Raw genomic sequence first — 57,671 nt, 5'->3', positions numbered from 1 at the left:
AACCGGCAATCGCTCAGGTCGCTCCCGATGCAGCTGAAGCCGTCCGCCCGCGCGCCGCTGAAATCCGTGCCGGCGGCGCGCGTCGCATTCATCACGCAGCCGTTCAGATTGCCTTGCGCGACGCAGACGTCGTCAAGGCTGCATTGCTCGAACACGCAGTTCGACAGGTCCGCCTGCGTCAGGTCGACGCGTTGAAACCGGCATCCGTTGAACACGGCTTCGCCGAACCGCGCGCGCGTCATGCCGGCATTGACGAAGCTGACGCGCTCGAACACGCCCCCGGAGAAATCCAGCGCGTCGTGGTGCGCCGAATCGATCACGATATCCCGGATGACCCGACCCTGACGGATCGCTTCATGCAACTGCGCTGCGCTCGCTCTCATCTGCCGGACTCCGCCAATGGATACCGCATGGCCTTGTTGAGGTAAGCCTCGTCCCAGCGCGTGTCGTCGTCGGCCAGGATCTGCGCGAGGTTCGCGCGAAACAGGTTGGCCCGGCGCAGATCGGCGCCGTCCAGCGTCGCCCGCCGCATGAATGCGCCGATGAGGTCGGCGTCGCGAAGGTCGGCTTGCGTGAAATCGGTTCGCACGAGATTGCTCCCTTCGACTTTCGCGCCGCGCAGACGGGCGGCGCTCAGGCGTGCGTCGGTGAAGTCGCAGTTGCCGATGTGCGCGCCGCTGAAATCCGCGCCGTCGAGATTCGTTTCGCGGAAATTGACTTCATTCAGCATCGCGCACGAGAAATCGGCGCCGCCAAGGTCGCAGTGCTGGATGAAGCAGGCCTTGACCACGCGCGCACGATCGAAGCGAAGCTGCCCGTTCGCCTGCGTGTCGACGATCCCGAATCCTTCGATATCGGCGGCCGAGAACCGGACATCGACGATCGGACAGTTCATCAGCAGCATCTTGCGGATCGTCGCGCCCGAGAAATCCACGTCGTCGAAGGACTGCTCGATGAAAATCAGGTTGCGCAGCGTCGCGTGACTGAAGTCGACCGCGTGGAAGCGGCATTCGCTGAATCGCGTGTTGACCAGCACGCCGCCGTTCAATCTGCAAGCGCGCCATTGAACGCGCTCGACGATGCAATCGCTCAGGTTGACCCCGGCGAAATCCGTCCGGTCGCAAGCCGCGAGCGACAGGTTTGCGCCGGTCAGGTCCGCATCGCGGAACATCGTCCGGTTCAGGTTGGCGCGCACCAGCACGGCATGGTTCAAAGCCGCGCCCATCAGGTCGGTGTCGCTCAGATCGGCGTTTTCGAGCATCGCGCCGGAAAGCCTTGCGCCGCGCAGGTCCATCCCGGAAAGATCGACGCCGGTGAGGTCGGCGCCCTCCAGCGATTGTCCTGCAGCGACAGCCGCGGCGATTCGTTCGCGATGCTGTCGCGACGCGGCCATACTCAACCGATCCGGCGCATCCTGATGATGCGCGGACTGCAGGTACAGATTGCGCAGGCTTGCATCCGCGTCGTGCTGCATTTGCTGCATGCGTGAGCGGTCTGTCAGTCCGGCTCCATCATCCGGCGCGGCAATGCGTTCCGGCGGACCGCGCCGCGCCGCCTTTGCGATTGCTTCGTTCGCCGAAGCTTCCTCTCGCAAATTTTCCAGACGGGCGCGCTGCACTTCGGCCTCCGCCTCCTGACGCTCGACGAACTCGACCAGTTGGTCAAGGCGCGGTTCCTCGACCTGGCCGGCTTCCGGGAAAGCGCTCAGCTTGTCTTTCAGGATCTGCTGCCTCACGCTTTGCGACGCCGCGCCGGACACCCCCGGGAACCCGGGCGACAGATAACGCTCGGGCAGCAAATCCTGATCGCGCAGCGCATAGAGCGCGGCCTTCTCGTGCCGGGTTCGCCAGTCGATCACCTGGCGATACCAGTCGGCCGGCCTCGGCTGCCCGCTCGCATCCGCGCCGAACAGCAGCGCCTCCACGTCGCTCGCGTCGAATTCCCGCACCGTCGTGACGCCGTGGTAGATCATCAGCACGCGTTCGCGGTGCGGGATGAACCATGCGGTCGTCAGGCGCATCGGGATTTCCTCGGGCGCGTCGCTGCCCGCGCGCACGATGAACGAGCGCGCGCGCAGCGCCGGCAGGCGCCCGGTCAGCAACGCGTGGTCGGGATGCAGGTGCACCAGTTCGTAGGCCGCGCCGTCAGGCCATTCGTCCTGTTCGATCCATTGCTGATCGACCGGCGCGATGTTGAAGTAGCGCGGATCGAGCGAGCGCGGAAAGCCCGGGAAATCCTCCTCCAGCCATTGCCGGTCGTGTTCGCCGTACAGGCTCGCCCGCTGCGGCCACGCGGCGTCGATCGGGCAGAAGCCCGCCGGCGCGGGACGCTGGTCACGGAAGCGCATCGGGTCGTGCGGAGATTCGATGTTCGGCAGAAGGTGCGCGGCGGCGTCCGGCGTCGCGACGCCCCGGCCGCGCGGGTTGTCGGCATGGCCCGCGCCGCCGTACGCGAGATCCCAATCGAGCTTCAGGCGCTCGAACGGCCGCGGCGCTGTGATGCGCGAGCCGTCCCAGTGCCGGTCGCCGGATACCCGCAGCCGCTTCTCGACGCCGTTGAGGTGGACGCCGACCTCGCAGGCCCCACCGCCACGCGCGTCGGCGTATTTGCCGTATGCGTAGCCGGCGACGAGAAACTCCGGATGCGCTTTCGGCAACGCCATGTCGAGCGTGTAGCCGCCCAGTTCCTCGCCGGCCAGACTCCAGAGTTCCGTGTCCATCAGCAATTGCGGAGCGTCGCCCAATGTCGCGATCATCATCGCCGCGATGCCGAGATGCTCTTCGCCGCGCTTCCGGTAGAGGCGTGTCAGCGGACTGAGCCTGAGTGGTTTGATGATTTTCATTCGAAGTACTGATGCTGGTGGGAGGTTTCGGTCAAATCTCTATCTTGATTCCCCCGATCTCGCCGACCTTACATTGGGTTCTGGAAACCGATATACCCGTAATGTTGATGCTCGCCCCGGTCGTCGAAATACTCGCCCCGGTCGCCGAAATGCCGCAACCCTTCGTGTCGACACTCGTCCCCGTATGTCCGGTACTGAATCCGGTGAAGCTCTCGGACGCGCCGGTCAACGAAACGCTGTTCGACTTCATCGAGAAGGCCGTTCCATTGACCTCCGACCGCGCGTCCCCACTGGTGACCTTCACCGTATCGCCGACGTGAACGCCCTGCGTATCGCCGAACACCACGGAAGTGGACGCCCCCTGTACGGTACTCACCGATGCCGTCGCAAAAGGGCTCGTGAGTATGGCGATGATTTCCTGCAGCCGACTCGCGACGTTCGCGGCGAGCCCCTGGGGCGCGCTCGCCAATTGAAACTGACGCTGCTGCTTCAGCGGCTGATATTGCTGCTGCCGCTGTTGTTGCTGTTGCTGCTGCTGGAACGCGGGCTGCTGCCCCGCCGACGCGCCGCGCGCCGCGCCCCCGCGCCGCAGGATGTCGACCAGCCGGTCCAGCGGCGACTTCGTGGACGACACCGGCGGCAATTCGAGCCCCACCAGCGTCAAATGCTTGCGCCCGACGGCCTTCGTCGCATCCCGTTCAACCGACACGTCGTAATTGCGCTGCGCATGCAGCTTGACCTGCTCTTCACCGGGCTTGTCCTCGAAGCGCAGCATGTTCGCCTGCTCGCCGCTGCCGGCGGGCGTGCGGCTCAGCATCCCGCTTTGCGTCGCATGGTCCGGCAGCGGCCACGGCGGCATGTGCAGCGCGTTGAACACCTGCCCGGTCACGATCGGCCGGTCCGGGTCGCCGTTCTCGAAGTCGACGATCACCTCCGAGCCGACGCGCGGGATATGGATGCCGCCGAAGCTGTTCCCCGCCCACGCGTACGACACCCGCACCCAGCACGACGAGCTCTGGTCGCGCACCGGCGAGCGGTCCCAGTGGAATTTCAGCTTCACGCGCCCGTACTGGTCCGTCCAGATGTCCTGCCCTTGCGGCCCGGTCACGACCGCCGTCTGCGGCCCGCGCGTGCGCGGCCGCGGCACCGTGCGCGGCGGCCGGAACACCGTGGTCGAAGGCTGCACGACGAACGACGTGCCGATCCGGAATTCGCCCGGCCCCGTCGCGCCGACCGTTTCCACGGCTTCGAAGGACGCGCCGAGCACCAGATACTCCCGGTTCGCGCCACTGTGCGGGCAACCCTCCAGCGTGAACGTGGTGCCGCACACGACGTCGCGCACGTTGCCACTGCCCGCCGCGCGCTCCCCTTGCGCGCGCACTTCCTCCATCCGCACCCGCGCGAAATGCTCGCCGTGCGCCGGGTCCGCATAGTCGCCCGGCCACTCGTAGCGCTCGAGCCCGTTGTGCGCAGTGTCCTGCGGCAACGCGTTCTCGACGCCGAGCCGCGCGTTCGGCTTTTCGAAATCGAAGTCGTTCGTGGTCCAGCGGCCGGACTGGATGCGCTCCGTCGTGTTGAACGCGTCGACATGCTCCATGTCGATCTTGTGCCCCGGCGGGTAGTACCGCAGCGTGTGGTACGCGGCGCTGTCGACCGGCTTGTGCGCGCCCAGGTGATCGACGAGCACCATCCGGTGCACCGTGTTCGAATGCTCGAAGAACCAGTAGATGCCATGCTCCTGCATCAGCCGCTGGATGAACGCGAAATCCGTCTCGCCGTACTGCACCTGGTAGACGAGCTTCGGATACCGGCCGCTCAGCCGCTTGTCATAGGAATACGAATACGCTTTCAGCACCTCGTCGATGATCTCGTCGACGGTCTTGTTCTGGAAGATCCGGTAGTCCGAGCGCTGGTCGGCGAGGGTGATCCACGGCTGCATCGTCAGGCGGTAGCGGCACTGCCGGTTCAGTTGCCCTTCGAAGCTCGCGCCGGTCACGATGCCGCTGATCTCGCGCTTGCCCTGCCCGATATGGGCAGCGCCGGAAATCCCCGGCATCCCGGGCACGAACGAGCCCATGCCGTCGAGCTGCACGGTCACGGTCAGCGCCTTGCCGATCATCGCCTTCAGGTCGAGGTTGGCGGCCTGCTCTTCCGGCATCGTCAGGTCGGGCGGCGTCAGGCAGTCGAGCGTGTACGCGTAGATCTCCGACAACGCTTCGTTGCCGTGGATCGCGCTCAACTGCAGCGCGGGGTCGCCGACGGGCGTCGTCGGCAGTGCGGGGCCGCCGACCATCACGGTGCGTACGGCAGGAACATTCGGCATGACGGAATCCCTCCAGAAACGGGTTCAAGCGGTGAAGCGCGCCGAAGTGCGCGCGGCGTGTCCCGGTGCGGTCATGGCGCATCGCCGGCCCATAGCGCGAGCAGTTCCGCGGGAATCGCATGCACCAGTTCCGCATAGCGCTTCCCGATCAGGTGCTCGGCACGCCTGAGCAGCACCGGAACCGGGCTGCTCGGCTCGTGCTGCTCGAACCACAGGCGCGCGTCGCGGATCAATTCGGCCGCGGCGACGCGATCCGGCGGCGTCCCGCGCACGCCGGGGCGCACGGCATCCGCAACGCCGTCGGCGGGCGCCGGCCACGCTTCATCCGGCTGCGCGCCGCCCGCATCCTGCATCGGCGGCGCGTCGTCGGGCGCCGCCTCCAGCGCCGCGTCCGCCGCGCGCGCTTGCCGTCCCGCGACGAGCCGCAGCAACGCGTCGAGCGCCGACAGGTCGGGCGCATACGCGTCGAGGTGGTCGCGACTCCATGCGTCGATCGCGGCGACGCTCGCGAGCGCGTCGTCGAAGCCCGCAAGCGCGGCCGGCTGCTGCGCGCGCAATTCGTCGAGCTGGCGCAGCACCGAATCCGGCGCCAGCGCGTCGGCCGCGCGCGGCTGCGCGAACGCGCGCTCGACGTCGCGCACCTGCAGGCGGATCGCGGTCGACCGGGCGAGCGTGATCTCGCGCATGTCCGCGAGCAGGCCGTCGGGGTCGGTCAGCGCCTGCAGCGCATTCATCCGGATCTCCAGTGCGGCGTCGCGGTCGGCGTCGACGCCCGGCTGCGGGTGAATCCCGTCCGCAAACGCGGCCAGCCAGCCGGCCAGCAGACCCGCGCCTTCCGCGAGGCCCGCCGCGCCGCCGAGCCGGGTGCGGCAGCGGGTGAACAGGATCGCGACGCGCATGTCCTTGCTGCGCATCATCAGCCGCCGGCAGTCGCGCTCGATGTCGTTCCAGTTCACCGGTTCCGGCGAGCCGACGAAGTCGCCGTACTGGGCTTCCGCGCGCGGCGCGACCTTCGCGGCCAGCACAACGAACTCGGGATCGTATTCAAGGTCCGCGCCGCAAGGCGCAGCGGGATCGACCGGCGCCATCCAGTCGTGCGTGTTCGGCGTGCGCGCGGCGGCGGATCGGCCGGCGTGGGTTCGGTTGTGGCTCATTGTGTGAGTTCCTGCGCGGTGGAATCGGGCGGGCCGCCGTGGCGGGCGAACTGGTCCGCATACCGCTCGGGCTCGAAACGCATGCCCGTCACGGGCTCGCCGGAGGGCGAGCGCCCGAGCCACCCGGACCAGCCGAGCTGCTGCGGCCCGCCGATCACGGCCGGCGGCGCACCGTTCGGCCGGATGCGCAGCTCCAGCTCCCATTCGAATTCGTAGCCGACGAACGCCCGCACCCATTCGACGAGCTGCGGCAAGTCCTCGCCCTGCGGCGTGAAGCGCAGGTAATCGGCAATGTCGAGCGGCCCGACGACGAGGCGGAACTTGTGCTGACGGTCCGGCACGAGCTCGCCGAGCAGCGCGCCTTCGGCCATCGTCGACGCGCTGCCCGGCCTGCCCAGGCGGCTGTGCTCGAGCGGGTCGACCGCGATCCAGTGCAGCACGTTCTCCTCGAGCGCGACCGGCACGCCGAAGTACCGCTCGAGCGTCATGCGCAGGCCGTCCGGATTGCGCGCCTCGCGCACCAGGTGCGGCGACGCCGACAGGCGCGCATGCGCGGGCAGCGGGCGGCGGCCGATCTCGCCGGCGTCCTGGCCGGTGAGGCACGCGACGTAGAACGAGAACCGTTCGTCGCCGGGCCGGTCGAGGCCGGCCGCCGCCTGCGCCGACGCCCACGCGCGATACAGCAGCGTCAGGTAGCGATGGTGGAAGATGTCGAGGAAATTGCAGAGCGTCGGATCGCGACGGCTCTCCTCGCGATCGCGCGCGATCTCCGTCACGTGGATCGGCAACGGCCCGTTCGGCCCGAGCATGCCGAGGCCGAACAGGCGCACCCGGATGCGCCCGCCCGCGTCGCCGACGCTCGCGATCTCGCGCGGCGAGAACGCGAGGCTCGGCTGCTGGCCGAGCCGGAACGGCTCCGCCCGCGGGCGCTTCGCGGTGCCGACCGGATCGATGCGCGGGTCCGCGCCGATGCGCCGCAGCAGCGACAGGAAGCCGTAGCGCCACGGCTCGGCCCGCAGGCGCGCGCGCAACTGCGGCGACAGCGCGGCTTCGGCCATGGCAGGCGCGTCGTTCCGGGGCATCGCGCGCATCGTCATGCCCCTCCCCGCGCGCCCATGCGCACCGGCCAGCGGGCGATGCGGCCGCGCTGCACCGAGTGCAGCTCGGTCTGCGTGAAGACGTTGATCGACACGTGCCGCGCCAGATAGTGTTCGAGCACCACGCCGAACAGGTACGGGCTCACGCCGGAAAACCCCGGCTCGTCGACGGTCAGCGCGCATTCGATCCCGCGCCCGAACACGAGCGGCCCCGCGCCGGGCAGCTTGCGGGTCACCGGCCGCGTCTTCACGCCGATCAGACTCTCGATCTGCCGCCGGTTGTCGGCCTCGTCGCCGGCCACGAACAGCCGCAGCAGGTCGCGCAGGCCCTGGCCGCCGGGCCGGTGGTCGAGCTCCTCGAGCGGCAGGTAGTTGAAGTTGAGCTGGCGGATCAGCCGCCACGCCATCTCGCGCTCCGCGAACGGCGGCTTCGGCACGCTCGGCGCGCGGATCAGCCCGACGCTTTCGAGCGGCGCGGATTCGGCCACCGTCAGGTCGTTCACGCCGTCGCGCGGCACGAGGCTCGGCAGGTCGCGGTTCGTCACCAGCGCGTCGACCGACAGGTAGCGGATGTCCTCGCCATAGGGTGCTTCGTTCTGGTCGACGAGCGACACGAACATCTCGGTGCCGACGTAGGGCGTGCGCGTGCCGTAGCGGCGCGCCGAATCCGACGCGAGCCGGCTTTCGCGGCGCGTCGAGAAATAGCGGCCGTGATTGCGCTCGTCGTCGTTCAGCGTCTGGTACAGCGGCCGGAACTCGAGCTCGGCCGAGGTCGCCGCGACCTGTCCGTACATCGCGTCGACCGAATACACCTCGTAGTCGAGCGGCGCGAGCCGCGCCGGCACCAGATGGAATTCGGTCTGCCCGGACGACAGCTCGATGCGGTCCAGGTGGCGCGGAAACAGGTTGATCACCGGCGTGCAGAACAGCGCGAAGCGCGATGCATCGACGACGTTCGCGAGCCGCTCGGGCGACTGGTCGAGCAGCACGACGATCTCGACCTCCGGCCCGGTCACGCGGCGCAGGCCCTCCTCGAGCCCCGTCAGCGCGAAGAAATAGAACCGCGACGGGCACGCGAAGTACTCGTGCAGCAGGTTGTGCCCGTGAAACTTCGACCACGTGAGCGGCAGCAGGCCCTGGTCCGCGCCGAGCCCTTCGTGGACGACCGCATCGGCCGTCACCGCGGCAAGCGGCCGCCCCGGCGTCGCGAATTCGCCCGGCGCGCCGGTGATCGTCGCGATGCCGCCCGCGTGCAGCAGCTCGAACAGGTGCGACGCGACCTGGTCGTCGCCCGCCAGATACAGCGGCAGGCGGTCGAGCCCCTTCAGGTCGGCGATGCGGGCGTTGCCGGTCGTGCGCAGCCGCAGGCGCAGCGCGCCGCGCACCTGCGTGCCGGCCGGCACGTAGCGGTCGAGCGCCGGGATGTCGGGCGGAATCCCGGTCAGCCGCGCGTCGGCGATTTCCAGCGGATAGAGCACCACGTCCTGGCTGCTGCGGAACTGGCAGGCGGTCTTCTCGCCGGCCGGCACGCGCGCGGCGAACGCGGTGCCGCGCGCGATCGGAAAGCCGTCCGCGAGATTGCCTTCGGTGTGGCTCGGATACAGGCGCGCGACCGACATCGACGGCGTGGGCGCCACGTAGTTCGGATACAGCACTTCGAGCAGCCGGCCCGTGAAGCGCGGGAACTCCGCGTCGAGCTTGATCTGCATGCGCGCGGCCATGAAGCAGAACGACTCGATCAGCCGCTCGACATACGGGTCGGCCACTTCGCCTGCCTGCATGCCGAGCCGCCGCGCGATCTTCGGGTGCGCGCGCGCGAACTCGGTCGCGAGCTCGCGCATATAGATCAGTTCCTGGTTGTAGTAGTCGAGCAGTCGCGGATCCACTGGATAGCCTCGTTGGTCGTTCCGTCGGTCGGGTCGCGCGTCAACGCGCGCGCATGCCGGTAATGCTCACCTGGCTCGTTTCCAGGTCGAGCGCGCTCTGCACCATGAATTCGATCGGATACGCATCCATGCGGATCATCCCGCGCACCTCGAACGCCAGCACGTTGGCGCGCTGGCCGGCCTCGACGTCCCGCGACGGCGCGACGACGAGCGTCTCCGGTATCAGCCGCGGCTCGAAGTCGAGAATCACGCGGCGGATCACCCGCTCGATCTCGGCCCATTTGCGCGACGCCATGAACGCGCCGGCGAGCGGCGGCATCCCGAAGTTGACGGTCGAGGCCGCCGCTTCGGGAAAACGCTCCCGGTCGATGTGCGAGTCGATGCTCATCGCGTTGAGCAGGAACGCGAGATCGCGCTGGACGATGCCGCGCATCTGCATGCGCGTCACCGCGTATTCGCCGGGGGCCTCCGTCTGGCGTCGCGGCGCGTCGTCGCGCAGGCGGTCGAGCAGCGTCGGCAGCAGGTATGCGTTCGCGCGGCGCGGCGGCGCGACGCCGTCGTTGCCCGGGCGCGCATCGGGGCCGCCGCGCGGTGCGCTCGTGCCGTTCTCATTCAGGTTCATCGGCTCCTCCGTTGCATGCCGGTCGTCATCGCGCGTCGCAGGCCGGAGCCGGCGCGGAGGCCGGCAACGGGCTGTCGATCGCGAGCGTCTGGTGTTCCTGCCGCGTGAGCGCCGGCGGCAGGCCGCCCTGCCGGCGCGCGGCCGTCGCGTGGTACTCGGCCGGCGCGAACAGCCGCAGGATCTCCGGAACCGGCTCGGTGGCGGCCGGATCGGGCCCGTCGCCCGGCGTCAGCGGGCCGAACGCGTCGTCGAGCACGCGCGCGCCCGACAACAGCCCGGCGATCGAATCCGTTGCGTCGACGCCCTCGCGCGCGTCGCCCCGCAGGTCGGGCAGCGGCCGGTGGGCCGCCGTCATCTGCGCCGCCCAGCCGGCCGACAGCGACGCCTGCGGATTCTCGAGCGCGCCGCAGTATTGTTCGTATAACGAATGAATCAGATCCCGGGCCGGCATGGGGCTGTCAGCCGCCGTCGCGTCCGCGATCGCATCGTCGGCCTGGCGGGACGCGAGCGCATCCGCCGCGATCACCGCGTCGATCAGGTCGAGCACTGCGTCGGCGTCGCGCAACATCGCGTCCGGCGAGCCGGCGAGCCGCATGTCCGGCGTCGGCGCGTCGTCGTCGCCGCCGGCTTCCGCCCAGGCATCGGCGCGATGCGGCCGTGGCTCGGTGTAATGCCAATCCGGCTCGATACGGCGAGCCGTTTTAAATGCGCGCATGCCTGCCTCCTCATACGCAATCGATCAACGATGCAACCTGTTCCGGCCTCAATCACCAGCCGGCACGGATTACCTCAATCCAGGGCCCGCATATTTATCGATTCGAATTCATAAAATATGCACCCGAACCATTCAAACAACCAGAAATGCAAATTCGGCGATTTTCAATATTTAACATTCCGATGCCTCGCTTCCCATGAAAGCCCGCCAAATCATTTAACGGAATCTTGCCAACCCGCGTCTCGCGAATCCCGTCGCTTCACGTTCCGAAACAGTCGAACCGGACATTGCGCGCTTCGCGGCGCCGTGCTGTCGCAGCCGGCAAGCCTGCGTGGCGCTTGCCGGCCTTCGCGCCCGGCTCGACGGCCAGTCGGGGTTTCTGAAAGCAGATCATATCGATTGAATTCCGGATGCATCGCCTTCCCGAATGAAAATGAGACATATGACCGTGCTGCACGAGACAAATTGTCCGACACCCATTTTCATGAAACCGTGCCGTTTTCAAGAAAAACTCAAATGAGACACTCGAGCGCATCATGCGAGACAAAATGCTTGTCGCCCCTTTTTCAGACGATTGATTTCGCATTCCATCGCCAGATAGCATGTGTCAACGGATTCACGCAGCACATCGCATAACCCGCATATTCCGGCGGCAAAGAAAATCCGGAATAAACCACCGCAAGGATCTGCTCATGGCGATTTCGCGTCTGGCGCTGTTCGGCAAGCTCGGAGGGACGCTCTTCAAGGGCGTCGAATCGGCGACGGCATTCTGCAAGCTGCGCGGCAACCCGTACGTCGAGCTGGTTCACTGGCTGCACCAGTTGCTGCAGCAGACCGACTCGGACCTCCATCGCATCGTCCGGCACGCCGGCATCGACCGCGACGCGCTGGATCGCGACGTGGCCCGGGCGCTCGCGACGTTGCCGGCGGGCGCAAGCTCGATCAGCGACCTGTCGCATCACATCGAAGCGGCGATCGAGCGCGCGTGGGTGCTGGCGACGCTGCGCTTCGGCGACCGGCGCATCCGCGGCGCGTGGCTCGTCGCGGCGCTCGTGGGCACGCCGGACCTGCGGCGCGTGCTGCTGTCCATTTCGCCGTCATTCGACAGGATTCCTCTGGATCAGATCGACGCACTGCTGCCCGCGTGGATCGAGGGATCGCCGGAAGCGGCCGACGCGCCGCACGACAACAGCGAGTTCGCCGCCGCGGCGCCCGGCGAGGCATCCCAGGCGATGCCGGCCGCCGCGAAAGGCTCCGCGCTCGAACAGTACTGCACCGACCTGACCGCCCGCGCGCGCGACGGCGAGATCGACCCGGTGATCGGCCGGGAGCTGGAAATCCGCACGATGATCGACGTGCTGCTGCGGCGCCGGCAGAACAACCCGCTGCTCACCGGCGAGGCGGGCGTGGGCAAGACGGCCGTCGTCGAAGGGCTCGCGCTCGCGATCGCGCAGGGCGACGTGCCGCCCAGGCTCGCCGACGTGCGGCTGATGAGTCTCGACGCCGGCGCGCTGCTCGCCGGCGCGAGCATGAAGGGCGAGTTCGAGGCGCGCCTGAAAGGCACGCTCGAGGCCGCCGCGAAATCCGCCGCGCCGGTCATCCTGTTCGTCGACGAGATCCACACGCTGATCGGCGCCGGCGGCCAGGCCGGCACCGGCGACGCGGCGAACCTGCTGAAGCCGGCGCTGGCGCGCGGCACGATCCGCACGATCGGCGCGACCACGTGGTCCGAGTACAAGCGGCACATCGAGAAGGACCCCGCGCTGACCCGCCGCTTCCAGGTGCTGCAGGTGCCGGAGCCGGAAGAGCCCGCCGCGATCCACATGGTGCGCGGCGTCGCGCAGACGTTCTCGCGGCATCACGGCGTCGTGGTGCGCGACGAGGCGATCCGCGCGGCGGTGACGCTCTCGCATCGCTATATCCCGTCGCGCCAGTTGCCGGACAAGGCGATCAGCCTGCTCGACACCGCCTGCGCGCGCGTCGCGCTGTCGCAGCAGGCCGCGCCGCGCGAGCTGCAGGACGTCCGCCAGCGCCTGCAGGCCGCGCACGCCGAGCTCGCGCTGCTCGCGCAGGAAGCGCGCATCGGCCTCGCGGCCGACCAGGCGCTCGCCGCCGCCCGCGAGCGGATCGCCGCGCTGTCGGCCGAGGAAGCGGCGGTCGAGACGCGCTGGAACGCGCAGGCCGACGCCGCGCAGGCGCTGCTCGCCGCGCGCGAGGCGGCGCTGTCCGACGCTCCCGAACCACCTGCCGACGCGGGTGACGCCGTGTCCGCCGTGTCGACCGATACGCTGCGCGAGCTCGAGCGCGCGCTCGCCGCGTCGCAGGGCGATGCGCCGCTCGTGTTCCCGGAAGTGAACGAGGCGATCGTCGCGGAGATCGTCGCCGACTGGACCGGCATCCCGGTCGGCCGGATGATGACCGACGAGATCGCGGCGGTGCGCGCGCTGCCCGCCACGCTCGGCGCGCGCGTGATCGGCCAGCCCGATGCGCTGCGCCAGATCGGCGAGCGCGTGCAGACCGCGCGCGCGGGGCTCGCCGATCCGAAGAAGCCGCTCGGCGTGTTCCTGCTCGCCGGCCCGTCGGGCGTCGGCAAGACCGAGACGGCGCTCGCGCTCGCCGAGGCGCTGTACGGCGGCGAACAGAACCTGATCACGATCAACATGAGCGAGTATCAGGAAGCGCACACCGTCTCCGGCCTGAAAGGCGCGCCGCCCGGCTACGTCGGCTACGGCGAGGGCGGCGTGCTGACCGAGGCCGTGCGGCGCCGGCCGTACTCGGTGGTGCTGCTCGACGAGATCGAGAAGGCCCACCGCGACGTGCACGAGATGTTCTTCCAGGTGTTCGACAAGGGCTACATGGAAGACGGCGACGGCCGCTACATCGATTTCCGCAACACGACGATCCTGCTGACGAGCAACGTCGGCGCGGAGCTGAGCGCGAGCCTGTGCGCCGACCCCGCGCGCGCGCCGGACGCCGCGGACCTGCGCGACGCGCTCGCGCCCGAACTCCTGAGGGTGTTCCCCGCCGCGTTCCTCGGGCGCGTCACCGTCGTTCCCTACCGGCCGCTCGAACCCGCGGCGCTCGCGCGCATCGTGCGCCTGCACCTGGAGCGCGTCGTGCGGCGCATGGCCGACAGCCACCGGATCGCGCTCGCCTATGAAGACGCGGTCGTCGACTACGTCGTCGGGCGCTGCCTGGTGCAGGAAACCGGCGCGCGGCTGCTGATCGGCTTCATCGAGCAGCACGTGCTGCCGCGCCTCTCCGCGCTGTGGCTCGACGCGTACGGCTCGCCGGACGCGCTCGCGCGCATCGACGTCGGCGTCGCGGACCCGGCCGCGCCGGCCCCTGACGCGCTCGCGTTCCGCGCCGGCCTCGCAGGCGATGCGACGCCCGAGACGGCGCCCCTTTTCGTCCGGCAGGTCGACTGATCCTGCCCCCTTCCCTCGTTGATGGAGCCACGCATGTCCACATCCAGCAGCTCTCAGAAGTTCATTGCGCGCAACCGGGCGCCCCGTGTGCAGATCGAGTACGACGTCGAAGTCTACGGCTCGGAAAAGAAGGTCGAACTGCCGTTCGTCATGGGCGTGCTCGCCGACCTCTCCGGCAAGCCCGTGACGCCGCTGCCGGCCGTGGCCGACCGGCGCTTCCTCGATATCGACATCGACAACTTCGACGAGCGCATGAAGGCGATCCAGCCGCGCGTCGCGTTCGGCGTCGACAACACGCTGACCGGCGACGGGAAGCTGATGGTCGACATGACCTTCGAAAGCATCGAGGACTTCTCGCCGGCCGCGATCGCCCGCAAGGTCGAGCCGCTGCGGCAGCTGCTCGAGGCGCGCACCCAGCTCGCGAACCTGCAGACCTACATGGACGGCAAGTCGGGCGCCGAGGCGCTCGTGAACCAGCTGCTGCAGGACCCCGGGCTGCTGCGCTCGCTCGCGGCCGCCCCGAAGCCCCAGGCCGCGAACGAAGCGGACGCGGCCGACGCCGCGGGCCGCGAAGACCACGCCCTCTGACCGGCCGAACGGCGCAACCCGGAGAAACGGATCATGAAAAAACCACACACGCAAGCGGCCGTCGCCGAATACGAATCGCAGTCCGACTTCGCGCAACTGCTCACGCACGAGTTCCGGCCGAAGACCGAGCAGGCCCGCGACGCCGTCGAGTTCGCGGTCCGCACGCTCGCCGAGCAGGCGCTCGCGCAATCGGCGACGATCAGCGACGACGCGTACAAGAGCATCGCCGCGATCATCGCGCAGATCGACCGCAAGCTGTCCGCGCAGATCAACCTGATCCTCCATCACGAGGATTTCCAGAAGACCGAATCGGCGTGGCGCGGCCTGCATCACATGGTGTCGAACACCGAGACCGACGAGCACCTGAAGATCCGCTTCATGGACATCTCGAAGGAGGAGCTGCGCCGCACGATGCGGCGCTACAAGGGGCAGGCGTGGGACCAGAGCCCGCTCTTCAAGCAGATCTACGAAGAGGAATACGGCCAGCTCGGCGGCGAGCCGTACGGCTGCCTGATGGCCGACTTCTACTTCGACCACACGCCGCCCGACGTCGACCTGCTCGGCTCGATCGCGAAGGTGGCCGCGGCCGCGCACACGCCGTTCATTTCCGGCGCGGCGCCTTCAGTACTGCAGATGGAATCGTGGCAGGAGCTCGCGAACCCGCGCGACCTCACGAAGATCTTCACGCAGAACCTCGAATACGCGTCGTGGAACTCGCTGCGCAACACCGACGATGCGCGCTACATCGGCCTCGCGATGCCGCGCTTCCTGTCGCGGCTGCCGTACGGCGTGCAGACCAATCCGGTCGACGAGTTCGATTTCGAGGAAGACACCAACGGCGCCGATCACCGCCACTACGCGTGGACCAATGCGGCCTATGCGATGGGCGTGAACATCAACCGGTCGTTCCGGCAGTACGGCTGGTGCTCGCTGATCCGCGGCGTCGAGTCGGGCGGCACGGTCGAGAGCCTGCCGTGCCATACGTTCCCGACCGACGACGGCGGCGTCGACATGAAGTGCCCGACCGAGATCGCGATCTCGGACCGGCGCGAGGCGGAGCTGTCGAAGAACGGCTTCATCCCGCTCGTGCACCGCAAGAACACCGACCACGCGACCTTCATCGGCGCGCAGTCGGTGCACAAGCCGGCCGAGTACGACGACATCGACGCGACCGCCAACGCGAACCTGTCCGCGCGCCTGCCGTACCTGTTCGCGTGCTCGCGCTTCGCGCACTACCTGAAGTGCATCGTGCGCGACAAGGTCGGCGCGTTCAAGGAGCGCGAGGACATGCAGCGCTGGCTGAACGAATGGATCATGAACTACGTCGATGCGGACCCGGCCAACTCGTCGCAGGACACCAAGGCGCGCCGGCCGCTCGCGGCCGCCGAGGTGGTGGTCGAGGAAGCGGAAGGCAACCCCGGCTACTACCAGGCGAAGTTCTTCCTGCGGCCGCACTTCCAGCTCGAAGGGCTGACCGTGTCGCTGCGGCTGGTCGCGAAGCTGCCGTCGATCAAGGAAGCCGCCTGAGGCAACGCAGGCCGGCGTCCCCACCGCCGGCCGGGATCACGATCCTTGCCGCATCCGGCGCCCCGTGAGACCGGCCGTTTTTACCTCCACCCGAGAGAGCAAGCACATGGCACAGGACATTTTTCTGAAGATCGACGGCATCAACGGCGAATCGCTCGACGACAAGCACAAGGACGAAATCGAAGTCCTGAACTGGGACTGGGAAATCGAGCAGGAATCCACGATGCATTCCGGCAGCGGCGGCGGCGCCGGCAAGGCGAGCGTCAGGGACCTGACGTTCGAGCACGCGATCGACCGCGCGAGCCCGAACCTGATGAAGTACGCGCTGACCGGCAAGCACGTCGACCAGGCCGTGCTCGTGATGCGCAAGGCCGGCGGCAATCCGCTCGAATACCTGAAGCTCACGATGAGCGACGTGCTCGTCACGCGCGTGCGTCCGTCGGGCAGCCGGACCGACACCGAAGGCAGCCGCGAGACGGTGTCGCTGTCGTTCGCGCGGGTCAAGCAGGAGTACGTCGTGCAGAACGCGCAGGGCGGCAGCGGCGGCGCCGTCACGACCAGCTTCGACATCAAGGGCAACAAGGAAGCCTGAGCGGCGGCCCCGCGGCCTGGCGGGGCGTCGACGACGCCCGCCGGGCCGCGCCCGCCTTCGACCGACCTCCCCCGGCACCGTGCACCCGAATGCGCCCGATCACTCCCGTTACCGCCGCTACCGCCGTTGCGTCCGCGCTGCTGCTCGCCGCCTGCGCGAGCGGCACGCCGAAGCCGAAGGAACCGCTGCTGCTCGACCTGGCCGTGAACGCGGCGCCCACGGTCAACCCGGACGACCGCAACCGCGCGGCGCCGATCGTCGTGCGCGTCTACGAACTGAAGACCGACGGCGCGTTCAACGCCGCCGACTTCTTCACGCTGCAGGACCGGGACAAGACCGTGCTGGCCGACGACCTCGTCGCGCGCGAGCAGTTCCTGCTGCGCCCGGGCGAGCACCGCGCGATCCGGCGCAAGGCCGATCCCGCGACGACCGCGCTCGGCGTGGTCGCGGCCTACCGCGACCTGCCGCACGCGGTGTGGCGCGCGGTCTACCCGCTGCCGGCCGCGCACGACGCGGCGTGGTATCGCGTGTGGTCGTCGAAGCTGAAGCTGACCATCGATCTCGACAGCAACGCGGTCAAGATCACCGAACCCGCCAAATGACACTGACACGAAGATCGGAACGAAACCATGAGCTGGCATAACAAGGTCGTCTGGAGCGAGGGGCTGTTCATGCGCCCGCAGCTGTTCCAGCAGCAGGAGCGCTACCTCGAACACTTTGCGCACAAGCGCGCGGCGCCGCTCTCGCCGTTCTTCTTCGGCTTCAGCCACTACAGCCTCGATACCGAGGCGCCCGCGCTCGGCAAGATCGTCGTGAAATCGGCGAGCGGCGTGTTCGCCGATGGCACCCCGTTCGACGCGCCGGGCAGCACGCCGCCGCCCGCGCCGCTCACGATCCGCCCCGAGCACCTGGACCAGCTGATCTACCTGGCCGTGCCGATCCGCGTGCCGAACGGCGAGGAGACCGCGTTCGAGCATGCCGCGGACTCGCTCGCGCGCTACCTCGTGTTCGACACCGACCTGCGCGACACGAACTCGATCGGCCAGGGGCCGAAGACGGTCCAGCTGTCGAACCTGCGGCTGCGGCTGCTGCCGGAGAAGGAGCTGACGGACGCGTGGATCGGCCTCGCACTGACGCGCGTGAAGGCGATCCGCGCCGACGCGAGCATCGAGCTCGACGACACGCTGGTCCCGCCGGTGGTCGGCTACGGCGCGAGCGACCTGCTCGCGAGCTGGCTCGCGAAGATCCACGACTTGACGCGGCTGCGCGCGAACGCGCTCGCCGAACGCCTGACCGGCGCGGACGGCAAGCCCGGCACGACCGCCGAAGTGTCCGACTACCTGCTGCTGCAGGCGCTCAACCGCTACGAGCCGCTGCTGCAGCATCTGCAGCGGGTGCCGACCACGTCGCCCGCCGACCTGTATGCGCTCTTCGTCAGCATGGCGGGCGAGCTGTCGACCTACGTGCGCACCGACACGCGCCGCCCGCTCGACTCGCATCCGCCGTACCAGCACGTCGCGCCGCACCTGTGCCTGAAGCCCGTGGTCGACGACACGCATCGGCTGCTCAACGCGGTGCTCGTGCGCAGCGCGCAGAGCATCGCGCTCGCCGACCAAGGCCACGGGATGCGCAACGCCGTCGTCGACCCGGCCGACATGCAGGGCTTCAGCGCGGTCGTGCTCGCGGTGCATGCGCAGATGCCGCCCGACCTGCTGCAGCAGCAGTTCGCCGCGCAGGCGAAGGCCGGGCCGTCCGAGCGCCTGCCGGACCTGGTGCGCAGCCATCTGTCCGGCATCGCGCTGCAGGCGCTGCCGGTGCCGCCGCGGCAGATCCCGTTCAACGCGGGCTACGTCTACTACGAGCTCGCGCGCACCGGGCCGCTGTGGGAGGAAGTCGCGCGGCACGGCGGGCTCGCGCTGCACGTCGCCGGCGAGTTTCCGTCGCTGAAGCTGGAGCTGTGGGGCATTCGCGGCTAGCCGCGCACATCCTGACGAATCGAACGAACCGGGGGAAACCCAGTGACCTCAGAAGCCGTGTACCGTCCGGAGCCGTCCGGTCCGGAAACGCGTGGCCCCGCCACAATGCCGCCCACGCCGCTCGCGTCGCGCGGCGCCGCGCCCGTGCCGCCGGCGGAGCCGCCCGCCGCCCGCCTCGCCGCGATCCAGGCCGCCCGCAACCCGCTGCTGGAAGCGAGCCGGCCGCTGTTGCGGGCGCTGGCCGACATGCCCGACCAGCTCGACCGCGAAGGCATCCGGCAATTGCGGCTGCTGCTCGAACAGGAAGTGCGCCTGTTCCAGCGCTTCTGCGAGCAGGCGAACCTGCGCCGCGATCACGTGCTCGGCGCGCGCTACTGCCTGTGCACCGCGCTCGACGAAGCGGCGATGCAGACCGCGTGGGCGCGCTCCGGCGACAGCAGCCTCGGTGCGTGGATCAGCGAAGGGCTCGCGACCACCTTCCACGAGGACCGCCAGGGCGGCGACAAGGTGTACCTGCTGATCGGGCGGCTGATGAACGCGCCGCAGGAGCACCTCGACCTGCTCGAAGTGATCTACCGGGTGCTGAGCCTCGGCTTCGAGGGCCGCTACCGCTACGAAGCCGACGGCCAGCGCAAGCACGAGGCCGTGCGCCAGCGGCTCCACAACGAGATCGCGGCGCAGCACGGGCCGGTGTCCGTCGCGCTGTCGCCGCACTGGAAATCCGATGCGCGCGGCAGGCGCCTGTCGATCCACGACTTCCCCGTATGGATCACGGCCACCGCGCTGTCGGTGCTCCTGCTCGGCGCGTTCGGCTACTTCAAGTACGCGCTGCTGACCCGCAGCGCCGACGTGGAAAAGCAGATCGTCGCGATCGGCCGCATGACGCCGCCGCCGCCCCCGGCCGCGCCCGCGCTGCGGCTTGCCGCGCTGCTCAAGAACGAGATCGCCGCCGGCACGGTCAGCGTCGACGAAGACGCCCGCCACAGCTCGGTGACGTTCCGCGGCGACGCGATGTTCCCGCCGGGCAAGGCGGCGGTGAACGCGTCGAGCGGGCCGCTGATCGCGAAGATCGCCGCCGAGATCGCCAGGGTGCCGGGCAAGGTGACGGTGCTCGGCTACACCGACAACGCACCGGTCAGGGGCAGCCCGTTCCCGTCGAACGAAGCGCTGTCCGAGGCGCGCGCGGCGCAGGTGATGCGGATGCTGCAGGCCGCCGGCGTGCCGGCGAACCGCCTGGCGGCGCTCGGCAGGGGCGCGGCGAACCCGGTCGGCGACAACCGGACCGTGCCGGGCCGCGCGCTGAACCGCCGCGTCGAAATCACCGTCGCGCCATAACTGCCAATCGACTACCCGATATGAACAAGGTCCTGTCCTTTCTGGCGTCGCGCCAGTTCCTCTCCTTCGCCGCGCTCGTCATCGTCGCGCTGCTGATCTGGTTCATCGGCCCGTTCGTCGCGTTCGGCGGCCTCAAGCCGCTCGCGGGCGCCGGCATGCGCGTCGTCGTGATCGCGCTGCTGCTGGCCGGCGTGCTGCTCTGGCTCGCGGGCTGGTCGACCAGCGTCGTGTTCGTCGCGCTGCTGTGCCTGCTGATCTGGCATGCGTCGCCGCTGCTCGCGTTCGGACCCGCCACGCCGTTCGCGCCGGAGTCCGCGCGGGTCATCGCGATCGCGGTCGTGCTCGCGGCGTTCATCGTCTACCTCGCGTTCCTGCTGCTGCGGAAGATGCGCAGCGACCCGGACTTCCTCAAGCACCTCGTCGAGTTCGGCAGCCGCAAGGCGGCGTCGCCCGCCGCCGGCCGGCTGGTTCGCGTGAACGCGGCGGTCGCCGGCGCGCTGGCGCGGCTGAAGGCGATGCGCACCGGCGCCCGCGGGCTCGGCCGCCTGTTCCAGGGCAAGCGCTACCTCTACGAGCTGCCGTGGTACATCGCGCTCGGCTCGGCAGCGTCCGGCAAGACCAGCGCGCTGCTCAACGCCGGCCTGTCGTTTCCGGTGGCGTCGCAGATGCAGCGCGCGGCGGGCATGCCCGCGCACCATGACGGCACCGTCGACTGGTGGCTGACCAACGACGCGGTGCTGATCGATACGGCCGGCCATTACACGCGGCACGGCACATCGCGGCATCCGCTGCCGCCGCGCCCCGCCGGCCCGTCGTCGGCCGGAGCCGCCGCCGGCAACGCCGACACCGCTCGTCCCGACGCGCAGGCGGCAGGCAGGGACCGCGCCGCAACCGCCTCGGCCAGCGCCGGCGTCCCGCAGGAAGACGACCGCACATGGCGGCAGACCGTCGACGAGGCCGAGTGGCTCGGCTTCCTGCGCGTGCTGCGCAAGCATCGCCCGCGCGCGCCGATCAACGGCGCGCTGCTCGCCGTCGACGTCGCCGAACTGGCTGGCGCCGACGAGCACGCGCGCGACGCCGAAGCCGCCGCATTGCGCGCGCGGCTCGCCGATCTGCGCACCGAGCTCGGCATCCGCTTCCCCGTCTACCTCGTGATCACGAAGATGGACCGGCTGCCCGGCTTCAGCGAGTACTTCAGCTCGCTGACCACGGAAGGCCGCGCGCAGACCTGGGGCTTCACGCTCCCGTACGGCACGGAGACCCTGGCGACCGACGGGTTCCGCGCACGCTGCGCGACCGAGCTGGACGCGCTGGCCGCGCGGCTCGCCGCAGGCGTCAATGCGCGTCTGCTGGAGGAGCACGATACGCTCAGGCGCCGCCGGCTCGCCGCGTTCGCCGAGGAATTCCTCGTGCTGATGCGCTCGCTCGACGCGTTGATCGACCGCGTGTTCGTCGATTCCCGCTACGACGACACGCAGCGCCACGCGACGCTGCGCGGCGTGTACTTCACGAGCGCCGCGCAGACCGGCGGCGAGATCGTGGTGGAGCGACGCACCGTGGTGCAGCGTCTCGCGGCCGTCATCGGACGCGTGCCGGCCACGGCCGCGCCCGCGCACGAAGGCAGCCAGGGCTTCTTCCTCCACGACCTGCTCACGAAGATCGTGTTTGCGGACATGCACCTCGTGTCCCCCAACCTGCGCTGGGAGTACCGCTTCCGCACGCTGCGCCTGACCGGCCACGCGCTCGCGCTGCTGCTGTTCGCGTGGCTGGCGATCGGCCTGCGCGTCAGCATGGGCAACAACAGCGACTATCTCGACGCGATCGCGCGCAAGACGGTCGCGCTCGGCGCCCGGGTCGGCCAGCTGTACAAGGCGCCGAAGCCCGAGGCCGTGCCCGACGTGCTGACCGACGCGCGCTACCTGCCGACCTTCCCCGGGCTCGACCTGTCGGACCCGTCGGGCGGCTGGCGCTTCGGGCTGTACACGCCGCCCGGCGTCGTCGCGGAAAGCCGCCACACCTACGATGCGCTCGAAGACAACCTGCTGCTGCCGCAGATCGTCAAGCGCATCGAGGCCGTGCTCGCGCAGGCGATCGCGAACCGCGACCCGAAGACCGCGTACGACGCGCTGCGCGTCTACCTGATGCTGTACGACAAGACGCGCTTCAATGCCGCGCAGGTCGAGGCGTGGGTGCTCGACGACTGGGCCCGCACCGACAGCGCGACGGTGTTCGGCGGACGCGCGTCGATGGTTTCCCACGTCGGGCAGTTGTTCTCCGGCGAGCGCGTCGTGCAGTCCCCGCGGATCCGCAACGATGCGCTGATCCAGCAGGCGCGCACGTTCCTCGACGGCAGCAACGCCACCGAGCGGCTCTACGAGCGCGCGAAGGCGGCGATGCAGAAGGAAGCGCCGGACGAGTTCACGCTGCTGCGGGCCGTCGGCCCGCAGGCCGGGCTGGTCTTCTCGCGCGCGAGCGACGCGCCGCTGTCGCGTGGCGTGCCGGGCCTCTTCACGTTCGACGGCTACCGGCGCCTGTTCGACAAGCGGCTGCCCGAGTTCGTGCAGGTCGCGCGCGACGACGACGCGTGGGTGATGGGCCGCTCCTATCTCGGCGAGGCTCAAAAAAAAACGGCGGCGCTCGCGCGTGACGCGGCCGGCGCGGACGATCCGCTGACCGAAGCGATCCGCCGCCAGTACCTGATGGAATACGCGCGGCAGTGGGACGATTTTCTCGGCGACATCCGCACCGTGACCGGGACGAGCCTCGGGTTCAACCTGCTGGTGCTGCGCAGCTTCGCGGCGCCGGATTCGCCGCTTGCGCGCCTCGCGCGCGCGGCGGTCCGCGAAACCACCCTCGCCCAGCCGATCGCCGCGGCCGACCACTCATTCCTGCAGCGGGCGACCGACACGCTCGGCCAGACAGCGGACAAGGCCGACAAGGTCGACAAGGCGCTCGGCATCCGCGCCGAGGAGCGCGTCGAGCGCGAGCTCGTCGACAGTCATTTCGCGGCGCTGCGCGAAATCGTGACGGGCAGCGCGGACACGCAGGCGGGCGCGCCGCCCGCCGCCGCGCCTGCGGCCAGGACCGGCCTCGACGGCGTGACGAACCTGCTGAACGACTACTACACCGCGCTGACGGTGGCCGACGACGCGCTGTCCAACAACAGCATGCCGCCCGCCAGCGACGCCGCGGCGAAGCTGAAGATGGCCGCGAACACGATGCCCGCGCCGGTTCGCGCGGTGCTGCTCGAACTGTCCGCGCAGGGCTCGCGCGAGGTGAACCGGGGCATCGGCCAGCTGCTGTCGCGGCAGCTCGCGGCGACCGTCGGCGACGCGTGCCGGCTCACGATCGAAGGCAATTACCCGTTCGTCGCCGCGAGCCGGCGCGACGTCGGCATCGACGACTTCACGCGGGTGTTCGCGCACGGCGGCATCATCGACGATTTCTTCACGAAGACGCTGGCGCCGTTCGTCGACACGTCGGCGAAGCCGTGGCGCTACAAGACGCTGCCCGGCGCGACCGAGCCCGTGCAGGGCCCGGACCTCGAGCCGTTCCAGCATGCGAAGGCGATCCGCGAGATCTTCTTCGGCGATCCGGGCCGCAAGCAGCTCGCCTGGAAGGCCGATCTCCGGGTGCCCGAGCTGGACCCGTCGATCACGGGCCTGACGATCGACGTCGACGGGCAGACGACGCTCTACCAGCACGGCCCCGTCGCGCCGTTCACGGTCACGTGGCCGGGGCCGCGCGGCGGCGTCCATGCGGAGATCACCGCGCAGCCGCGCATCCGGCCCGACACGTCGACGGTGTCGACCGACGGCCCGTGGGCGCTGCTGCGCCTGTTGCAGAAGGGCCAGGTGATCGAGACGGCGACGCCCGGGCGCACGCGCGTCGCGCTCGACTTCGACGGCCGCAAGGCCGTGCTCGACATCGCGAACGCCGGCAGCGTGGCAAATCCGCTGACCAGCAACGTGCTGCAGAGCTTTCATTGCCCCGGCTCGATGCCGACGTTCAGCCTGACCGACACGGGGCCGCCGCCGGGGTTGCCGCCGGGGAGTCCGGGCGGCAATCCCGGTCAGGACGCCGGGCAGCGGCGATATCGCGCGGGGGGCGCCTGACCCGGCCAGGGTTTCCGGCGCAACTTAGCGCGGCATCGTCCGCAGCGACGACGGGCCGCCCGTCAGCGCGATCCGCTTGCCCGTGTCGTGCAGCCTGCCGCCGTTGACCGCGTACAGCGCAAGCTGCCGCTCGACGTTGAACTGCACGATCACGTGACGGCTGTCGGCCGTGAACACGATGCCTTGCGCGGCCTCGCCGCCGGTTGCTTCGCCGGCCTTGACGGCCTGACCGTCGCGGATCGCGAACAGCAGCACCTTGCCGAGCTTGTGGCGGCCCGGATTGTCGGGCGTCAGGTTCGAGCCGTCCATCGCCTGCACGGCGATCCACTTGCCGTCCGGCGAGATCGCGACGCCCTCCGGCAGGGACGGCACGCTCAGGTACTGGACCGTGCGGAACGGCGTGCGCGACACGTCGATCAGCGCGATCGTATCGGCGTCGCCCGCGAGCTTGCCGGCATAGCCCGGCAGGCCGGCGAGCCCGACGTTGCTGACCACGGCCCAGCGGCCGTCGCTCGACACGTCGATCGTATACGGCGCGACGCCGCTGCTCAGGCGCGTGCCGCTGTCGGTGACCTTGCCGTCGTCGACGTTCAGCACCGCGACGCCCTGCTCGTCGCGCAGCGCGACGAGCGCGTGCGCGCCGTCGTGCGTGAAGCTGACGCCGGCGAGCCGCTTCTTGCCGATCTTCAGGTTGCCGTCGAGCGTCACGCGCGTGCCGTCGCGCGTGCCATCGATATGCAGCACCGACACGCCGCCGTCGACGTCCGTAACGAGCGCGAGCCGGCCCGAGCGGTCGATCGCGATGCCCTGCGGATGCGCGCCGAGCTCGATGCGCGTGACGGCGGGCGGCGACGCCTTGAGATCCACGACCTGCAGGAACGTATCGAAGACGAGCCGCTTCCCGGCCTGGTCGTAGCGGGTCGGCGCGGCGACGAGCGCGACGCTCGCGTCGGGCGTGACCGCCGCCGCCTGCGGCGGCCCCTGGATGCCGTTCTCGACGTCGACCTGCAGCGCCACCTTCGGCGGGAACACGCCGGCGTCGAGCAGCGTCAGCGTGTCGGACGGCGGCGCCGCCAGATAGGTGTCGCGACCCTCGACCCGCTGGTACTTGCCGTCGTTGGCCGACACGATCCAGTCGGCGGCGTGCGTGGCCAGCGAGGCCGCCGCGAGCGTCAGCCCGGCAAGCAGGCGGACATGCCGCACACGTGAAAGATTCGATTGCATTTGCGCTCCGCTTTTCATTGTTTGATTGAGGCTCGCGCGACGTGGCCACGTCGCGCCGCACCATGGTACCCGGAACAGGATTGTCGCCGAAATCCCAAGGAAATAATCGGCTTGATTGACAATCAGATTTAATTCAATTACCACAAAATCAAACATTATTATTGATCGAGAAATCACACTTTTGCTCGAAATCAATTCCATTGTTTCAAATAAAGCAATCAAAATCCACGCGACACCGTTTCGCTTTTTGATTCATACGCACATTTTATTTCAGTTTTTGCTGGCCAATGACGGTTGGATGCTCCATAAATCGCCATATTTTTCAATTTTTAAGTCTCGACGTGAAATTTATTTAATGTTAAAAGTATCGAAATTAACCTCCTGATCTTCTATCGATGATTTAAATACAGTTCGCAGAGCAGACCTTCGAAAGGCTTATCTGCTTCCCGTTAATCACGTCAACACGCTCTAATCTCGAGATCATTGATGCACACTGCCTTTTCTTACGCGCCCCCCGAGAAACGCCGTCTGTCCGGTGAATCCGTCCACGCGCAGGCCATGGAGATTTTGGGGCTTGTGATGAAGCATCGCCGTGTCGCGGCCCAGAGCCCTTGCGAGGGCACACTGTGCCCGACATGTCTTGGCCCGCATCTCGACCGGGTCATGAAGGCGATCGAGCGCGACGAGCCTGTCGTTTTCGTCCTGCCGGCCTTTCCCGCCAAATCGCCAAACCCGGGCAAGGTGCTCGGCCCGACGCCCGACATGGCCGAGCGGCAGTCGCTCGCGTTTCTCAACGATCTCTGCAACCGCATCGGCGCCGTGTACGCCCCAGGGGCGCGAATCATTCTGTGCTCGGACGGCCGCGTCTTCAGCGACGCGGTCGGGATGAACGAAAGCGACGTCACGGCGTACCAGCAGGGGATCTCGGCCTTGATCGAGGAGCTCGGCGCGAACGCGCTCGGCACCTTCAACCTGGATGACGTCTTTCCCGGCAGCGGCTTCGACGAGATGCGCGCGCACCTCATGGCAAGCCATGGCCAGCCCCTCGAAGAGCTGCAGGCCGCCGTCCGGGCGGGCGGCGAGGCCCAGCGCATGTACTGCGGAATCACGCGGTTTCTCGTCGAGGACGCCACCCGGCCCGACATGAACATCAGCAAGACGGCGCTGCAGAAGGAATGCCGCGAGCGCGCGTACCACGTCGTGCAGCGCAGCAAGGCATGGGATGGGCTCCTCGCGACGATCTTTCCCGATGCGGTGCGCCTGTCGATCCATCCGCAGAGCTGCGGCAGCAGGAAGATCGGCATCCACATGATGGCGACGGCGGACGGATGGCTCACGCCCTGGCATGGCGTCGCGGCACTGGTGAACGGCAGTTTCATGTTGCTCAAGCGACGTGAGGCCGAAGCGGCGGGCGCAGAGCTCGTCTTTCAAAACGGACGTCCGAGCCATTACGTTCTCGATGATACGGCGTCGCTCAATCGGGAAATCGGCGCGGCCGACCGGGAGGAATGAAGATGATCTACGAGACGACAAAGGTTACGCCGTTCGGATTGATGGTGCGGCCGGCGTCCGGTAACGCGGACGTGCGCGAACTGCCTGCCGAACGCATGCGCGAGCTGGCGCGGCAACACCACTTGCTGGTGCTTCGAGGTTTCAAGACGTTCGATGGCGCCGAGGCTTTCGAGGAATATTGCGGCAGTTGGGGCGAGATCAGCGAGTGGCCGTTCGGCAAGACCCTCGAACTGGTCGAACACGAAAAACCCGCCGACCACATCTTCGACAACAACTACGTGCCCCTTCACTGGGACGGCATGTACCGGAAACAGGTGCCGGAGTTTCAGATATTCCACTGCGTCAGCGCCCCCCAGGTCGAGCAGGGCGGACGCACCACGTTCTCGAACACGAGGACTTTGCTGGAGCGGGCTGCGCCCCAAGCCCGCGCGCTCTGGGACAAGGTGACCGGCGTCTATCATCGCAAGATGGAGTTCTACGACAGCAAGACGATTGCCCCGATCGTCGCGACTCACCCGATTCAAGGTTTTCCGGTCGTCCGCTATAACGAGCCATCCATCGAAGGCGACGACAGCTTCGTCAATCGCCCAACCCTGGCGTTCACCGGTGTCGACGAAGCCGACATCGGCGACTTTCATCGCAGTTTGCGCGCGGCACTTTACGCGCCCGAGAACTTCTACGCGCACTCATGGCAGACCGGCGACGTGGTGATTTCGGATAACTACACGCTGCTCCACGGTCGCGAAGGATTCACGAGCGGCGCGCCGCGACACCTCCGCCGTGTGCACGTCCTTGGCAACCCGCCGCTCGACAACCCCCACCTGGTGGCATACGCATGAGCACGCCGGAAACAGACGTCGTCATCGTCGGCGCGGGTCCCGTGGGGCTTCTCTGCGCCTACCTGGGGCGGTTGTGCAATCTGCGCACGCTGGTCGTCGACAAATCGGCCGCGCCGCTTCAGGCGGGGCGGGCCGACGCACTCAATGCGCGCACGTTGCAACTGCTCGAGATCATCGATCTGTTCGACGATCTTTATCCCAAGGGGAAGCCTTGCAACACGAGCTCCGTGTGGGCCGGAGGCAAATTCGTTTCGCGTCAGTCGACGTGGTGGGAAGCGCTGGAAGGCTGCTTTCACAAGCATTTCCTCATGCTTGGGCAGTCGTTCGTCGAGCAGTTGCTGGACGAGAAGCTCGAGGACGTGGATGCCGCGGTACGGCGCAACACGTCCGTCACCGACATCAAGGTCGCCGACGATGGATGCACGACGACGCTGTCGACCGGCGAGACCATCAGGTCCAGGTTCGTGATCGGCGCGGATGGCTCACGCTCGTTCGTGCGTGACCTCTTCAAGGTTCCGTTCGAGGTGACGCGTCCGCAATTGATCTGGGCGGTCCTGGATGGCGTCATCGAGACCGACTTCGTGAAGGTGCCGGAAATCATCGTCTTTCAGGCCGAGACCTCCGACGTGGCGTGGATTCCGCGCGAGGGGAACCTTGACCGCTTTTATGTCCGCATGGATACCAGGGATTTCACTGTCGAGCAGGCGGTCGCGAAGATCAACCGCGCGATGCAGCCGCACGCGCTGCGCTTCAAGGAGCTCGTCTGGTTCTCGCAGTTCTCGGTGAAGGAATCGGTGGCCGAGCACTATGCCATTGCCGACAGGATCTTCCTGGCCGGCGATGCCTGCCACATTCACTCGGTGAACGGCGGTCAAGGTCTGAATACCGGCCTGGCGGATGCCTTCAACATCATGTGGAAGATGAGCATGGTGCTGCACTCCGGCGCGCCGATGGCGCTGCTGCGCACCTACGAGCAGGAGCGCAAGCCGGTGGCCATGGGCGTGGTCGAGACGTCGAGCGAGCTCGTGCGCTCCACCAAGTACTCCGAGACCGGAACACACGCGGATGACTACGTCAGGATCGTCGAGAAGCGAGCCGGCTACATCACCGGAATGGGCATTCGCTACGGCAAGCACGAGCTGCACGGCAAGCGCTTGCTCGACTTCATGATCCGCAATGGTGGGGAGCAGGCTGACACGCGCATCTATTCGCTTCTGGACTATCGATCTTTCACGCTTCTCGTGTTCGGCGACTGCAACGCGACATTGGACCTGCCGGCATTCGTAAACGTGATTCGGATTCCAGAAGAAACGAGCCCGTATGCGAATCAGATGATCCTGGTTCGCCCGGATTCGTACATCGCCGCGTCTTCTTCCCTTTCCGACGTCTCTCCGATCACGGCTTATTTCGATTCGATGTTGAGCCGGGCTGTGGCGTAGAACCGGCGACTCCGGCGCAACGTTGCGCAGCTCGAATACATGGCACTCGGCCGGGCCGGGTGCCGGTTCGAGTCGGCCAGGCGTTCGATCGCCCGCAGGCGCACGTCGGCATGCGGCAGCACGGCGTCGCCAGCGCGCGCGATTGCCCGGAAAGCGAAATCATTGCGAGGTGTCGGCGAGCAGCCAGTGCGTGGCATCCGACCAGCCAAGGAAGCGCCGGCCGATTGCCGCATCGACAGCGCCGCTGCCGAGTGGCTGACCGTTCGTCACCTGTACCAGACCATCGAACACTGGCCGAAATCGCGTGCGAAAACCCTCAGGCTGTTCGGCCAGGTGCCGCTCGGCCCATTGCACGAAACCAGCGACATCCTGCGTCGACAGCAGGCCAAGGTAGAACACCATCTGCCGCCATGCATAGGCGGTGTTCTTCACCATGATCAGCCGGCCGTGCCACTCGCCGGCCTTTGCCTGCTGCCGCTTGCAGATCCACCGGAAGCATCGCTTCGCCATCTCCGCGAGATCGTGTTTCAGCGAGCCGGCCAGGCCGATGCCGAAGAACAGCGTCGCGAGATTCTGCGTGGTGAGAATCTGCTGCTGTTCGATGATCATGCCGTTGGCGGCGGGGCGCCAGCCTCCCAACGCAACCCCGGCCCTGCCGGCGCAATACTCCGCAAAACCACTCCCTGCCGGTGCCGCGATTCGAGGCCGAACGGCGTTTTCGAGGCGCTCGTTTTCCGATTCGCGCACTATTTCCGAATAGTCGACGTCGTAATAGCGTGCGTAGAGCGATCCCGCCAGATGAGCGGCGGCCATGCGCGTTGCGTCAACGAACGTGCCGGAGAATCGCCCCACGAAGATGTCGGCTGCGACCTCGTCCACGAATGGCAGCTTCAACCCTGCGCTCTGCGCAAGCGACCGGAATTCCTGCAACAGCTTGTTGGGTACGATCACATGCGGAAAGGACACCATCGTCAGCGACGCGATTTCCTCGAGCGCCTGCTTTGACAGGGCCTGGGTTGAAGCGCTTTCGCATCGAAACCGATCGAGCGCGGCAATCCACGGCAGCTCGTCGAGCTTGACCTGGGTGTCGAGATTGAAAAGCAGGACTGAGCGGCGGCGCCGAAATGCCTGATAAATCGCCCCCACGAGCTCGCGCAGAGGTGCATCCGCGATTCCGGCCGCGCGAATGCCCGCGGTCACCTGCGGCAAGACTCTGGCGAGCGTTTCGCCCGACGTTATCAGCCCGCGTTCCACCAGCAGGCCGATGGGCGCATTCACGCATCGTTCGACTTTCCTCTGAATGGAGTCAGGAATGGGCGTGCCTGCCGGCAAGCCTCTGGACGATGCCTCGTCTTGCGTGACGGGGTGAACCAGATGGGCGATGTCATCCAGGGCGTCATTCGCGGCGCAACCGGACAGCCGCCCGGCGACCACGCTTGCGAGTTCATGGAAGGTCGGACTGCTGACCGATTCGATCTGTCGCCGGCGCGCGTCTTCGCATTGCCTTGAACCCGGAGCGCCGCGCTTCGCGATGTAGCTGTTCAGGATCGACTGAACCCGTCTGGTTTCCCACGCGCAGAGCGAATCTGCTTGCGCGGCGGCGCGTTCGAGCAGCCCCCGGAGCTGTGCGTGATGCCCTTTTTCGCGATGGTATTTGCCGTTCGCGGAACATCGCGCCTTCAGCGCCGCATGGTCCCGAAGCAACGCCCGGGCGCGCTCCTGCCAGCCGTCGGGATATTTTCGGCAGGGGCAACCGTCTTCGACCGTTTCGAGAAACAGGCCGACGACGCGATCATGCAACGGCGCCCATACGTTCACGGCTTCCTTCTGGGCGAGGATGCGCTTGTTTGGCCTGATCCCGTTGACATCCGCGAGCGTCTTGCCGGCATCCTGAAGGTGAACGCTCGATCCGGAACGCCGCTGTCGATCCGACGGGACCGGATAGAAACGCAGCCGATCGAAATACGGCAGGAGTTCGTCGACGAGATTGCGCGCGTCTTCCGCATGTCCGTTGTCCAGCAGCCACGCCACGACCATCAACGCCCCTTCTTCCGGAACGGACAGTTCGTAGCGTCCCGAAGACAGCCTGTCCCGCAATTCACTCGTCCCTTGATCGGTCAGGAAATGCGCGTTCAATTTGCGACGATCCGGTTCGCCGGCTTCCGGCGACATCGACAAACGGTGAAGCAGGCTCACCTCATGGTCCTGAAACGGGCCGCCGGCAAGGCATTCACCGGTGGCAAAGCCGCCTGTGACGACTTCTGGCGTCACCCATGCCGGCATCGAAGGCAGTGGCGCCCTGGAACCATGCGCGATGGAACCGTCAAGGGCGCTCCTCAACACGGCCTCCCATTTCGAAATCCTTTCTTTCGCCCGCTCCCGTACCGCGAGGTCGGCATGCGCTTCAAAGGTCGTGAGGGCCTTTGCAACCTGAAAGGCGGCATAGCCTGGATTGATGCTGGCGTTCGCGCCTTGCTGGCGATCTGTTGTCATTGCAACATTCCATGAGGGGTCCGGAGGCTGGATTCGAACCAGCGCCCTCTCGGTCCAGAGCCGAGCACTCTACCTCTGAGCTACTCCGGAATAGATCCTTCCGACCCCTGCGCCGGCCGCGATTTTCCGTATTCGAATTGCGACAGCGCGAAGGACAGGAAGCGGGCGATTTTAGCGCAACTCGCCAATCACTCCCGCCGTATTGGAGATGGCATACACTTCCCGGCTGATCGGCAAGCCACTGGTATCTAAATGATTTCGGTTCCAATATGGTCCAACGGGCAGATGGCAATAATTCTGCTCTCGCTGTTCGCAACGGTTGCACTCGTCATCGGCGGGCTTCTCATCGCACTCGTCGCACCGTTACGCCGCAGCATCGGGCGTCGTCCAAAGCTCCATGTCGGCCTGGTCGTCGCATTCCCGTTGCTCCTGATCGCATCGCTTCCAACACTCGTACTGGTTATCGCCGGTATTGGCGCATCGCGATCGGTCAATGCGCCTGAATCCGAGCGACATGTCACGCTCGAACGCGCGCGGACAATCGAGACATTCGACGTGCCGGTCGGCACTCGGCTCGATCTCGTCGCCGCCTATGATCTGAGCTCGTTCAAGCACGCGGCATTTCCTCATCCGGTCAAGATTCTTGGCGTCACGGCAACGGCCATGAACTCGGTGCTGCCTTTTTCGATCGGCTTGACGGGAACCGGCGAACAGGTTGTCGACGGCTGGACCTGCAATGCGACAGGCGAAATCCGCTTCAGCAGGAGCGACGATCAAAATCACAACCTGGACGTCAACGCTCCATTCCATTTTTCCGGGTGCATCCTGGGTCGTGGAAACCGGATCGCGGGCAACGTCGTCATCCCGGAGCATGCCCGCCTGACCGAATCGATGCTCGATAAAGGCGCGCTGAACATCCGGGCCGTGAAGCCTCTGCCGATCGGGCCCGGGGGCGCGCTTCTGGAAAGAAGCTGCCTCACGATCAATCGGGACAGCCGGACCCTGACGCGCATTCACGACGCAAGACTGGTACACCCGCTGAAGTGGAAGAACGTCATCTGGCCGGCGGGAACCCAGGTTGACTGGTATCCGTCATCGCAGGAGACGCAGCCTGCGGAAGAACCATGGAGCTTTTCCAAGCCGTCGCTTCCTCCTTCCGACACTTCGGACGACAACGGCAATACCTGTCTGGTCTAGAGGGCTGCCCGTACTTGACGAGCAGTTGAAATGGCTGCGCGCACCCTTCCCGGCGCCCCTGCCCACCCCGGCGCCGACCCGACTCCACCCATCCGACTTGCCGCTCCGCCCGCGCTTGTTCCGGCACTATTTCGCAATAAAAAATATTCCGCGAAATCGTTTGCGCACGGCCCCCGGGCGTTCAGTTTATTCATCACATGCCGATATCTCTAATGCGTTCCGGATCGAAGCGGCGCCGCCCCGCCGCGTCGATCCGGAACGGCATCAGCGACGAGACGGATAGGGAAAGGAAGGGTTGTGGCGACAGTTTTCGGGTGCATCGTATATAGGCACAATCTCTGGCTGCTGCTGCTTGCCGCGCTGTTGTGCGGAGCCGGCTCGTGGGTCACCGCGCGCCTGTTCCAGCGCACGGTGAACACGACCGGCACGCAGCGGCTCGGCTGGCATGTGCTGACGGCCATCTCGGCCGGCGTCGCGATCTGGTGCACGCACTTCGTCGCGATGCTCGGCTTCGACGCCGGCGCGCCCGTGCACTTCAACCTGCCGCTCACGCTCGTGTCGCTGGTGATCGCGGTCGGCGGCAGCACGATCGGCTTCGTGCTGACGACCTGGCGCGCCGTGAAGGCCGCCGCCCCCGCGCTCGGCGGCGCGATCGTCGGCGTGGCGATCGTGCTGATGCACTACACCGGCATGCTCGCGTGGCGGGTCGAGGGCTTCGTGTCGTGGGACGTCAGCTATCTGGTTGCGTCGGTACTCCTGTCGATGTCGCTCGCGGCGCTCGCGCTGCACCTCGCGATGCGGCCGTCGCCGCACGCGGTCAACCAGATGGCCGCCGTGCTGTCGCTCGCGATCCTCGCACTGCACTTCACCGGCATGTGCGCGCTGCGCGTGACGCCGCTGGCGCTCGACGGCGCGTGGACCGACGTGAGCGCGCTGCACCCGCTGGCGCTGGCGGTCGCGGGCATGTCGCTCGTGATCGTCTGCACGGGGCTCGTGAGCTACGTGATCGACAGCAACGTGCGGGCCGAATCGCTCGAGCACCTGCGCCGGATGGCGCTGAGCGACATGCTGACCGGCCTGCCGAACCGGGCCAGCTTCAACGAACGGCTGGACCTGGAGATCGCGCTCGCGCACGAGCGCTGCACGAAGCTCGCGCTGATCGGCATCGACCTGAACCGCTTCAAGGAAATCAACGACCTGCGCGGCCACCACGCCGGCGACGAGGTGCTGCGCATCCTCGCGCGGCGGATGACGAACCTGCTGCGCGACGGCGAGTTCGTCGCCCGCATCGGCGGCGACGAATTCGCGGCGCTCTGCCGGATGGACGACGGCGCGCACCTGATGGATCTGCTCGGGCGGCTCGAGCCGGCGCTCTTCAAGCCGGTCCGGATCGACGACTACGAGGTCGTGCCGGGCGCGAGCTTCGGCGTTGCCGTCTACCCGGACGACGCGACCACCAAGGCGCTCCTCATCAACAACGCGGACCTCGCGATGTACCGCGCCAAGGGCAGCATCGCGCAGCCGATCTGCTTCTACGAGCCGGCGATGGACCTGATCGTCCGCGCACGCCGCAGCCTTGCGGCCGACCTGCGCCGCGCGGTGGCCGACAACCAGCTGAGCATCCACTACCAGGTGCAGACCTCGCTCGCGACCGGCGAGATCCGCGGCTACGAGGCGCTGCTGCGCTGGCAGCATGCGACGCTCGGCGCCATTCCGCCCGCCGAGTTCATTCCGCTCGCCGAGGAAAGCGGCGTCATCCTGGACATCGGCGCGTGGGTGCTGCGCGAAGCGTGCGCGCGGGCGGCCACGTGGGAGCCGCCCTATGTCGTCGCGGTGAACGTGTCGGCCATGCAGGTCATGCACGCCGACCTGACGGCGCTCGTGGCGCAGGTGCTCGAGGAAACCCGCCTGCCGGCGTCGCGGCTGCAGCTGGAGCTGACCGAATCGACGATCTTCGCCGGCCGCGAGCGCGCGCTGGACACGCTGCGGCAGATCAAGGCGCTGGGCGTCAGCATCGCGCTCGACGACTTCGGCACCGGGTATTCGTCGCTCGACACGCTGCGCTCGTTCCCGTTCGACCGCATCAAGCTCGACCAGTCGTTCGTCGCGGACGCGGAAGTGAGGCTGCAGGATCGCGCGATCATCCGCGCCGTGCTCGCGCTCGGCAAGAGCCTGGGCATTCCGATCCTGGCCGAAGGCATCGAGACGCACAACCAGCTTGCCCTGCTGGCCGAGGAAGGCTGCGACGAAGCGCAGGGCTTCCTGCTCGGCCGGCCCGCGCCACTCACCGAAATTGTCGGCAGCGGGCAGATCACGCTGACCGGCAGCAACCGCGCCCGCGCGCCCGCCCCCGTGCTGGAAATGGCTGCCATTTCCGACATGGAGCCGGACCCGTACGGGTACCCGACCACGCCGGACACGGCAACCTGACCCCGGGTTGCATCAGGCAGGCCCAAATGAAAACCCACAACGCACGGATGGCAAGACTGGCAAGCATCGCGGCGCCGGTTCGGAACCCGGACCTGCTCGCGGCGCAATACCGGGTATTCGCCGGCCAGCTCCCGGTGATGTACCTGATCCTCATCTCGAGCACCTGGAGCCTCGCCGTCACGCACCTGGGCAGCGCGCCATCCTGGCTGACGATCGCGGTGCCGTGCGCGATGACGCTCGCGTCGCTCGTGCGGCTGCTGCACTGGCGCCGCGCCCGCCTCCTGGACCCGACGCCGGAAACCGTGATGGGCGCGCTCACGGTCACGAACTGGCTGGTGATCCCGATCGCGGTGACGTTCACCACGTGGGCGCTGCTGCTGTTCCCGTACGGCGACGCGTGGCAGAAGGCCCAGGTCGCGTTCTACATGGCGATCACGCTGATCGGCTGCATCTTCAGCCTGATGTACCTGCGCTCGGCCGCGCTCACCGTGGCCGTGATCGTCAACGTCGCGTTCATCGCGTTCTTCATCTCGACGCGCCAGCCGACGCTCGTCGCCACCGCGGTCAACATGGCCTTCGTGTCGGCGGCGCTGATCATCGTCATCTCGGTCAACTACCGGGGCTTCCTGCGCACCGTCGACGCGCAGGCAGAATCGCGGATGCGCGAGCAGGCGCAGACGCGGCTGATGCAGATGATCGACGACATGCCGGTCGCCGTGATGACGGCCGACCCGGAGACGTTACGCATCAACTACCTGAACGCGACGTCGCTGAACCTGCTGCGCTCGATCGAGCACCTGCTGCCGATCCGCGCGGACGACGCGCTCGGCGCGCCGATCGACTTCTTCCACCCGCACCCGCAACACCAGCGCCGCATGCTCGCCGATCCGGCGAACCTGCCGCATCGCACCCGCGTCCGGCTCGGGCCGGAAGTGCTCGACATCCAGGTCTCGGCCGTGCGCGACACCGAGGGGCGCTACATCGGCCCGATGCTGTCGTGGTCGATCGTCACGCAGCAGGCCGAGGCGGAGGCGCGCATCCACCAGCTCGCCCATCACGATTCGCTCACCGGCCTGCCGAACCGCGCGACGTTCCTCGCCGAATTCGACGCATGCCTGCGCCGCTCGGACAAGGTGATCGCGCTGCTGTTCATCGACCTCGACGGCTTCAAGCTCATCAACGACGCGCGCGGGCATTCGGCGGGCGACGAGGTGCTGCGCCAGGTCGCGGAACGCCTGCGCGGGCAGTGCCCCGAACCGGGCATGATGCTCGGGCGCATCGGCGGCGACGAGTTCGCGGTGCTGATGCGCGACACCGATGCGGACGGCGCGATGGGCGCGGCCGCGCGGCTCGTGGACACGCTCGTCGCGCCCTATGCGCCGTCGCCCGACCGGCAGTTCCGCATCGGCGCGTCGATCGGCTGCGTGCTGGCGCCGCATCACGGCAACGACGCCGGGGTGCTGCTGTCGCGCGCGGACATGGCGCTCTACGCGGCCAAGAAAGCCGGCAAGGGCACGTACCGGATGTTCTCGCCGGACATGGAAACGAGCGCCCAGGAGCGGATCGCGCTCGAATCGAAGCTGCGGCTCGCGCTGGACGAGAACCAGGGGCTGTACGTGTTCTACCAGCCGATCGTCGACGTCCGCACGCGCCGGATCACGACGCGCGAGGCGCTGCTGCGCTGGCATCACCCGCGCTCCGGCTGGATCTCGCCGGCCCGCTTCATTCCGGTGGCCGAGCGCGGCGGCCTGATCGACCGGCTCGGCCGCTTCGTGCTCGACCAGGCGTGCCGGCAGGCGGCGCGCTGGCCGGACGGCGCGCGCGTCGCCGTCAACGTGTCGGCGGGGCAGCTCGGCCACGGCACGATCGCGCCGGCCGTCGCGGCGGCGCTGGCCGGCGCGGGCCTCACGCCCGACCGGCTGGAAATCGAGGTGACGGAAACCGCGCTGCTGCACGACGAGGGCAAGGCCATCGCGGACCTGCGCGCGATGCGCGCGATGGGCGTGCGCGTCGCCCTCGACGACTTCGGCACGGGCTTCTCGTCGCTTGCGCACCTGCGCGCGTTCCCGTTCGACAAGATCAAGATCGACGGCAGCTTCGTGCGCGACGCGGTCACGCGCCCGGACTGCGCCGCCGTCGTGTGCGCGGTGGCCGATCTCGGCAAGCGCCTCGGCGTGACGACCGTCGCGGAAGGCGTCGAGACGGAGGAGCAGCTCGCGACCATCACGGAAGCCGGCTGCCGCGAGGTGCAGGGCTTCCTGCTCGGCAGGCCCGAGCCGGGCGAGCGCGATGCGCCGGCCATCCGATGGATCGAGCGGGCCGCGCTGGCCGCGAAGAAGCGGGCCTGATCGCCGACGAAACGACCGGACTACTGAATAATCGATACGGATCGCCACCCGCGAGCGCCGGGCCGGCGCCGCGCGTGCACGCGCGCCGACCCGCACGGCGCATGCCCCGCACAGTGCGATAACTGACAGTTTCTCGCTCGGGGGCTTTTCATTAGATTGGCGACATGTTCCTTGCCATGGTTCGTTCGCCGACATGATCCTCACCGCCATCGACGAGCGGCTCACGACAGCCGCCACTTTCCGCGACATTGCCGAACGACACGCGTCGAGCGCGCCTGCGGGCGCGTTTCATCTGGACGCGTGGCGCGCGTTGTCCGAGGCCGGACTGTGGCGGCTGCCGGTGGCCCGGCAGCTCGGCGGCGCCGGGCGCACGTGGCAGGACTTCGCCGATGCATTCGAGGCGATCGCCACGACGCTGCGCTCCGTCGGTTTCGCGATGGCGCTCGCGAACCAGGCGACGCTGATTCGCGCGATCGTCGCGTACGGCTCCGATGCGCAGCGCGAGCGTCACCTGCCGCGGCTGATGGCAGGCGAGATCGGCGCGACCGCGATCTCCGAGAGAGGCACCGGCACCGAAGTGCGCGCGCTCGAGACGCGCATCGCGCGCGACGGCGACAGCCACGGGTATCGGCTCGACGGCCACAAGTACAACATCAGTCACGCGCCCGACGCCCGGCTGATGCTGATCGTCGCGTCGTCCCACGTTGACGACAAGCCGGCCACCGCGCTCGTGCTGATCGATCCCGAGCGCCCGGGCGTGCGGCGCAGCGCGCCGCAGGCGACGCTCGGCGTCGCGGACCTGCCGATCGGCGACATCGCGCTCGCCGGCGTGCGGGTGGCCGACGACGAGCTGCTCGGCGCGCCGCGCGACGGCTTGCGGCTGCTGATGGACATCGCGTCGATGAATCGCGCGCTGTTCGGCCTGCTGTGCGCCAACGTCACCCGGCCGTTCCTCGCCGACGCGCTCGCCCGCGTGGCCGAACGCAAGACGCTCGGCGTCGCGCTCGATGCGCATCAGCACGTGCAGCGCCGGCTCGTCGACGTCCGGGTCGGCATCGAGCGCACGCGCTGGATGGCCCGCGCCGCGCTCGATCAACTCGTCGCGCACGATCCCGACGCGCTCGCGAACTGCTCGATCGCCAAGCTCGTCGGCGCACGCGATCTCGCGCAGGCCGCGCTGCATCTGCTGGCGATCCACGGCAGCGACGGCTATCGAAGCGGCCCGCTCGCGACGTTCGTCGCCGACGCGCTCGCGATGGGCTCGGCCGGCGGCACCGAGGAAATGCACTGCCGCAACATCTACAGCCAGATGCAGCGACGCATGCCGCCCGCGGCACGCGCGGCTTGACGCTTGCTTCGTCCTTCGAACCTTTACCTCAGGAGTCTCCGTTGACCATCGAACCTGGCCTGCGCGCCCGCACCACGCACCGCGTCGACACGATTTCGCTCGCCGATCAATGGGGCGGCGAAGCCCATGCGCTCGCGAGCCCGATCATGATCATCTTCATCGAGCAGACCTGCATGCAGGCGACCGATCACCTGCTGCCGTCGACCCAGATGACGGTCGGCTACAACTTCGAGATCAGGCATCTCGCCCCGACGCCCCCCGAATGGGAAGTCACGGTCGACGCCGAGCTGATCGGCGTCGACGGCCGCATGATGACGTACCGGGTCGAGGTGCGGGACGCGGTGGGCGTCGTCGGCGAAGGCGTGCACACGCGCTGCGCGGTCAGCCGCGACGGCTTTCACGCACGGCTGAACGAGCGGCGCGACAGCGCGGCGCTCGCGGCCCGCTGACGCGGCGGAGCCGGATCATGACGCCGCTTGCCCTGCAGGGGCTCAGGCTGCCGGTCATCGCCTCCCCGATGCTGATCGCGAGCTATCCGGAGATGGTGCTCGCCCAGTGCAAGAGCGGGATCGTCGGCGCGTTCCCGGCGCTCAACGCGCGGCCGAGCGCGCAGCTCGGCGACTGGATCGACACGATCGACGACGCGCTGCGCGCATACCGCGACGCCCATCCCGATACGCCGGTCGGCCCGTATGCGGTCAACCACATCTGCCACCCGTCCAATCCGCGCGTCGAGCAGGACTTGCGGATCTGCATCGAGCGGCGCGTGCCGCTGATGATCACGAGCCTGCGCGCGCCGTCGCGCGACGTGGTGGACGCGATTCACGGCTACGGCGGCCTCGTGCTGCACGACGTGACGACCGTGCGGCACGCGCAGAAGGCGCTGGAAGCCGGCGTCGACGGCCTCGTGCTCGTCGCCGCGGGCGCCGGCGGCCATGCCGGCACGCTGTCGCCGTTCGCGCTCGTCGGCGAGGTGCGGCGCTTCTACGACGGCTTCATCGCGCTGTCCGGCGCGATCGCGACCGGCGACGCGATCGCCGCCGCGCGCGCGCTGGGCGCCGACTGCGCGTACATCGGCACGCGCTTCCTGGCGTCGCACGAGGCGAACGTCGTGCAGCGCTACAAGGACACGATCGTCGAAGCCGCCGCGTCCGACATCGTGTACACCGACGCGTTCACGGGCGTCCACGGCAACTACCTGCGCCAGAGCATCGAAGCGGCCGGGCTCGACGTGCGTCACCTCACGCGCGTCGACGGCGCGCAGCTCGACTTCTCGCCGGACGCGGGCACGAAGCAATGGCGCGACATCTGGGGCGCCGGCCAGGGCGTCGGCGCGATGGACGCGGTGCTCAGCGTCGCCGAGATCGTCGCGCGGCTCGAAGCCGAATACACGCGCGCGGTCGCGCGCCTCCATCCGGCGCCGGCCGCGCACGCCGCCGCTGCGCGCCGCGCGCCGGTCCTGTCCCCATCGCCACGGGTCGAAACGCCATGACGCCCTCCGAGCTCGCCGCCCCCCCTGCCGTCGACGCAGCGATCGCGCGCCGCCGCGCGCAGATCGACGTCATCGACGACAAGCTGCTCGCGCTGATCGGCCAGCGCCTCGAACACGCGGCCGAGATCGGCCAGTTGAAGCGGGACGCGGGCCTCGCGATCCGGCAGCCGACGCGCGAATCGTCGATCCTCGCCGGCCTGTGCACCCGCGCCCCCGGCACGCTGCGCAACCGCGACGTGACGGCGATCTGGCAGGCGCTGTTCCGCGCGAGCCGGGACGCGCAGTCCGCGCCCGCCGTCGCGTTCCTCGGTCCGGCGGGCACCCATACGGAAAGCGCGATGCAGCGCTACTTCGGCGGATACGCGCAGGCGCACGCCGAGGAAACGATCGATGCGGTCTTCGACGCGCTCGCGCGCGGCGACGTCGAACGCGCGGTCGTGCCGATCGAGAACTCGTCCGAAGGCAGCGTGACCCGGACGATCGACCGGCTGAGCGCGCAAGCGGCGCCGGTCACGGGCGAGATCGTGCTGCCGGTCGCGCATTGCCTGCTGAGCGCGCGCGGCTCGCTCGACGGCGTCGACAGCGTGGTCGGCCATCCGCAGGCGCTCGCGCAATGCCGGGCCTGGCTCGACGCGCACGTGCCGGGCCTGCGCCGCGTGCCGGTCTCCAGCAACGCGGTGGCCGCGCGCGAAGCCGCGCACCTGTACGACTGCGCGGCGATCGCCGGCGAACCGGCGGCCGCACTGTATGGACTGCAGATCGTCGCGCGCGCGATCCAGGACGACCCGGACAATCGCACGCGCTTCGTGATCGTCGGCGGACCGGCGCCGGAGCCGACCGGCGAAGACCGCACCAGCATCGCGCTGCTGCCGGGCGACGCGCCGGACGTGCTCGCACGCGTGTTCGACGCGCTGGCGCGCCACCGCGCGCCGCTGCTGTGGCTCGACGTGCGCCCCGCGCGAACCGCCGGCCAGCCCTACCGGTATTGCATCGACTTCGGCGGACACGCATGCGATCCGCAGGTGCGCGCGGCGCTCGCCGAAATCGCATCCGTCGCGTCCGAGCTGCGCATCCTCGGCGCCTATCCGCGCGCGGCCGGCGTCGAGCCCGTGCACGCCTGCGGCGAGGCCGCGCGATGACGACGGCGGCGCCCGCGTCCCGCGCCGCCGCGCGCGTGCTCGCGATCCGCGACGGCCGGGACGACCGCCTGCTCGTGTTGTGCGGCATCGCCGCGCCGGGTTTGCTGCCGCTGGAGACGGGGCGCCGGCTGCGCGCCTTGCGCGCCGAATACGACGACGAGCTCGAACTGCTGCCGTTCGTGCGCGCGCCGCTGTGCGCCGGCGACGCCGATCGGCTGCTGCAGCGGTGCGCACGGCTTCATCTGCCGGCGGCCGCGATCGCCGACGCCGCGACGACCGCCTATGGCCGCTGGCGCGCGCGCCTGCCCGCGGCGCCGCTCGTGTGGCGGCTGCTCGACGCCGCGCCGGCGCCGCTTGCGGCGTCCCCGGGCGGGCTGCTGGTTCGCTGGCCGTCCCGCGTCGGCGAATCCGTCGACTGGCCGCGCTCGCGCCGCGTCGTGGCCGATCTCGGCGCCGCGTCGCCGGCACTCGGCGTGCGCATCGGCGCGCTGGCCGACGCGTTGTGCGGCGGCACGCTCGTCGTCGCCGGCGTCGCGCTGGATACGCTTCCCGCCGCGTCGCCCATGTCGAACACCTCGCACACCTTCGTCGCCGATGCGCTGGACCAGCTCGCCAACTGCGTGCGGGTCCAGCGCATCGCCGCCGTCACGCGTCGCGCCCCGTCGCTGCGGAGCCGCCTGTGAGCGCAGGCGCGCGAGCCCGTTCGACGCGCATCGCGCTCGTCGGCATGCCCGGCGCCGGCAAGACCACGCTCGGCCTCGCGCTCGCCCGCGCGCTCGCGTTGCCGTTCGTCGACTCCGACCGCGAGCTCGAGCGCCGCTTCGGCGCGCCGGTCGCGTCGCTGTTCCAAGCCGGCGATTTCCGCGCGCGCGAGGCGGCCGTCATCGACGCGCTGACGCGCGGCCCGGGCCTCGTGCTCGCCACCGGCGGCGGCGCGGTGCTGCGCGACGACACGCGCGCCCGGCTCGGCCGGCGCTGCTACGTGATCCATCTCGCGACCGATCTGGACACGCTGTGGCGCCGCACGCGCGACGACGCGTCCCGCCCGCTGCTCAACGTCGACGATCCCCGCGCAACGCTCGCCGCGCTGCACGACGCGCGCGAAGCGCTGTATCGGGCCTGCGCCCACTGCCGGATCGATACGTCGGGCCAGTCCGTCGCGCAATCGCTGGCGGCGGCGCTCGACGCGCTCGCCGCCGGATGATCCGCGCGGCGCCGGGCATCCGCGCGGCCCGCTCACGCTCCTTCTGAATCTGTCCCCTTCACTCAACCGCGCCGGGTCGGCGTTTGCGGCCAACTGCCATTTCTGCCAGTTGCCGAACGCAAAATAATATCTAAAGATATATTTTTAGATACTCTCCAATGACCACCGGGACACGGGAAATCGACCATGACCCTTCTCCTCGATCCGGCGCGCCGCATCCGGCGCCTGATTCCGGCAATCGCGGCGCTGGCCATCGCGGGCTGCGCGCCGTTCGGTCCGCAGCGCCCGGCGGCACGGATCACGCCCGTCGAGCAGCTCGACGCGGGTGACGCGATCCGGTCCGCCGCCGGCGGCACGCAGCCGATCGCGGCGCGCTGGTGGGCCGCGTTCGGCGACGCGCAGCTCGACCGCCTCGTCGACGACGCGATGGCCGGCGCGCCGTCGCTGCAGGCGCAGCGCGAGCGCGTCGCGCAGGCGCTCGCCGACGCGGATGTCGACGCCGCCGCGCTGCAGCCAAGGCTCGACGCGAACGTCAGCGCGGTGCCGACGCGCCTGCCGGGCCACTACCGCGCCGCCGCCGCCCGCGGCCGGCCACTGGCAGGTCGACGCGCAGGCGCTCCTCGATGCGTCGTTCAATCTCGACCTCGCCGGCCGGCTGCACGCGCTGGCGCGCGCCGCGACGCTGCGCGCCGACCAGCAGCGCGCGCTCGAGCAGTCGGCCGCCGTGTCGCTGCAGGCGGCGATCGTCGAAACCTACCTGGCGCTCGCGCTCGAGCAGCAACTGCTGGCGATCGCGCGCGACACGCTGCAGCAGCACACCTACCTGCAGCGCCTCACGTCGCAACGCGCCGACGCCGGCCTCGACATGCCGGTCGCCGTGCTCAGGGCGAGCGAGCCCGTGCCGCTCGCGCAGGCGGAGATCGACGCGCATGCGGCGGCGGCGGCACGGCTGCGCCACCGGCTCGCCGCGCTCGTCGGCCGCGGGCCGGGCTACACCGATGCGCTGACGCCCGCCGCGCCCACGGCGGCCGAGCTGCCGATGCCGGCCGCGCTGCCCGCGGCGCTGATCGGCCGGCGCCCGGACGTGCTTGCCGCGCGCTACCGGGTCGAGTCCGAGTCGGCCGGCATCGACGCGGCGCGCGCGGCGTTCTACCCCGACGTGAACCTGCTGGCGTTCGCCGGCGTGCAGAGCTTCGGCTTCCGCGCGCTGCTGCACGGCAACAGCGGCACGTTCGGCGCGGGGCCGGCGATCACGCTGCCGATCTTCGAGGGCGGCCGCTTGCGCGCCGGCCTGCGCGCGCAAACGGCCGCCTACAACGCGGCGGTCGCCGAGTACGACGACACGCTCGTCAACGCGCTCGCGCAGGTCAGCGATGCGCTCGTCCAGATCGACACGCTCGGACGGCAGCGTGCGCTCCGGCGCGAGGCGCTGACGCGCGCGCAACGAACCTACGACATCGAAACGCAGCGCTACCGGAAAGGCATCTCGGGCTATCTCGAGGTCCTGCTCGCCGAAAGCCGGCTGCTCGAGGACCGCTCGTCGGTCGCCCGCGCGGATGCGTCATACGCGATCGAGCACGCCCGGCTGATCGCCGCGCTCGGCGGCGCCCCCTCCAATGGAAACGGAGCCAAGCAATGAATCGTCCCGCCACCCCTGGCACCCCCGCCGCCGAACCGTCGCTGCAAGGCAGGCGCCGGCGCTACTTCCGCTGGTTCTTCGTCGGGCTCACGGTCGCGGCCGGCATCGGCGCCGTCTTCTGGGCCACCGCGCGCGGCACCGAAACGACCGACGACGCGTACGTCGCCGGAGACGTCGTGCAGATTTCGCCGCAGATCGGCGGCACCGTCGACGCGGTGATGGTGCAGAACGCCGACTGGGTCCGCCCGGGCGACCTGCTGTTTCGCGTCGACAGGACGGATGCGCAGCTCGCGCTGGACGAGGCGGTGGCCCAGCTCGCGCACGCGGTGCGCGCGTACCGGACCGCGCACGCGGACGCGGCCGGCGAGCAAGCGCGGATCCGGCTGCGCCGGTCCGAATGGTCCCGCGCGAGCGACGACCTGCAGCGCCGGCTGAGCCTCGCGCAGGATGGCGGCGTGTCGCGCGAGGACATTCGCCACGCGCGGGACGCGATGGACAGCGCGGCGGCCTCGCTGAGCGCGCAGCAATCCGTCTACGACGCGTCGCTCGCGCGCACCGACGGCACGTCGATCGACTCGAACCCGCTCGTAAGCGCGGCGGCCGCGCGCGTGCGCAGTTGCGCGCTCGCGCTGCGCCGCACCGAAATCCGCGCGCCGCTCGGCGGGCTCGTGACGCGCCGGGTCGTGCAGGTCGGCCAGCACGTCGCGCCCGGCACGCCGTCGCTGGCGCTCGTGCCGCTCGATCACGTGTGGGTCGAGGCGAACTTCAAGGAGTCCCAACTGCGCGGCATGCGTGTCGGACAGCCGGTCGAGCTGCGCGCGGACCTGTACGGCAGCGACATGGTGTTCCATGGACGCCTCGTCGGCATCGAGGCCGGCACGGGCGCCGCGTTCGCGTCGGTGCCCGCGCAGAACGCGACCGGCAACTGGATCAAGGTCGTGCAGCGCGTGCCCGTGCGGATCTCGCTCGATCCCGCCGAACTGCGCGCGCATCCGCTGCGCATCGGCCTGTCGATGACCGCGTCGGTGCCGGTCGACAGCGGCGCGGGCGCCGCGTCCGCGTCGCCGCTGCCGGTGGAGGTGGCGGTCCGCAGATCGATCGACGCGACGTCGATCTACCAGCGCGACGACGACGCGGGCGATGCGCTCGTCGCCGCGACGATTCGTGCGAACAGCGGCGCAAGCAGCGGCACGAACAGCGGCGCGCGAGCGCATGCCCCGGGAGCCTGACGATGGCCCGCCTCGCCCTCCTGGCCCGCAATCCGGCGCCGAAGCAACCGCTCGAGCCGCTGACCGGCGCCCCGCTGATCCTCGCCGCGATCGCGATCAGCGTCGCGAATTTCATGCAGACGCTCGACCTGACGATCGCGAACGTCGCCGTCCCGACGATCGCCGGCGACCTGGGCGTCGCGCCGGACATGGGCACCTGGATGCTGACGTCGTTCGCGACGCCGCTCGCGATCACGCTGCCGCTCACCGGCTGGCTCGCGCAGCGCTTCGGCCAGGTGCGGCTGTTCATGATCTCGCTGCTGCTCTTCGTGCTGACGTCGATCCTGTGCGGCCTCGCGCCGAATTTCGAGGCGCTGCTGGTGTTCCGCGCGCTGCAGGGCGCCGCGTCGGGGCCGATCACCGCGCTCTCGCAGGCGCTGCTGCTCGCGCTGTTCCCGTCCTCGCGCCGCCATGTCGCGTTGTCGGTGTGGCAGACGACGACATTCGTCGCGCCGGTGCTCGGCCCGATCGCCGGCGGCTGGATCACCGACAACGTGAGCTGGCCGTACATCTTCTACGTGAACGTGCCGACCGGGGCGCTCGTGCTGGTCGTGCTGCTCCGGCAGCTGGCGGGACGCGACAACGCGACGCAACGGCTGCCGGTCGACATCGTCGGGCTGCTGCTGCTCGCGGCCGCGTTCGGTTCGCTGCAGCTCGTGCTCGACCGCGGCGAGAACCTCGACTGGTTCGCGTCCGACCAGATCCGCGTGCTGGCGGTCGTCGCGGCCGTGTCGTTCGTCGCGCTGATTCTGTGGGAGCTGACGGACAGCCATCCGATCGTCGACCTGCGGCTGTTCAAGAGCCGCGAGTTCGCCGCCGGCACGATCGCGATCACGCTCGGCTTCGGCCTCTACTACGGCGCGCTCGTGCTCGTGCCGCTGTGGCTGCAGACCCAGCAGCAATACACGGCCACCTGGGCCGGCATCGCCACCGCGCCGCTCGGCATCGCGGGCATCGTGCTCGCGCCGCTGATCGGCAGGATCCAGGGGCGCACCGATCCGCGCCAGCTCGCGACCATCGCGCTCATCGGCTGGGGCGCGGCGTCGTTCTGGCGGATGGGCTTCAACACCGACGTCACGATCGGCGACATCGCCGCCAACTCGCTGCTGATGGGCGCGGCCACCGCGTTCTTCATCACGCCGCTCGTGTCGCTGTCGATCGCCAGCCTGCCTCGCGAGCAACTGCCCGCGGCGTCCGGCCTGCAGAACGCGCTGCGCCGGCTCGGCACCAGCATCGCGACGTCGGTGGCGCCCACCTATTTCGAGCGCCGCTCCCGCGTGCACCACACCTATCTTGTCGACCGCATCACGCCGTTCGATCCCGCCGCCGCCGACTGGCTCGCGCAGCTCGATCGCGCGGGCCTGTCGCCATCCGGCGCGCTCGCATCGGTCGCGCGCTCGCTCGACAACCAGGCGCACATGCTCGCGCTGAACGACTTCTCGTTCGGCTGCCTGCTGCTGTTCTGCGCCACGCTGCTGACCGTCTGGTCGATCCGGTATCGCCGCGCGTGAGGGTCATGCAGCCGCGCCGATGCTAGGGTCTGTTTACATACGGAACGCACATGCGTTCCGTATGTAAACAGACCCTAGCGTCGCGGCTTCCCGCCGGATGCCGTTCAGTGCGGATCGCTGGCCGCCGGCACATAGCCGTCAACCAGGATGCCGATGGTGCGCGCGGCCCGCTCGCGCAGCCGCCGCGCTTCGCGGTAGCCGTCCGAGTCGAACCATTCGCGCGCGCGCTCCGCCGACTCGAACTCCAGCACGACGATCCGCTTCGGCGCCCAGTCCCCTTCCAGCGTTTCGACGTCGCCGCCGCGCGCGAGGAAACGGCCGCCGAACGCCGCCACCGTCGGCGCGCCGAGCCGGCGATAGTCCTGGTACGCGTCGGAATCGAGCACGTCGATATCAAACACCACGTATGCCGCCATATCACCTCCGTACAAATGCAATTGGCGGAAACGACGCATCGCGCGCCGTTCCCGCATCCGAAATACGACTACGCAATTTCAGGGCCGGCGCTTACGTCCGCGCGTCCGCGCCGGCCGCTGCCTCGGTCGCGACGAGCCGCACGTACACGCGGCCGTTCTCGATCCTGATCGGATAGGTCCGCACGCACATCGTCAGCGGCGCGCACAGCGCGATGCCGGTCCGCACGCTGAACCGCCCCTGGTGCAGCGGGCATTCGATTTCGTCATCGAGCAGGAAGCCGTCGCTCAGCCGCGCGTCGCCGTGCGTGCATTGATTCTCGGTCGCGAAGATCTCGTCGCCGACCGCATAAAGCGCGATGTCCCGCCCGCCCACCAGCACCCCGATCACCCCGTCGTTGCGCACCACGTCCGGCGCGACGGCCTCGATCCATTCCGCATCCATGTCGGGCCCCTCGTTCAGATCGGATATATCAGCGAGTTCGGCACCATCTCGCTGTCGTACACGCAGATGCGCGATTCGAAGCGCAGCCCCTGCGGCGTGCGCAGGATCCGGTCCAGGTAGCGGCCGGTGTTGTACACGTCGCTCATCTGCTCGGTCTTCGTGCGCAGCACCGCGTAATTCGTCTCCGCCTCGATCACCTCGTCGTCCAGATAGGTAACGAGCGGCAGGCTGATCACGTGGCGCTGGTAGTACGGATCGAAGAACAGCGTGTCCTTGATCCCGTACACGCGGTCCTTGAGCATGCCCTTGCTCTCGAACGCGAGCAGCGCGAGCGGCAGGTTCCGTTCGTGGTTCTCGCGCGGCACGACCTTGTACGTGCATTGCTCGACGAAGAACTCGGGCCACGCGTCCCAGTCGCCCGCATCGAGCACCGCCGCATAGCGTGCGTTCAGCTCGACGAGCGCGTAGAAATCGGCGAAGCTGGCCCCTTGCGCGTGCGGTTCGGCGGCACGCTGGCCCGTCCGTGTCGTGATCGTGCTCATTCAGGCCTCCATCACTTGACGCCAGTACTGGTACATCCCGCGCACGAGCGTTTCGCTGACCATGTGGTCGGTGCGATCGTCGATCTGCCGGCCGCCCAGTTCGTTGTACACGTTGCCGTGCTGGATCTGCTCGAAGCTCTGCTGCACGCACTCGATGACTTCGCCGTCGTCCGCCGACACGAAGCCGGCCGGGCCGAACAGGTTGGCCTGCCGCAGGCGGCGGCGCGTCATCGCGTCGTCGTCCGTCTCGAAGCCGAAGTGCGTCCACACGTAGTCGAACACGCCCGGGCTGATCGGGCGGATGCGGCGCGTGGACAGCGCGTTGACCTGCTGCTGGATGATGACGCTCGGCATCAGCGTCAGCATCACGACCGTCGGATCGCCCCACCACGGTTCATGCACGACGTCGAGGAAGCGGTCGTCGTGCAGCGTCATGCGCTCCTTGAAGCTCGTCACGTTGTGCGTCACCTCGCCGCCGCCGCCGCCGCTGCGGATCGAGATCATCGCGCCATGCCGGTGATGCGCATCGGTGACGAGCTGCGCGGGATTGTCCGCGCGCCACAGCCCGAAGTTGACGAACCACGTGTGCAGCAGGCCCGCGTGATACGGGTCCTTGATGTTCTCGACCATCAGCTTCCAGTTGCTCGGCACGCGCTGCCGCGTATAGCCGAGCACGGTCAGCTTCGGGCCGTGGAACAGGCGGTCGTAGTACGGCAGGATCTGCGGGCCGAGGAAGTCCTCGAACGACTCCACGTCCGGGTCGAACGACGCGAACACCGCGCCGCCGCGGGTCGACACGCGCAGCCGGCGCAGCCCGTGGTTTTTCGGATCGAAATCGGGCGGCATGCCGCCGTTGACCTTGCCGCCCTGGCGCACGCCGCGCCGGAACGGCACGCCGACCAGGTTGCCCTTCAGGTCGTAGTTCCACTGGTGATACGGGCAGTGGAAATCCTTCGCATGACCCGCGCGCTCGCGGCAGAACTGCATGCCGCGGTGCGCGCACGCGTTTTCGAAGACGACGACCTCGCCGTCCTCGGTGCGCGTCATGACGACGGATCGCTCGCCGACTTCGGTCCGCTGGAAGTCGCCGGGGGAACGAATCTCGGCTTCCAGCCCGATGTAGCACCAGTGCTTCGCGTAAAACAGGCGCTCGAGCTCGCGCTGGTACAGCGCGTCGCTCGTATAGGCCTCGTACGGCGTGCGGCTCGCGCCGTCGCCTTTCCAGTCGAGCGTGCGGGCGATGTCGATGGGTGAGTTCAAGAGAGCTCCTTTCAGTAAGAAACGGCCTGGATCGCGGCGGCGGCGACGCCTGGCGCGATGAAGCCGACTGGCGAACGCCGCCGCGCAACGACCGCGGCAGCCAACTGCTCGATGAGTGCGGCCGTGTGATCCCAGCCGAGGCACGCATCCGTGATGCTCTGGCCGAACACGAGCGGCATGCCGGGGACGACGTCCTGCCTTCCCTCCACGAGGAACGACTCGATCATCACGCCCACGATCGCGCGCTGCCCGCGCTGCAACTGCGCCGCGAGGTCGTCGCACACGCGCAGCTGCGCGCGCGTCTGCTTGCCGCTGTTGCCGTGGCTCGCATCGATCACGACGTACGGCGGCAGGTGCGCATCGCGCAGCGCGTCGCATGCCGACGCCACGCTGGCGGCGTCATAGTTCGGTGTCCTGCCGCCGCGCAGCACGACGTGCGTATGGGGATTGCCGCGCGTCGTCGCGACTTCCACGCCGCCGGACATCGACGGCCGCAGGTAGCGATGCGACGCGCGCGACGCGCGGATCGCGTCGATCGCGACCTTCACGTTGCCGTCGGTGCTGTTCTTGAAACCGACCGGGATATCGAGCCCGGAGGCGGTCTGCCGGTGAATCTGCGATTCGGTCGTGCGCGCGCCGATCGCGCCCCACGACACGAGATCGTCGAGATACGGCGCCGTCATCGGGTCGAGGAACTCGGTCGCGGCCGGCAGGCCCAGCGCGTTGATGCCGAGCAGCACGTTGCGCGCGACGCGCAAGCCGTCTTCGACCCGATAGCTGCCGTCGAGGTGCGGATCGTTGACGAGCCCTTTCCAGCCGACCGTGGTGCGCGGCTTTTCGAAATAGACGCGCATCACGATGTCGACCGTGTCCGCATGCCGCGCGCGCAATGGCGCAAGGCGTCGCGCGAACGCCAGCGCCGCCTCCGCGTCGTGGATCGAACAGGGTCCGACGATCAGCGCGAGCCGGTCGTCTTCGCCGTCGATGATGCGTGCCAGTGCGCGACGGGCATCGCGAATCGATCGCGCCACCAAGGGATCGCACGGCAGCTCGGCGCGCAGCCGTTCCGCACTGATCACCGCCACGCCTTGCTCCGATGCCGCCTGAACAGATTCTTCCATTTGACGCTCCGCCTCGCTGATCAGATCCGATTGACGGGGCCAATTAGAGCGCGCTCAAATCCGCTTCGATACTGTCATTTATCTCAGAAACGTTTCATATCGTGAATGTCTGGAATTTCCGACAGTATTCCCGCATTCGGTTCAACGCTAATTTGATCTCCGGGTAAAGCTATCCACGCCCATATTCGACCGAAGGAGATTTGCAATGACGAAGAAATACTATGAGACGAGCATCGTCGTGAAGTATCGGGAAACGGACGCGCTGGGTCACGTCAGCAGCCCGGTCTATTACGATTATCTGCAGCACGCGTATCTGACCTACATGCACGATCTGCTGGAGCTGCCCTATTCGCAAAAGCTGCCGCATATCATGGTCAAGACGTCGTGCGAGTATCTGAAGCCGGCGCAGTACGGCGATACGCTCACCGTGCGCAGCAGCGTCACGCGGTTCGGCTCGAAGAGCTTCGAGCTGGAATACCTGATGGTGCGCGACAGGCAGCCCGACGATGCGAACGAGACGGATGCGGACAGGGTGGTCGCCCGCGCGTTGTCCACGCACGTGATGTTCGACTACGGCAGCAAGACGACGGTACCGGTGCCCGACGAGTTCAGGACGCGCGTGATGGCGTTCCAGGGCGTGATCTGAAGCGGCTTTCCGGGGCGTCCACGGACGCCCCGACGCCATTCACGCGAAGACGATCAGGCCCATCAGCACGGCCTTCACGACGGCGTTGGTCTTGTTGGATGCGTCGAGCTTGGCGATCGATCGCGAAATATGGAAATTGATCGTTCGCTCGGTCAGCCCGAGAATGATGCCGATTTCATAGGCCGTCTTTCCCTCCGCCGCCCACCGCAACACCTCGCACTCGCGCATGCTCAAGGTGGCGGCCGCCGGAGTCGTTACGTTCGCTGCATACCGAACCATTCGTTTCCCCATCCAGACGAACACGTCAAATAAATAAAATTGGCGGATTTCAGTGATTTCTTCAATTCATGTGTCCCTCGTATTTGATATTGATTTACTCACCGCCCGGGCAGACGGATCACTGTGCCTCGATACGTGAAATGCGTGATTTTTATTGATTCGGCATTGCCTGCTGCCGGCGTGCACGGCTTGATTCAGCCTGACCCCGGCGGGAAGGTCCGGCGCTTCCGCATCCCGGTCCTATTCTTTGATAATTCCGGGTCTATTCCGAACAGAATTGAGCATACCGAATCGATTTAAGACGCGGAAGATGCATGGAACGCAATATATCAATGACTTCCGTGCGTGGGCGCAAGCACGGCTTGCCGAGCGGCGCCGGCATTGCATCGCGCGTCAGGTTGCGCGCGAACGCATCGACGCTATGTCGTGACCGTGTCCGGACAATTCGCCTCCTCGGTGCGTGCCGCGCAGACTTGGCGCAGGCTGTCGCGCAGCCATCGATGCGCGGGATCGCGATCGAAACGCGGATGCCAGATCTGCGATACCGTCAGTTCCGCGGTCGGCATCGGCATCGGCAGCGCAAAGCTGAACATGCCGGCGCGGGATCGCTCGGTCTGCCGCTCGGGCACGCTGGCGACCAAGTCGGAATCGCGCGCCAGCGACAGCGCCGTCGGAAAGCTCGACACGACGGTCGTCACGCACCGCTTGATGCCGAGCGAAGCGAGCATCGCGTCGATCGGCCCGTCGAACTGCCCGCGCCGCGACACGCCGATCTGCGGGAACGACGCGAAACGCTGCGGCGTGATTTCGCCGGTCGAAAGCGGATGATTCGCGCGCACGACGCCGATGAAGCGATCGCGAAACAATGCCTGGACACGCAGCTCCGGGCCGGAGTGACCGATCACGCCGACCTCGAGATCGATGTCGCCGTTGCGCAGCGCGTCGACGTTCTTGTTGGGCTTCGGCGCGAAGCGCAGCCGGATGCCGGGCGCGCTGCGCGACGCATGCGCGAGCAGCTCCGCCGCGAACGTCTCGACGAAGCCCTCGTTGGCGCGAATCGAGAACGTGCGCTTGAGCGTACGCAAATCGAGCTGCTGGCACGGGCACATGACCGCGCGCGCTTCCTCGACCAGCGCATGCACCTTGCCGCGCAACTCGAGCGCGCGCGGGGTCGGCACGAGGTCGCGACCGGCGCGCACCAGCAACGGATCGCCCGTCATCACCCTCAGCCGGGCCAGGGACCGGCTGAGCGCCGACGGGCTGAGACCCAGCGCATTGGCCGCGCCGACGACGCTGTTCTCGGACAGCAGCGCGTCGAGTACGACCAGGAGATTGAGATCGATGGTTGTCGCCATGATGCGCTCATGCTGTGCTGTCGGAACCGAATGGCTCATGGGTCGGGGGCATCGCGCGTCGTGCGCAGGCGCTCGCCCTGACTCGCGATGCACCGGAAGCGGCGGCCGCACCGCCGCGCCGGACGGTGTTCGTGCAGCCGCAAGCGGGACGCTTGCGGTGAATGGCGGGAGAGATCGTGCGGACCGGAATACCGATGCGGATTGCTTTCAGTTACGTCGCGATTGTGCACTTCGCTGAAATCGATCGCAACCTGCTTTACCGTGAATTCACTAGAAAATGAAACGGAATCGCGGGACGCATGAGAAAAGGAAACAACCCCGATTGCACGCCAAGCTTTCAATACATTACAAAATCTTGGCAAAAGATAGTTAATAGTTCAAGCAATGGAATCCGGCATATTTTCATGCCAAACGTACAAATGAAGCGTCGGATTGAAAACGCGGGATCGACGCCGTGGCCGGGCCGCGGCGCGAGCGCCGACGGCAGCGCGGCTGCACGCTGGCGAACGTCCGGAAGCGACGGCGAAAACGGCGCCGTTTCCGCGCAAGCCGGGCACGCAGAAAAAACGTCGGCACGGCGATTTGCGGGAATGGACGACCTGGAACTTCCGGAATCCCCCGCATATCCCGTAATCGGCGCGCACGCATGTCGGGGAATGATTGCGCGTCGGGTCATCCGGGGAGCCATATCGCGCCGGGGAATTCGGCAGGATTGCGGAATGGAAAAGGACTGATCGTTCGATTCTCCGCATCAGGTCGAATCGAACGACATCGCAGCATTACGAATGAATTACGACTGCATTGCGCACGCACGGCGCGCCAACGGACTCGACCCGATTGTCGACGCGCGGCGGATCGGGCGAGCTTGCGGGCCGACGCGGCCGGCCCGGCGGCGCGCGGCCCAGTCAACCACTTACTGCACGTGGAACTTCGGCGACGTCTCCAACGTGCCGGCCACCTTGCAATCCGGCGCCAGCGGCGTGTACCTGAACGTCAGCGTCGACTTCGGGTCGCTCCACTCCGTCACGATCTTGCTCGGGCCGCAGGTGCCGAGCACCCATACCGAGACCTGCGCGTTGTTGATCGTCAGTTGCGTCGCGCTGTCCGCCTGCCCCGTCCACGGCGACGTGCTCGACGCGCTGCCGGTGATGACGCCGCACAGGCCGCCGCCCGTGAACTGCGTCGACGTGATCGTCACGATGCCGGACGACGTGATCGTGCCATTGAACCTCGCCGTGCAGTTCGCGCTGTTCCCCCCCTTGCTGAGGCCCGTGATGCCCAAAGCGGAGAACGGTTCGCCATTGGGATTCATTGGCTGGCCGTCCGCGCGCGTGACGGTGACGGCGAATGCGGGCGCGGCGAGCGCGGATGACAATGCAAGCGCAGCAACGACAGAAACGGCTTTGCGAATCTTCATGGTACTGGCCTCACTTGACGAGTGGCGGGCGAGCCGCCGAATGTGCGGCGCGGGAATCCAGGCCGGATGCCGCGAAGTTCAGCGCTTCCTGATCGGCCGGCCCGGGCCGGGCGAGCGTGATGCGCCGATCGTCGCAACGATCGATCGGCGCGAGCGGGCCGCGGCGGCGCGCGGCCCCTTCAACCGCTTACTGCACGTGGAACTTCGGCGACGTCGTCAGCGTGCCGTTCACCTTGCAATCCGGCGTCAGCACCGCGTTGTTGAACGTCAGCGACGAGTTCGGATCGCTCCACGCCAGCACGACCTTGCTCGGGCCGCAGGTGCCGAGCAGCGTCACCGTGACCTTCGCGTTGTTCACCGTCAGCTGCGTCGCGCTGTCCGCCTGCCCCGTCCACGGCGACGTGCTCGACGCACTGCCCGAGATGAGCCCGCACGTGCCGCCGCCCGTGAACTGCGTCGACGTGATCGTCACGATGCCGGACGACGTGATCGTGCCGTTGAACGTCGCGGTGCAGTTCGCGCTGATCCCGCCCTTGCTGAGGCCCGTGATGCCCGATGCGGAGAACGGTTCGCCATTGGGGTTCATCGCCTGGCCGTCCGCGCGCGTGACGGTGACGGCGAATGCGGGCGCGGCGAGCGCGGATGACAATGCAAGCGCAGCAACGACAGAAACGGCTTTGCGAATCTTCATGGTACTGGCCTCACTTGACGAATGGCGGCGAGCCGCCGAATGTGCGGCGCGCGGACCGGGCCGGCCCTTGCGCCGCGGGAATCCGGCATGGCGCCCGGCGGGCGCCGGCCGGATCAGAACTTGTAAGAGATGCCGACGAACGTGATCAGCGGGTCCGCGTTCACCTTCGAGCGCGACGTCGCGAGCGTCGAGCCGTCGGCCGCCTTGATGGTCGTCGTCGCATACGTCTTGAGCGGCATGTACGACAGCGTCGCGGTCAGCCCGAGGTGCTTGGTGAGCGCGTAGCTCGCGCCGAGGTTGTAGATCGGCGTGAACGACGACGACGCCTTCGCCTCGACCGACGTCGGCCCCGGCTTGCCCGCGCCCGCGGCGAGCACGCTGCCGAGGTTCTCGTTCACGTCGCGCATGAAGTTGCCGTTCAGCTCGATGTTCGTGAACCAGCTGTACGCGACGCCGACCCCGACGAACGGCCTGAAGCGCGCGGTCGGCTTGTTGAAGTAGTACTGCAGGATCACGGCCGGGCTCCATTGCCGCGCGTTCTTCACGGCCGGCTGGTTCGCGCCGCTGCCGAGATCGACGTTGCCGAGCGAGCCGCTCGGGCCGAACGGCCGGATCTCGCCGTGCCCCGTCAGCTTGAACTCCGGCGGCACGCCGAGCACCGACGTGACCGCGATGTGGTCGGTGAAGAAATGCGTGAGCGTCAGGCCGACCGTGTCCGCGTTGTTGACGGTGAGGCTCGTGCCCGGCGACGTGAACGAGCTTGGCAGCCGCAGCGGCCCGTTCATCGGCGAATCCACGACGTGGGTGGTCAGCGGGCCGCCCGAGCCTTGCGGCATCACGTGCAGCCAGCCGAGCGTCGCGACGTCGTCGCCCGCCTGCTGCGCGAGCGCGAGCACCGGAACTGCCGCGGCGACGCCGGCGGCAAACAGCTTCTTCATGAGATCTCCTCGCATGTTGCGTCCGCCGGCGTCACTGCACGAATGCACCGATCGTGAAATACGGGTTGCCCGCGGCGCTCGTGTCGAGGAAGCCGAACACGCCGCCCGTGAACACGAACTTGCCGGTCGGCGGCCCCGACGCCGCATCCGCATGCACCGTCGTGATCACCCCCGGCACCTGCTGCGTGTAGTCGAGATTCAGCGCGCGCGTGAGCGCCGCCTGCGACGCGTTGAACGGATCGAGCAGCGTCGCCTGCGTGCCGACGAGCGCGGTCGCCCGATAGTCGAGCCGGCTGTCGACACCGGTGTACTCGCCGTTCTGCGAGCCCAGGGCGATCGCGTTGCGCGGGCCCAGGATCGAAATGCCCGATTCGTCGTCGGCGGACGGCGAGCCCTGCGTCAGGTCCGCGTTCGCCGCCCCCGTGCGGATCAGGATCGGCACGAGCTGGTTGCGCAGCTTGCCGACGATCAGGTTCGCGCGCCCCGCCTTCGCCGGGTCCACGGCGGCGAGCGTCGCCGGAATCTGCGGCAGGTAGTTGACCGACTGGAAGGCCGGCACGTCCGCACGCAGCGTGAAGTTCTGGTTGACCGTCGCGGACGACGCGAGCGGCGCGCCGCCGTTCTTCACGCCGAGGTTGTCGGTCTCGACGTAGCTGCCGTCGGCGCGGATCGTCACCGACTGGTCGACCGCGACCTGAGTGAAGTTCTGCGACGGCACCTGGTGATAGCCGAGCTGGCTGTACGTGCCCGCGATCTTCGACAGGTCCGTCTCCACCTGCGCGAAGCTGATGAACGGGTAGGTCGGGAACGTCGTCTTCGGAATCCGGGCGACGCCGATCACGCCGTCGAACTGGATCGTCGCGCCCGGAATCGCGCCGCCCAGCACGCCCTCGCCGAGGAACATGCGCGCCGGCCGCGCGGGATCGAGGCTCGCGTTGTTCAGGCGGAACGTGCACTGGTTCAGCTTCTTCGTCGGCAGCCCGGTCTCGTCGGACAGCGTGCCGGTCATCACGTTGTACGGCGCGGCGGCGCGCGTCGGCTGCACGGTGCCCGTCGCCCCGGGCACCGGCGACGCGAGATAGGTGATCTGGAACGTCATCTTCACCGTGTCGAGCTGCACCTTCACGAGCTCGCCCGAACCGGCGCCGCCGATGAACGCGGTGTTGTAGTCGATCTGCTGCGGGCACAGGCGCACGACGGGCGCCGGCGGCGGATCGCCGTCGCCGCCGCATGCCGCGAGCACCGGCGCGAACGCGGCGGCGGCCATCCAATTGAAGAGTT

General features: G+C 68.2%; 45 protein-coding genes, 1 tRNA gene and 1 pseudogene (2 of these 47 running past the window's edge). 24 read left to right on the top strand and 23 right to left on the bottom strand.

Translation table 11 applies throughout. The features are described from left to right. The 8 genes from ACFIMZ_RS35780 to ACFIMZ_RS35745 all read right to left on the bottom strand — a co-directional run. Positions 1-383: the start of a pentapeptide repeat-containing protein gene (locus ACFIMZ_RS35780; protein ID WP_431825978.1), read on the bottom strand. Its footprint begins 700 nt before the window's first position; only the first 383 of its 1,083 coding nucleotides appear in the window; its start codon is at positions 381-383; its stop codon lies off the left edge, out of view. Beyond that, positions 380-2,842, bottom strand: a complete 2,463-nt coding sequence (locus tag ACFIMZ_RS35775) for a DUF2169 domain-containing protein (protein ID WP_431825977.1) — start codon at positions 2,840-2,842, stop codon at positions 380-382. Before ACFIMZ_RS35775 ends, ACFIMZ_RS35780 begins: the two co-directional genes overlap by 4 nt. A gap of 31 nt (positions 2,843-2,873) precedes the next feature. Further along, complete coding sequence (locus tag ACFIMZ_RS35770) at positions 2,874-5,165, bottom strand: type VI secretion system Vgr family protein (RefSeq protein WP_431825976.1); 2,292 nt, start codon at positions 5,163-5,165, stop codon at positions 2,874-2,876. A gap of 71 nt (positions 5,166-5,236) precedes the next feature. Then, the gene (locus tag ACFIMZ_RS35765; protein WP_431826038.1) at positions 5,237-6,253 is read right to left on the bottom strand and encodes an ImpA family type VI secretion system protein; all 1,017 of its coding nucleotides are present in this window, start codon (positions 6,251-6,253) and stop codon (positions 5,237-5,239) included. Between the two features lie 62 nt (positions 6,254-6,315). Beyond that, positions 6,316-7,401, bottom strand: a complete 1,086-nt coding sequence (gene tssG, locus ACFIMZ_RS35760) for a type VI secretion system baseplate subunit TssG (RefSeq protein ID WP_431825975.1) — start codon at positions 7,399-7,401, stop codon at positions 6,316-6,318. Between the two features lie 11 nt (positions 7,402-7,412). Continuing rightward, positions 7,413-9,302 (bottom strand): type VI secretion system baseplate subunit TssF, encoded by a 1,890-nt coding sequence (gene tssF, locus ACFIMZ_RS35755; RefSeq protein WP_431825974.1) that lies wholly within the window; start codon positions 9,300-9,302, stop codon positions 7,413-7,415. Between the two features lie 40 nt (positions 9,303-9,342). After that, positions 9,343-9,924 (bottom strand): type VI secretion system baseplate subunit TssE, encoded by a 582-nt coding sequence (tssE, locus tag ACFIMZ_RS35750; RefSeq protein WP_431825973.1) that lies wholly within the window; start codon positions 9,922-9,924, stop codon positions 9,343-9,345. 25 nt (positions 9,925-9,949) lie between these two features. Next, the gene (locus ACFIMZ_RS35745; protein ID WP_431825972.1) at positions 9,950-10,639 is read right to left on the bottom strand and encodes a TagK domain-containing protein; all 690 of its coding nucleotides are present in this window, start codon (positions 10,637-10,639) and stop codon (positions 9,950-9,952) included. 692 nt (positions 10,640-11,331) lie between these two features. Between ACFIMZ_RS35745 and tssH the strand changes: the two genes are divergently transcribed. The 8 genes from tssH (at position 11,332) to tssM (ending at position 24,200) form a co-directional block, all read left to right on the top strand. Next, entirely contained in the window at positions 11,332-14,067 is a 2,736-nt protein-coding gene (gene tssH / locus ACFIMZ_RS35740) for a type VI secretion system ATPase TssH (protein ID WP_431825971.1), read from the top strand. A gap of 33 nt (positions 14,068-14,100) precedes the next feature. Continuing rightward, complete coding sequence (gene tssB / locus ACFIMZ_RS35735; protein WP_431825970.1) at positions 14,101-14,655, top strand: type VI secretion system contractile sheath small subunit; 555 nt, start codon at positions 14,101-14,103, stop codon at positions 14,653-14,655. A 33-nt stretch (positions 14,656-14,688) separates the two neighbouring features. Beyond that, positions 14,689-16,182, top strand: coding sequence for a type VI secretion system contractile sheath large subunit (gene tssC, locus ACFIMZ_RS35730; RefSeq protein ID WP_431825969.1), 1,494 nt, complete (start codon positions 14,689-14,691; stop codon positions 16,180-16,182). Positions 16,183-16,288: 106 nt separating this feature from the next. After that, entirely contained in the window at positions 16,289-16,774 is a 486-nt protein-coding gene (locus ACFIMZ_RS35725) for an Hcp family type VI secretion system effector (protein WP_431825968.1), read from the top strand. 89 nt (positions 16,775-16,863) lie between these two features. Further along, entirely contained in the window at positions 16,864-17,376 is a 513-nt protein-coding gene (gene tssJ, locus ACFIMZ_RS35720) for a type VI secretion system lipoprotein TssJ (protein WP_431825967.1), read from the top strand. Positions 17,377-17,403: 27 nt separating this feature from the next. Next, positions 17,404-18,750 carry a type VI secretion system baseplate subunit TssK gene (tssK, locus tag ACFIMZ_RS35715; protein WP_431825966.1) on the top strand — a complete coding sequence of 449 codons (1,347 nt, stop codon included), beginning with the start codon at positions 17,404-17,406 and terminating at the stop codon, positions 18,748-18,750. Positions 18,751-18,855: 105 nt separating this feature from the next. Then, positions 18,856-20,085, top strand: a complete 1,230-nt coding sequence (tssL, locus tag ACFIMZ_RS35710) for a type VI secretion system protein TssL, long form (protein WP_431826037.1) — start codon at positions 18,856-18,858, stop codon at positions 20,083-20,085. Positions 20,086-20,105: 20 nt separating this feature from the next. Beyond that, the gene (gene tssM, locus ACFIMZ_RS35705) at positions 20,106-24,200 is read left to right on the top strand and encodes a type VI secretion system membrane subunit TssM (protein ID WP_431825965.1); all 4,095 of its coding nucleotides are present in this window, start codon (positions 20,106-20,108) and stop codon (positions 24,198-24,200) included. A gap of 24 nt (positions 24,201-24,224) precedes the next feature. Here tssM and ACFIMZ_RS35700 read toward each other — a convergent pair whose 3' ends face one another. After that, on the bottom strand, positions 24,225-25,424 hold the full coding sequence (locus ACFIMZ_RS35700) for a YncE family protein (protein ID WP_431825964.1): 1,200 nt from the start codon (positions 25,422-25,424) through the stop codon (positions 24,225-24,227). 486 nt (positions 25,425-25,910) lie between these two features. On the opposite strand from ACFIMZ_RS35700, the gene ACFIMZ_RS35695 reads away from it, so the two are divergent. The 3 genes from ACFIMZ_RS35695 to ACFIMZ_RS35685 are packed head-to-tail and all read left to right on the top strand — an operon-like array spanning position 25,911 to position 29,214. Next, positions 25,911-26,936 (top strand): L-tyrosine/L-tryptophan isonitrile synthase family protein, encoded by a 1,026-nt coding sequence (locus tag ACFIMZ_RS35695; RefSeq protein ID WP_431825963.1) that lies wholly within the window; start codon positions 25,911-25,913, stop codon positions 26,934-26,936. Between the two features lie 2 nt (positions 26,937-26,938). Further along, positions 26,939-27,775, top strand: a complete 837-nt coding sequence (locus tag ACFIMZ_RS35690; RefSeq protein WP_431825962.1) for a TauD/TfdA dioxygenase family protein — start codon at positions 26,939-26,941, stop codon at positions 27,773-27,775. After that, positions 27,772-29,214 carry an FAD-binding protein gene (locus tag ACFIMZ_RS35685; protein WP_431825961.1) on the top strand — a complete coding sequence of 481 codons (1,443 nt, stop codon included), beginning with the start codon at positions 27,772-27,774 and terminating at the stop codon, positions 29,212-29,214. Before ACFIMZ_RS35690 ends, ACFIMZ_RS35685 begins: the two co-directional genes overlap by 4 nt. 159 nt (positions 29,215-29,373) lie before the next feature. Here ACFIMZ_RS35685 and ACFIMZ_RS35680 read toward each other — a convergent pair whose 3' ends face one another. Beyond that, positions 29,374-31,707, bottom strand: a complete 2,334-nt coding sequence (locus tag ACFIMZ_RS35680; RefSeq protein WP_431825960.1) for a hypothetical protein — start codon at positions 31,705-31,707, stop codon at positions 29,374-29,376. A gap of 18 nt (positions 31,708-31,725) precedes the next feature. Continuing rightward, positions 31,726-31,797 (bottom strand) — tRNA-Gln (locus ACFIMZ_RS35675). Positions 31,798-31,992: 195 nt separating this feature from the next. Here ACFIMZ_RS35675 and ACFIMZ_RS35670 point away from each other — a divergent pair. From ACFIMZ_RS35670 to ACFIMZ_RS35630, 9 genes are all read left to right on the top strand, one after another. Next, positions 31,993-32,904, top strand: a complete 912-nt coding sequence (locus ACFIMZ_RS35670; protein ID WP_431825959.1) for a hypothetical protein — start codon at positions 31,993-31,995, stop codon at positions 32,902-32,904. Positions 32,905-33,201: 297 nt separating this feature from the next. Then, positions 33,202-35,334 (top strand): putative bifunctional diguanylate cyclase/phosphodiesterase, encoded by a 2,133-nt coding sequence (locus tag ACFIMZ_RS35665; RefSeq protein WP_431825958.1) that lies wholly within the window; start codon positions 33,202-33,204, stop codon positions 35,332-35,334. A 26-nt stretch (positions 35,335-35,360) separates the two neighbouring features. Then, positions 35,361-37,682, top strand: coding sequence for a putative bifunctional diguanylate cyclase/phosphodiesterase (locus tag ACFIMZ_RS35660; protein WP_431825957.1), 2,322 nt, complete (start codon positions 35,361-35,363; stop codon positions 37,680-37,682). A gap of 193 nt (positions 37,683-37,875) precedes the next feature. Then, positions 37,876-39,030, top strand: coding sequence for an acyl-CoA dehydrogenase family protein (locus ACFIMZ_RS35655; protein WP_431825956.1), 1,155 nt, complete (start codon positions 37,876-37,878; stop codon positions 39,028-39,030). A 41-nt stretch (positions 39,031-39,071) separates the two neighbouring features. Next, entirely contained in the window at positions 39,072-39,479 is a 408-nt protein-coding gene (locus tag ACFIMZ_RS35650; protein ID WP_431825955.1) for a thioesterase family protein, read from the top strand. 17 nt (positions 39,480-39,496) lie between these two features. Continuing rightward, the gene (locus ACFIMZ_RS35645) at positions 39,497-40,522 is read left to right on the top strand and encodes an NAD(P)H-dependent flavin oxidoreductase (protein ID WP_431825954.1); all 1,026 of its coding nucleotides are present in this window, start codon (positions 39,497-39,499) and stop codon (positions 40,520-40,522) included. Continuing rightward, positions 40,519-41,661 carry a prephenate dehydratase gene (gene pheA / locus ACFIMZ_RS35640; protein WP_431825953.1) on the top strand — a complete coding sequence of 381 codons (1,143 nt, stop codon included), beginning with the start codon at positions 40,519-40,521 and terminating at the stop codon, positions 41,659-41,661. The genes ACFIMZ_RS35645 and pheA overlap by 4 nt, the downstream gene beginning before the upstream one ends. Continuing rightward, positions 41,658-42,344, top strand: a complete 687-nt coding sequence (locus ACFIMZ_RS35635; protein ID WP_431825952.1) for a hypothetical protein — start codon at positions 41,658-41,660, stop codon at positions 42,342-42,344. The genes pheA and ACFIMZ_RS35635 overlap by 4 nt, the downstream gene beginning before the upstream one ends. Further along, positions 42,341-42,865, top strand: a complete 525-nt coding sequence (locus ACFIMZ_RS35630; protein WP_431825951.1) for a shikimate kinase — start codon at positions 42,341-42,343, stop codon at positions 42,863-42,865. Before ACFIMZ_RS35635 ends, ACFIMZ_RS35630 begins: the two co-directional genes overlap by 4 nt. A gap of 144 nt (positions 42,866-43,009) precedes the next feature. On the opposite strand, the gene ACFIMZ_RS35625 is transcribed toward ACFIMZ_RS35630, so the two are convergent. Further along, entirely contained in the window at positions 43,010-43,501 is a 492-nt protein-coding gene (locus ACFIMZ_RS35625) for a hypothetical protein (RefSeq protein WP_431826055.1), read from the bottom strand. A gap of 4 nt (positions 43,502-43,505) precedes the next feature. Between ACFIMZ_RS35625 and ACFIMZ_RS35620 the strand changes: the two are divergent. The 3 genes and pseudogenes from ACFIMZ_RS35620 to ACFIMZ_RS35610 form a co-directional block, all read left to right on the top strand. Further along, positions 43,506-44,504, top strand: a pseudogene (locus tag ACFIMZ_RS35620) (efflux transporter outer membrane subunit); the annotation flags it as partial. Continuing rightward, positions 44,501-45,733: an efflux RND transporter periplasmic adaptor subunit gene (locus ACFIMZ_RS35615; protein ID WP_431825950.1), complete on the top strand. Its 1,233-nt coding sequence runs from the start codon at positions 44,501-44,503 to the stop codon at positions 45,731-45,733. The pseudogene ACFIMZ_RS35620 and the gene ACFIMZ_RS35615, both read left to right, overlap by 4 nt. Before the next feature lie 2 nt (positions 45,734-45,735). After that, complete coding sequence (locus ACFIMZ_RS35610; protein WP_431825949.1) at positions 45,736-47,283, top strand: DHA2 family efflux MFS transporter permease subunit; 1,548 nt, start codon at positions 45,736-45,738, stop codon at positions 47,281-47,283. Positions 47,284-47,387: 104 nt separating this feature from the next. Here the strand turns inward: ACFIMZ_RS35610 and ACFIMZ_RS35605 are convergent, their stop codons facing one another. The 5 genes from ACFIMZ_RS35605 to ACFIMZ_RS35585 form a co-directional block, all read right to left on the bottom strand. After that, positions 47,388-47,699: a DUF1330 domain-containing protein gene (locus ACFIMZ_RS35605; protein WP_431825948.1), complete on the bottom strand. Its 312-nt coding sequence runs from the start codon at positions 47,697-47,699 to the stop codon at positions 47,388-47,390. 91 nt (positions 47,700-47,790) lie between these two features. Next, positions 47,791-48,141 carry a non-heme iron oxygenase ferredoxin subunit gene (locus ACFIMZ_RS35600; RefSeq protein ID WP_431825947.1) on the bottom strand — a complete coding sequence of 117 codons (351 nt, stop codon included), beginning with the start codon at positions 48,139-48,141 and terminating at the stop codon, positions 47,791-47,793. A 14-nt stretch (positions 48,142-48,155) separates the two neighbouring features. Then, positions 48,156-48,683 carry an aromatic-ring-hydroxylating dioxygenase subunit beta gene (locus ACFIMZ_RS35595; protein ID WP_431825946.1) on the bottom strand — a complete coding sequence of 176 codons (528 nt, stop codon included), beginning with the start codon at positions 48,681-48,683 and terminating at the stop codon, positions 48,156-48,158. Beyond that, a complete protein-coding gene (locus tag ACFIMZ_RS35590; protein ID WP_431825945.1) occupies positions 48,684-49,943 on the bottom strand; it encodes an aromatic ring-hydroxylating oxygenase subunit alpha in 1,260 nt (419 codons plus the stop codon). An 11-nt stretch (positions 49,944-49,954) separates the two neighbouring features. Then, entirely contained in the window at positions 49,955-51,064 is a 1,110-nt protein-coding gene (locus ACFIMZ_RS35585) for a 3-deoxy-7-phosphoheptulonate synthase (protein WP_431825944.1), read from the bottom strand. Between the two features lie 205 nt (positions 51,065-51,269). On the opposite strand from ACFIMZ_RS35585, the gene ACFIMZ_RS35580 reads away from it, so the two are divergent. Further along, positions 51,270-51,710 carry an acyl-CoA thioesterase gene (locus ACFIMZ_RS35580; RefSeq protein ID WP_431825943.1) on the top strand — a complete coding sequence of 147 codons (441 nt, stop codon included), beginning with the start codon at positions 51,270-51,272 and terminating at the stop codon, positions 51,708-51,710. 39 nt (positions 51,711-51,749) lie between these two features. Here ACFIMZ_RS35580 and ACFIMZ_RS35575 read toward each other — a convergent pair whose 3' ends face one another. The 6 genes from ACFIMZ_RS35575 to ACFIMZ_RS35550 form a co-directional block, all read right to left on the bottom strand. After that, entirely contained in the window at positions 51,750-52,001 is a 252-nt protein-coding gene (locus tag ACFIMZ_RS35575; RefSeq protein WP_431825942.1) for a LuxR C-terminal-related transcriptional regulator, read from the bottom strand. Positions 52,002-52,408: 407 nt separating this feature from the next. Then, positions 52,409-53,344, bottom strand: a complete 936-nt coding sequence (locus ACFIMZ_RS35570; protein ID WP_431825941.1) for a LysR family transcriptional regulator — start codon at positions 53,342-53,344, stop codon at positions 52,409-52,411. 913 nt (positions 53,345-54,257) lie between these two features. Next, positions 54,258-54,761 (bottom strand): activator protein, encoded by a 504-nt coding sequence (locus ACFIMZ_RS35565; RefSeq protein WP_431825940.1) that lies wholly within the window; start codon positions 54,759-54,761, stop codon positions 54,258-54,260. Positions 54,762-54,948: 187 nt separating this feature from the next. Further along, positions 54,949-55,452 (bottom strand): activator protein, encoded by a 504-nt coding sequence (locus ACFIMZ_RS35560; RefSeq protein WP_431825939.1) that lies wholly within the window; start codon positions 55,450-55,452, stop codon positions 54,949-54,951. A 113-nt stretch (positions 55,453-55,565) separates the two neighbouring features. After that, positions 55,566-56,390 (bottom strand): OmpW/AlkL family protein, encoded by an 825-nt coding sequence (locus tag ACFIMZ_RS35555; protein WP_431825938.1) that lies wholly within the window; start codon positions 56,388-56,390, stop codon positions 55,566-55,568. Positions 56,391-56,421: 31 nt separating this feature from the next. Continuing rightward, positions 56,422-57,671, bottom strand: partial view of a DUF2957 domain-containing protein gene (locus tag ACFIMZ_RS35550; protein ID WP_431825937.1) — the 3' portion only. The gene runs 4 nt beyond the window's last position; 1,250 of the gene's 1,254 nt are visible here — the last part of the coding sequence; its start codon lies beyond the right edge, outside the window — the gene reads right to left on this strand; it ends in the stop codon at positions 56,422-56,424.

The organism is Burkholderia sp. F1, assembly GCF_050813845.1.
Classification (GTDB): Bacteria; Pseudomonadota; Gammaproteobacteria; order Burkholderiales; family Burkholderiaceae; genus Burkholderia; species Burkholderia ubonensis.
This window is presented reverse-complemented; position numbering and strand designations above follow the sequence as displayed.

Coding starts and splice junctions, on each gene's coding strand:
- ACFIMZ_RS35610 (WP_431825949.1), top strand. CDS start 45,736: ATGGCCCGCCTCGCCCTCCTGGCCCGCAATCCGGCGCCGAAGCAACCG.
- tssC (WP_431825969.1), top strand. CDS start 14,689: ATGAAAAAACCACACACGCAAGCGGCCGTCGCCGAATACGAATCGCAG.
- ACFIMZ_RS35700 (WP_431825964.1), bottom strand. CDS start 25,424: ATGCAATCGAATCTTTCACGTGTGCGGCATGTCCGCCTGCTTGCCGGG.
- tssJ (WP_431825967.1), top strand. CDS start 16,864: ATGCGCCCGATCACTCCCGTTACCGCCGCTACCGCCGTTGCGTCCGCG.
- ACFIMZ_RS35775 (WP_431825977.1), bottom strand. CDS start 2,842: ATGAAAATCATCAAACCACTCAGGCTCAGTCCGCTGACACGCCTCTAC.
- ACFIMZ_RS35685 (WP_431825961.1), top strand. CDS start 27,772: ATGAGCACGCCGGAAACAGACGTCGTCATCGTCGGCGCGGGTCCCGTG.
- ACFIMZ_RS35595 (WP_431825946.1), bottom strand. CDS start 48,683: ATGAGCACGATCACGACACGGACGGGCCAGCGTGCCGCCGAACCGCAC.
- ACFIMZ_RS35565 (WP_431825940.1), bottom strand. CDS start 54,761: ATGAAGATTCGCAAAGCCGTTTCTGTCGTTGCTGCGCTTGCATTGTCA.
- tssG (WP_431825975.1), bottom strand. CDS start 7,401: ATGCCCCGGAACGACGCGCCTGCCATGGCCGAAGCCGCGCTGTCGCCG.
- ACFIMZ_RS35575 (WP_431825942.1), bottom strand. CDS start 52,001: ATGGGGAAACGAATGGTTCGGTATGCAGCGAACGTAACGACTCCGGCG.
- tssK (WP_431825966.1), top strand. CDS start 17,404: ATGAGCTGGCATAACAAGGTCGTCTGGAGCGAGGGGCTGTTCATGCGC.
- tssM (WP_431825965.1), top strand. CDS start 20,106: ATGAACAAGGTCCTGTCCTTTCTGGCGTCGCGCCAGTTCCTCTCCTTC.
- pheA (WP_431825953.1), top strand. CDS start 40,519: ATGACGCCCTCCGAGCTCGCCGCCCCCCCTGCCGTCGACGCAGCGATC.
- ACFIMZ_RS35655 (WP_431825956.1), top strand. CDS start 37,876: ATGATCCTCACCGCCATCGACGAGCGGCTCACGACAGCCGCCACTTTC.
- ACFIMZ_RS35555 (WP_431825938.1), bottom strand. CDS start 56,390: ATGAAGAAGCTGTTTGCCGCCGGCGTCGCCGCGGCAGTTCCGGTGCTC.
- tssE (WP_431825973.1), bottom strand. CDS start 9,924: ATGAACCTGAATGAGAACGGCACGAGCGCACCGCGCGGCGGCCCCGAT.
- ACFIMZ_RS35645 (WP_431825954.1), top strand. CDS start 39,497: ATGACGCCGCTTGCCCTGCAGGGGCTCAGGCTGCCGGTCATCGCCTCC.
- ACFIMZ_RS35570 (WP_431825941.1), bottom strand. CDS start 53,344: ATGGCGACAACCATCGATCTCAATCTCCTGGTCGTACTCGACGCGCTG.
- ACFIMZ_RS35765 (WP_431826038.1), bottom strand. CDS start 6,253: ATGGCGCCGGTCGATCCCGCTGCGCCTTGCGGCGCGGACCTTGAATAC.
- ACFIMZ_RS35600 (WP_431825947.1), bottom strand. CDS start 48,141: ATGGATGCGGAATGGATCGAGGCCGTCGCGCCGGACGTGGTGCGCAAC.
- ACFIMZ_RS35680 (WP_431825960.1), bottom strand. CDS start 31,707: ATGACAACAGATCGCCAGCAAGGCGCGAACGCCAGCATCAATCCAGGC.
- ACFIMZ_RS35580 (WP_431825943.1), top strand. CDS start 51,270: ATGACGAAGAAATACTATGAGACGAGCATCGTCGTGAAGTATCGGGAA.
- tssH (WP_431825971.1), top strand. CDS start 11,332: ATGGCGATTTCGCGTCTGGCGCTGTTCGGCAAGCTCGGAGGGACGCTC.
- ACFIMZ_RS35615 (WP_431825950.1), top strand. CDS start 44,501: ATGAATCGTCCCGCCACCCCTGGCACCCCCGCCGCCGAACCGTCGCTG.
- ACFIMZ_RS35635 (WP_431825952.1), top strand. CDS start 41,658: ATGACGACGGCGGCGCCCGCGTCCCGCGCCGCCGCGCGCGTGCTCGCG.
- tssB (WP_431825970.1), top strand. CDS start 14,101: ATGTCCACATCCAGCAGCTCTCAGAAGTTCATTGCGCGCAACCGGGCG.
- ACFIMZ_RS35690 (WP_431825962.1), top strand. CDS start 26,939: ATGATCTACGAGACGACAAAGGTTACGCCGTTCGGATTGATGGTGCGG.
- ACFIMZ_RS35560 (WP_431825939.1), bottom strand. CDS start 55,452: ATGAAGATTCGCAAAGCCGTTTCTGTCGTTGCTGCGCTTGCATTGTCA.
- ACFIMZ_RS35670 (WP_431825959.1), top strand. CDS start 31,993: ATGGCAATAATTCTGCTCTCGCTGTTCGCAACGGTTGCACTCGTCATC.
- tssL (WP_431826037.1), top strand. CDS start 18,856: ATGCCGCCCACGCCGCTCGCGTCGCGCGGCGCCGCGCCCGTGCCGCCG.
- ACFIMZ_RS35745 (WP_431825972.1), bottom strand. CDS start 10,639: ATGCGCGCATTTAAAACGGCTCGCCGTATCGAGCCGGATTGGCATTAC.
- ACFIMZ_RS35770 (WP_431825976.1), bottom strand. CDS start 5,165: ATGCCGAATGTTCCTGCCGTACGCACCGTGATGGTCGGCGGCCCCGCA.
- ACFIMZ_RS35660 (WP_431825957.1), top strand. CDS start 35,361: ATGAAAACCCACAACGCACGGATGGCAAGACTGGCAAGCATCGCGGCG.
- ACFIMZ_RS35585 (WP_431825944.1), bottom strand. CDS start 51,064: ATGGAAGAATCTGTTCAGGCGGCATCGGAGCAAGGCGTGGCGGTGATC.
- ACFIMZ_RS35605 (WP_431825948.1), bottom strand. CDS start 47,699: ATGGCGGCATACGTGGTGTTTGATATCGACGTGCTCGATTCCGACGCG.
- ACFIMZ_RS35695 (WP_431825963.1), top strand. CDS start 25,911: ATGCACACTGCCTTTTCTTACGCGCCCCCCGAGAAACGCCGTCTGTCC.
- ACFIMZ_RS35725 (WP_431825968.1), top strand. CDS start 16,289: ATGGCACAGGACATTTTTCTGAAGATCGACGGCATCAACGGCGAATCG.